50 protein-coding genes and 3 pseudogenes (1 of these 53 running past the window's edge) are annotated in these 55491 nt (G+C 66.3%); 18 read left to right on the plus strand and 35 right to left on the minus strand.

Annotated elements, in window-relative coordinates; translation table 11 throughout:
• Together ACSQ9A_RS34930 and ACSQ9A_RS34935 are read right to left on the minus strand one after the other, a co-directional pair.
• Nucleotides 1-362, minus strand: the 5' portion of a protein-coding gene (locus ACSQ9A_RS34930; RefSeq protein WP_436307335.1) for an SDR family NAD(P)-dependent oxidoreductase. 415 nt of this gene lie to the left of the window's left edge; the window shows 362 of its 777 coding nt (coding positions 1-362); it begins with the start codon at nt 360-362; its stop codon lies beyond the left edge, outside the window.
• A gap of 27 nt (nt 363-389) precedes the next feature.
• Nucleotides 390-2147: an FAD-dependent oxidoreductase gene (locus ACSQ9A_RS34935; protein WP_436307336.1), complete on the minus strand. Its 1758-nt coding sequence runs from the start codon at nt 2145-2147 to the stop codon at nt 390-392.
• Between the two features lie 134 nt (nt 2148-2281).
• On the opposite strand from ACSQ9A_RS34935, the gene ACSQ9A_RS34940 reads away from it, so the two are divergent.
• The gene (locus ACSQ9A_RS34940) at nt 2282-3103 is read left to right on the plus strand and encodes an IclR family transcriptional regulator (protein WP_436307337.1); all 822 of its coding nucleotides are present in this window, start codon (nt 2282-2284) and stop codon (nt 3101-3103) included.
• A gap of 520 nt (nt 3104-3623) precedes the next feature.
• Here the strand turns inward: ACSQ9A_RS34940 and ACSQ9A_RS34945 are convergent.
• Nucleotides 3624-5201, minus strand: coding sequence for an adenylate/guanylate cyclase domain-containing protein (locus ACSQ9A_RS34945; protein ID WP_436307338.1), 1578 nt, complete (start codon nt 5199-5201; stop codon nt 3624-3626).
• Here ACSQ9A_RS34945 and ACSQ9A_RS34950 point away from each other — a divergent pair.
• Nucleotides 5127-6500, plus strand: a complete 1374-nt coding sequence (locus ACSQ9A_RS34950) for a phospholipase D family protein (RefSeq protein WP_436307339.1) — start codon at nt 5127-5129, stop codon at nt 6498-6500. The two genes, ACSQ9A_RS34945 and ACSQ9A_RS34950, sit on opposite strands and share 75 nt — an antisense overlap.
• A 36-nt stretch (nt 6501-6536) precedes the next feature.
• Here the strand turns inward: ACSQ9A_RS34950 and ACSQ9A_RS34955 are convergent, their stop codons facing one another.
• Entirely contained in the window at nt 6537-8021 is a 1485-nt protein-coding gene (locus ACSQ9A_RS34955) for a cyclic nucleotide-binding domain-containing protein (RefSeq protein ID WP_436307340.1), read from the minus strand.
• A gap of 74 nt (nt 8022-8095) precedes the next feature.
• Here ACSQ9A_RS34955 and ACSQ9A_RS34960 point away from each other — a divergent pair, with 74 nt between their 5' ends.
• The 4 genes and pseudogenes from ACSQ9A_RS34960 to ACSQ9A_RS34975 form a co-directional block, all read left to right on the plus strand.
• A complete protein-coding gene (locus ACSQ9A_RS34960) occupies nt 8096-8347 on the plus strand; it encodes a hypothetical protein (RefSeq protein ID WP_436307341.1) in 252 nt (83 codons plus the stop codon).
• Complete coding sequence (locus ACSQ9A_RS34965) at nt 8344-10050, plus strand: patatin-like phospholipase family protein (protein ID WP_436307342.1); 1707 nt, start codon at nt 8344-8346, stop codon at nt 10048-10050. The genes ACSQ9A_RS34960 and ACSQ9A_RS34965 overlap by 4 nt, the downstream gene beginning before the upstream one ends.
• Before the next feature lie 355 nt (nt 10051-10405).
• The gene (locus ACSQ9A_RS34970; RefSeq protein ID WP_436307343.1) at nt 10406-11074 is read left to right on the plus strand and encodes a DMT family transporter; all 669 of its coding nucleotides are present in this window, start codon (nt 10406-10408) and stop codon (nt 11072-11074) included.
• A pseudogene (locus ACSQ9A_RS34975) lies at nt 11062-11319 on the plus strand (cupin domain-containing protein); the annotation flags it as partial. The gene ACSQ9A_RS34970 and the pseudogene ACSQ9A_RS34975, both read left to right, overlap by 13 nt.
• Here ACSQ9A_RS34975 and ACSQ9A_RS34980 read toward each other — a convergent pair.
• The 3 genes and pseudogenes from ACSQ9A_RS34980 to ACSQ9A_RS34990 form a co-directional block, all read right to left on the minus strand.
• A pseudogene (locus ACSQ9A_RS34980) lies at nt 11311-11593 on the minus strand (transposase); the annotation flags it as partial. The pseudogenes ACSQ9A_RS34975 and ACSQ9A_RS34980 sit on opposite strands and share 9 nt — an antisense overlap.
• 3 nt (nt 11594-11596) lie before the next feature.
• Nucleotides 11597-12406: an FRG domain-containing protein gene (locus ACSQ9A_RS34985; protein WP_436307344.1), complete on the minus strand. Its 810-nt coding sequence runs from the start codon at nt 12404-12406 to the stop codon at nt 11597-11599.
• Nucleotides 12407-12461: 55 nt separating this feature from the next.
• Nucleotides 12462-13013 (minus strand): MarR family winged helix-turn-helix transcriptional regulator, encoded by a 552-nt coding sequence (locus ACSQ9A_RS34990; RefSeq protein ID WP_436291972.1) that lies wholly within the window; start codon nt 13011-13013, stop codon nt 12462-12464.
• 336 nt (nt 13014-13349) lie between these two features.
• Between ACSQ9A_RS34990 and nadC the strand changes: the two genes are divergently transcribed.
• Genes nadC through ACSQ9A_RS35010 form a run of 4 tightly spaced genes read left to right on the plus strand, consistent with a single transcriptional unit; the run spans nt 13350 to nt 18457 of the window.
• Nucleotides 13350-14117 carry a carboxylating nicotinate-nucleotide diphosphorylase gene (gene nadC / locus ACSQ9A_RS34995; RefSeq protein ID WP_436291954.1) on the plus strand — a complete coding sequence of 256 codons (768 nt, stop codon included), beginning with the start codon at nt 13350-13352 and terminating at the stop codon, nt 14115-14117.
• Between the two features lie 5 nt (nt 14118-14122).
• Nucleotides 14123-16261: a phosphonate metabolism protein/1,5-bisphosphokinase (PRPP-forming) PhnN gene (phnN, locus tag ACSQ9A_RS35000; RefSeq protein WP_436307345.1), complete on the plus strand. Its 2139-nt coding sequence runs from the start codon at nt 14123-14125 to the stop codon at nt 16259-16261.
• The gene (locus tag ACSQ9A_RS35005; protein ID WP_436307346.1) at nt 16258-17241 is read left to right on the plus strand and encodes a Bug family tripartite tricarboxylate transporter substrate binding protein; all 984 of its coding nucleotides are present in this window, start codon (nt 16258-16260) and stop codon (nt 17239-17241) included. Before phnN ends, ACSQ9A_RS35005 begins: the two co-directional genes overlap by 4 nt.
• Before the next feature lie 28 nt (nt 17242-17269).
• Nucleotides 17270-18457 carry a porin gene (locus ACSQ9A_RS35010; RefSeq protein ID WP_436307347.1) on the plus strand — a complete coding sequence of 396 codons (1188 nt, stop codon included), beginning with the start codon at nt 17270-17272 and terminating at the stop codon, nt 18455-18457.
• Nucleotides 18458-18544: 87 nt separating this feature from the next.
• Here the strand turns inward: ACSQ9A_RS35010 and ACSQ9A_RS35015 are convergent, their stop codons facing one another.
• From ACSQ9A_RS35015 to ACSQ9A_RS35040, 6 genes are all read right to left on the minus strand, one after another.
• Complete coding sequence (locus tag ACSQ9A_RS35015; RefSeq protein ID WP_436307348.1) at nt 18545-18889, minus strand: DUF2917 domain-containing protein; 345 nt, start codon at nt 18887-18889, stop codon at nt 18545-18547.
• Nucleotides 18890-19010: 121 nt separating this feature from the next.
• Nucleotides 19011-19646, minus strand: coding sequence for a LuxR C-terminal-related transcriptional regulator (locus ACSQ9A_RS35020; RefSeq protein WP_436307349.1), 636 nt, complete (start codon nt 19644-19646; stop codon nt 19011-19013).
• Between the two features lie 61 nt (nt 19647-19707).
• The gene (locus ACSQ9A_RS35025) at nt 19708-20985 is read right to left on the minus strand and encodes an NAD(P)/FAD-dependent oxidoreductase (protein WP_436307350.1); all 1278 of its coding nucleotides are present in this window, start codon (nt 20983-20985) and stop codon (nt 19708-19710) included.
• 43 nt (nt 20986-21028) lie between these two features.
• Complete coding sequence (locus ACSQ9A_RS35030; protein WP_436307351.1) at nt 21029-21904, minus strand: GNAT family N-acetyltransferase; 876 nt, start codon at nt 21902-21904, stop codon at nt 21029-21031.
• Entirely contained in the window at nt 21901-22299 is a 399-nt protein-coding gene (locus ACSQ9A_RS35035) for a RidA family protein (RefSeq protein ID WP_436307352.1), read from the minus strand. Before ACSQ9A_RS35035 ends, ACSQ9A_RS35030 begins: the two co-directional genes overlap by 4 nt.
• Nucleotides 22296-23462, minus strand: coding sequence for a DSD1 family PLP-dependent enzyme (locus tag ACSQ9A_RS35040; RefSeq protein ID WP_436307353.1), 1167 nt, complete (start codon nt 23460-23462; stop codon nt 22296-22298). Before ACSQ9A_RS35040 ends, ACSQ9A_RS35035 begins: the two co-directional genes overlap by 4 nt.
• 159 nt (nt 23463-23621) lie before the next feature.
• On the opposite strand from ACSQ9A_RS35040, the gene ACSQ9A_RS35045 reads away from it, so the two are divergent.
• Nucleotides 23622-24539, plus strand: coding sequence for a LysR family transcriptional regulator (locus tag ACSQ9A_RS35045; RefSeq protein WP_436307354.1), 918 nt, complete (start codon nt 23622-23624; stop codon nt 24537-24539).
• A gap of 158 nt (nt 24540-24697) precedes the next feature.
• On the opposite strand, the gene ACSQ9A_RS35050 is transcribed toward ACSQ9A_RS35045, so the two are convergent.
• From ACSQ9A_RS35050 to ACSQ9A_RS35060, 3 genes are all read right to left on the minus strand, one after another.
• On the minus strand, nt 24698-25990 hold the full coding sequence (locus ACSQ9A_RS35050) for a porin (protein WP_436307355.1): 1293 nt from the start codon (nt 25988-25990) through the stop codon (nt 24698-24700).
• Between the two features lie 119 nt (nt 25991-26109).
• Nucleotides 26110-28134 carry a 4-oxalomesaconate tautomerase gene (locus ACSQ9A_RS35055; RefSeq protein ID WP_436307356.1) on the minus strand — a complete coding sequence of 675 codons (2025 nt, stop codon included), beginning with the start codon at nt 28132-28134 and terminating at the stop codon, nt 26110-26112.
• Nucleotide 28135: 1 nt separating this feature from the next.
• A complete protein-coding gene (locus tag ACSQ9A_RS35060) occupies nt 28136-29107 on the minus strand; it encodes a Bug family tripartite tricarboxylate transporter substrate binding protein (protein WP_436307357.1) in 972 nt (323 codons plus the stop codon).
• A 150-nt stretch (nt 29108-29257) separates the two neighbouring features.
• Here ACSQ9A_RS35060 and ACSQ9A_RS35065 point away from each other — a divergent pair, with 150 nt between their 5' ends.
• Nucleotides 29258-30181 (plus strand): LysR family transcriptional regulator, encoded by a 924-nt coding sequence (locus ACSQ9A_RS35065; protein ID WP_436307358.1) that lies wholly within the window; start codon nt 29258-29260, stop codon nt 30179-30181.
• Nucleotides 30182-30247: 66 nt separating this feature from the next.
• On the opposite strand, the gene dctA is transcribed toward ACSQ9A_RS35065, so the two are convergent.
• The 5 genes from dctA to ACSQ9A_RS35090 all read right to left on the minus strand — a co-directional run bounded on the left by dctA (nt 30248) and on the right by ACSQ9A_RS35090 (nt 35854).
• Nucleotides 30248-31582 (minus strand): C4-dicarboxylate transporter DctA, encoded by a 1335-nt coding sequence (gene dctA, locus ACSQ9A_RS35070; protein ID WP_436307359.1) that lies wholly within the window; start codon nt 31580-31582, stop codon nt 30248-30250.
• A gap of 74 nt (nt 31583-31656) precedes the next feature.
• Entirely contained in the window at nt 31657-33003 is a 1347-nt protein-coding gene (locus ACSQ9A_RS35075) for a class-II fumarase/aspartase family protein (protein ID WP_436307360.1), read from the minus strand.
• A 38-nt stretch (nt 33004-33041) separates the two neighbouring features.
• On the minus strand, nt 33042-33869 hold the full coding sequence (locus ACSQ9A_RS35080; RefSeq protein ID WP_436307361.1) for an HpcH/HpaI aldolase/citrate lyase family protein: 828 nt from the start codon (nt 33867-33869) through the stop codon (nt 33042-33044).
• A gap of 10 nt (nt 33870-33879) precedes the next feature.
• On the minus strand, nt 33880-35070 hold the full coding sequence (locus tag ACSQ9A_RS35085) for a CaiB/BaiF CoA transferase family protein (protein ID WP_436307362.1): 1191 nt from the start codon (nt 35068-35070) through the stop codon (nt 33880-33882).
• 37 nt (nt 35071-35107) lie between these two features.
• Nucleotides 35108-35854 carry an FAS1-like dehydratase domain-containing protein gene (locus ACSQ9A_RS35090; protein WP_436307363.1) on the minus strand — a complete coding sequence of 249 codons (747 nt, stop codon included), beginning with the start codon at nt 35852-35854 and terminating at the stop codon, nt 35108-35110.
• A 326-nt stretch (nt 35855-36180) separates the two neighbouring features.
• Between ACSQ9A_RS35090 and ACSQ9A_RS35095 the strand changes: the two genes are divergently transcribed.
• From ACSQ9A_RS35095 to ACSQ9A_RS35105, 3 genes are all read left to right on the plus strand, one after another.
• The gene (locus ACSQ9A_RS35095; RefSeq protein ID WP_436307364.1) at nt 36181-36375 is read left to right on the plus strand and encodes a hypothetical protein; all 195 of its coding nucleotides are present in this window, start codon (nt 36181-36183) and stop codon (nt 36373-36375) included.
• Between the two features lie 263 nt (nt 36376-36638).
• Entirely contained in the window at nt 36639-38303 is a 1665-nt protein-coding gene (locus tag ACSQ9A_RS35100) for a tannase/feruloyl esterase family alpha/beta hydrolase (protein ID WP_436307365.1), read from the plus strand.
• Between the two features lie 19 nt (nt 38304-38322).
• Nucleotides 38323-39291, plus strand: a complete 969-nt coding sequence (locus tag ACSQ9A_RS35105; protein ID WP_436307366.1) for a Bug family tripartite tricarboxylate transporter substrate binding protein — start codon at nt 38323-38325, stop codon at nt 39289-39291.
• A gap of 92 nt (nt 39292-39383) precedes the next feature.
• Here ACSQ9A_RS35105 and ACSQ9A_RS35110 read toward each other — a convergent pair whose 3' ends face one another.
• The 14 genes and pseudogenes from ACSQ9A_RS35110 to ACSQ9A_RS35175 form a co-directional block, all read right to left on the minus strand.
• A complete protein-coding gene (locus tag ACSQ9A_RS35110) occupies nt 39384-40061 on the minus strand; it encodes a response regulator (RefSeq protein WP_436307367.1) in 678 nt (225 codons plus the stop codon).
• Between the two features lie 97 nt (nt 40062-40158).
• Nucleotides 40159-41493 (minus strand): NAD(P)/FAD-dependent oxidoreductase, encoded by a 1335-nt coding sequence (locus tag ACSQ9A_RS35115; RefSeq protein WP_436307368.1) that lies wholly within the window; start codon nt 41491-41493, stop codon nt 40159-40161.
• A 123-nt stretch (nt 41494-41616) separates the two neighbouring features.
• Nucleotides 41617-43086: an NAD-dependent succinate-semialdehyde dehydrogenase gene (locus ACSQ9A_RS35120; RefSeq protein WP_436307369.1), complete on the minus strand. Its 1470-nt coding sequence runs from the start codon at nt 43084-43086 to the stop codon at nt 41617-41619.
• A 19-nt stretch (nt 43087-43105) separates the two neighbouring features.
• Nucleotides 43106-44194: a tartrate dehydrogenase gene (locus ACSQ9A_RS35125; protein WP_436305240.1), complete on the minus strand. Its 1089-nt coding sequence runs from the start codon at nt 44192-44194 to the stop codon at nt 43106-43108.
• 11 nt (nt 44195-44205) lie between these two features.
• A complete protein-coding gene (locus tag ACSQ9A_RS35130) occupies nt 44206-45834 on the minus strand; it encodes an ABC transporter ATP-binding protein (RefSeq protein ID WP_436307370.1) in 1629 nt (542 codons plus the stop codon).
• Nucleotides 45834-46757, minus strand: coding sequence for an ABC transporter permease (locus ACSQ9A_RS35135; protein WP_436307371.1), 924 nt, complete (start codon nt 46755-46757; stop codon nt 45834-45836). Before ACSQ9A_RS35135 ends, ACSQ9A_RS35130 begins: the two co-directional genes overlap by 1 nt.
• 10 nt (nt 46758-46767) lie before the next feature.
• A complete protein-coding gene (locus ACSQ9A_RS35140; RefSeq protein WP_436295090.1) occupies nt 46768-47724 on the minus strand; it encodes an ABC transporter permease in 957 nt (318 codons plus the stop codon).
• A 160-nt stretch (nt 47725-47884) separates the two neighbouring features.
• Nucleotides 47885-49507 (minus strand): ABC transporter substrate-binding protein, encoded by a 1623-nt coding sequence (locus tag ACSQ9A_RS35145; RefSeq protein WP_436307372.1) that lies wholly within the window; start codon nt 49505-49507, stop codon nt 47885-47887.
• A gap of 40 nt (nt 49508-49547) precedes the next feature.
• Nucleotides 49548-50840 (minus strand): NAD(P)/FAD-dependent oxidoreductase, encoded by a 1293-nt coding sequence (locus ACSQ9A_RS35150; RefSeq protein ID WP_436307373.1) that lies wholly within the window; start codon nt 50838-50840, stop codon nt 49548-49550.
• Between the two features lie 22 nt (nt 50841-50862).
• Nucleotides 50863-51528 carry a haloacid dehalogenase type II gene (locus ACSQ9A_RS35155; protein WP_436307374.1) on the minus strand — a complete coding sequence of 222 codons (666 nt, stop codon included), beginning with the start codon at nt 51526-51528 and terminating at the stop codon, nt 50863-50865.
• 237 nt (nt 51529-51765) lie between these two features.
• Complete coding sequence (locus ACSQ9A_RS35160) at nt 51766-52122, minus strand: cupin domain-containing protein (protein WP_436307375.1); 357 nt, start codon at nt 52120-52122, stop codon at nt 51766-51768.
• Between the two features lie 40 nt (nt 52123-52162).
• A pseudogene (locus tag ACSQ9A_RS35165) lies at nt 52163-52674 on the minus strand (aldehyde dehydrogenase family protein).
• Nucleotides 52575-52826 (minus strand): hypothetical protein, encoded by a 252-nt coding sequence (locus ACSQ9A_RS35170; protein WP_436307785.1) that lies wholly within the window; start codon nt 52824-52826, stop codon nt 52575-52577. The pseudogene ACSQ9A_RS35165 and the gene ACSQ9A_RS35170 overlap by 100 nt, the downstream one beginning before the upstream one ends.
• A 56-nt stretch (nt 52827-52882) precedes the next feature.
• Complete coding sequence (locus ACSQ9A_RS35175) at nt 52883-53011, minus strand: hypothetical protein (RefSeq protein ID WP_436307376.1); 129 nt, start codon at nt 53009-53011, stop codon at nt 52883-52885.
• Nucleotides 53012-53047: 36 nt separating this feature from the next.
• On the opposite strand from ACSQ9A_RS35175, the gene ACSQ9A_RS35180 reads away from it, so the two are divergent.
• The 3 genes from ACSQ9A_RS35180 (at nt 53048) to ACSQ9A_RS35190 (ending at nt 55365) form a co-directional block, all read left to right on the plus strand.
• A complete protein-coding gene (locus ACSQ9A_RS35180; protein WP_436307377.1) occupies nt 53048-53926 on the plus strand; it encodes a GNAT family N-acetyltransferase in 879 nt (292 codons plus the stop codon).
• Between the two features lie 5 nt (nt 53927-53931).
• Entirely contained in the window at nt 53932-54867 is a 936-nt protein-coding gene (locus ACSQ9A_RS35185) for a 2-hydroxyacid dehydrogenase (protein ID WP_436307378.1), read from the plus strand.
• 144 nt (nt 54868-55011) lie between these two features.
• Nucleotides 55012-55365, plus strand: a complete 354-nt coding sequence (locus ACSQ9A_RS35190; RefSeq protein ID WP_436307379.1) for a DUF2946 family protein — start codon at nt 55012-55014, stop codon at nt 55363-55365.
• Nucleotides 55366-55491: the final 126 nt, after the last annotated feature.

Consider the following 55491-nt stretch of genomic DNA (forward strand, 5'->3'; position numbering starts at 1 on the left):
GTCAGCGTACGCTCGAGGTTCGACGCGACCTTCGGGCTGTCCAAACCCTCGCGAATGATGATGCCGGCGTTGTTCACCAGGATGTCGATGTTTCCGACTTCGCTTGCCACGGTGAGCGCGAGTGCCTGGCAGGCATCTCTCGAAGTCACGTCCAACTTGTACGCGACTGCCTTCCCGCCCGCGGCATTGATTTCGGCAGCAACTACCTTGGCGTTTTCATCGTTCAGGTCGGTCACGACGACCTGGGCGCCCGCTTTCGCAAGGCCCTTGGCGATGGCTTTGCCATTGCCCTGCCCTGCGCCGGTCACAAGAGCGATGCGCCCGCCCAAGATCTGCGGCGCCATGAGTTCAGAGATTTCCATTTGTCTTTCCGGATAGGTGTCTTGAGATCAGGCGGCGTGGACACGTTGGCGCGGAGCGGCCAGCTGGACAACTTCGGCCGCAGGTCGCGTTGTTTGATTCGCGAGCGTCTGACCCACGACGTAGCCGAAGGTCAGCGCCGGGCCGAGGGTGATGCCCGCTCCGGGGTAATTGCCACCCATGATGCTGGCCGCGTCGTTGCCGACGGCATAGAGGCCCTTGATCGGTTGCCGGTCCTGCGTGAGGACCTGGCATGAGTCATCTGTCAGCAGTCCGGCGAATGTGCCGATCTCGCCGACAACGATCTTGATCGCGTAGTAAGGGCCCTGGCGGATGGGCGCCATGCACGGGTTCGGAGTCACCAAAGAGTCGCCCTGGAAACGGTTGTAGGCCGTGCTGCCCTTGGCGAATTTCGTGTCGATGCCCTTGGCGGCATCGCGGTTGAAGGATTCGACCTCCTCCTGCAGTACGCCGGCAGGCACGCCGATCACCTTGGCCAGTTCTTGCAGGCTGTTGCCGCGCTTGAGGTAACCAGTTTGCAGGTGCCTGCCGATCGGCAGGGGGAACGGTGCAACGCAGCCCATCCCGTATTCGCGCAGGTGCTTGTGGTCGCAGATCAGCCAGCAGGTCACTTCGGAGTTGCCCGCGCACGCCTTCACGAGGTCCTGAACGAAGTCGTGGTACGAGAGCGCTTCGTTGGTGAAGCGGCGCCCCCCCGGCGTGACGGCGATCACACCCGGCTTCGCCCGATCGATGAAGTGAGGCATGACGCCCTCGGAGCCATCTTTGCGCTTCGTCACCGAGGTCGGGCACCAGGCGGCGGCGTTCGGAATGGTGGGGTCGACCCAGCCACCGACGGATTCGCCGAGCCGCAGACCATCGCCGGTGTTGAGTGCCGGAGAGGGAGTGAAGTGTTCGTTGCCAGTCGGGGCATGCGGGAACAACTGCTTGCGACGCTCCACGTCGTAGGGGAAGCCACCGCATGCGAGGACCACCCCACGGCGCACGCGGATCTCGAGCGGCTTGCCGTCCTGCAAGACGCTCGCGCCGACGACGGCATCGCCTTCCACGATGAGCGACTTGACCGGCGAGTTCAGCCACACCGGGACGTTGAGGTCCATCGCGGCCTTGGCGAGTCGGCCAGCCAAGGCGTTGCCGTTAGTCAGCGTCATCCCGCGGCCATACCTCACGACATCGAGCAGGTGGCCGCCGAAGCGCTTGGCGACGTACCAGAAGGACTCGAGCGATTTGAAGGCACGCAGGAAGTGCCACAGCTCCTTGCCGGAGCCGAGCATCATGCCGAACACGGTCAGCTCGGGCACGGGCGGCGCCAGCTGGGCGATGCGGCCGCCGAGCTCTCGCCCGTCGAACGGACGGGTCACCATGGACCGGCCGCCCGCTTGGCCGCCAGGCGCCTCGGCGTGATAGTCGGGAAACACCGGCGGCATGTCGAACTGCACGCAGGTGTTCTCAGTGAAGAAGTCGAAGGCTTTCGGTCCGTTCTCGATGAAGGCGTCGACGCGCGCGGCATCGAAATGCGTGGTCGCCTCGTGCTGCAGATAGGCGCGGGCCGCTCCCGGCGGTTCGTTGATGCCCTGCTCTTTCGCGAGCTTGGTGCCAGGGATCCAGAGCCATCCACCCGAGCGGGCTGTAGTGCCTCCATAGACCGGCGCCTTGTCGACGACCAGCACCTTGAGGCCCTGATAAGCCGCGGTAACCGCCGCCGACATGCCAGACGCGCCAGTGCCGACCACCAGAACGTCGTACTCGGTTTCCTGCTTGCTCATTGACCATCACTCCTAGAGGTAGGGGCCGCATTGCTGACCCGATGGCGTTAGTATGCTGCTAACGCATCTTTCCTATACTAATGGTTTACCCTGAGCTAATGACGTTGTTAGAATCAAAACGTTAGGAGACACCCATGGGCGCACTTGAAGGCGACAGCAGCGAGTCGAATTCGGAAAAGGAACGCAGAGGCATCCAGTCCATCGAGGCAGGCGGCCAATTGCTTCTGGCGCTGGGCGCCCAGGGCCGACCTATGCCCTTGAGGGAACTCGCCAAGGCCGCTGACATGGCGCCCGGGAAGGCCCACCCGTACCTGGTGAGCTTCTCCAAACTGGGGTTGGTCACCCAGGAGGCTTCGACGGGCTACTACTGGCTCGGACCGACCGCAATGCAGCTTGGCCTCGTGACTCTCCGGATGCTCAATCCGGTTCGCGAGGCCACGCCCTTCGCGGAGCAGTTGGCCAGGGAAACCGGACACAGCGTTGCCCTTTCCGTGTGGGGCAACCAAGGGCCGACGATCGTGTATCTCTTTGATGCGATCTATCCGCTACACACCAATATCCGAACGGGGACAGTCATGTCGTTGGCGGGCACAGCGACGGGCCGCTTGTTCGCCGCCTACCTGCCCGCGAAGCTGATCGAGGAATCTCTGCTTGAGGACGAGCGGCGGCTCGGACCGGACATCGCCAAACCTACCGAGCGCGTCGATTTCCAAGGCATGTTGAACGAGGTACGAAAACACGGCGTGTCTCGCTCGGTCAACAACCCCACTCCAGGGGTCTGCTCGTTCGCGGCGCCAGTTTTCGACTATTCCGGGAACATCGTGCTCGGGGTCACGCTCATGGGGCGTTCACGATCATTCGACACCGACTGGGCTGGCAGTCAGGCGATCGCAGCAAAAGCATGTGGCGTCGAGGTTTCCAAGCGCCTGGGTCATCAAACGCTGCGCGCCGGTTGAACTTTCCGTCAGCGTTGCGCCACGCCACGCCGCTCTATAACGTCAAGTCAAAGGGCGTCGCTGCGATCCGCCTCTGAGCCGAATTCGGCCTTCCGTATGGCAGCTGTGCAGCGTGTGCTGTCTGTCGCATCTGGGACTTGAACTCACGGTCTCGGGCGCATAGCTGTCATCCAGGCTCCCGCGACCTATCGGGCCCAATGGCTGTTTTCAAGGTACTGCTGCCGTAGCTAGACGCCGGCAGCGCGCAATCGGCGAGACGGCTGATCGAACGTCTGCTGCTCACGGCGACGAAATCACGGAGCCGACCCGTAGCAGAAGTACGCACCGCGAAGACCCGCGTCGCAACGCTGACCGTCGACGCCGGCCCGATGCCGATCGAGCTGACGCCGATGTGCGGTCCCGCCGCTGCCAGGGTGATGGTCGTGAAGACTTCATTCGCCGTGTCACCTCATCGCGAACACCGCCACCTCCGCGCTGCGCCCCTTGACGCGCACCGCTGGAAGCGCTTCGAGTCCGACAGTCACGATAGCCTGGCACGCGTCGCTCCACTGACCAGCATGTGAGTGCCGAAATCCTTGTTCAGCGCCTGGATGCGCGACGCGAGGTTCACCGCGTCACCGACCAGTGCGTAGGACATGCGTTCAGTGCTGCCGATGTTGCCGGCGATCACGGTGCCGGTGTGGATGCCTATGCCGTGGCGCAACTCGGTCTTGCATGCCGAGCGCCGCACGCTGTTCCAGGCGTCGAGGCGCTGTCCCATCTCGCGTGCCGCGGCCACGGCGGCATCGGCATGGCGTACGTCTTCGATGGGCGCTCCGAACACGGCCTCGATCTCATCGCCAATGAACTGCAGCACCAAGCCGCCGTGCGCGCGAATCGCGGCGTCCATCTCACTGAAATAAGCGTTCAGATCGGCCACCACCTCGGCCGGCGGGCTGGCCTCGACCCAGGGCGTGAAGTCGCGCAGGTCGGCGAAGAGGATCGTCACGTCGCGCTGCACGCCGGCTCCGCTCACCCGGCCGGCGAGGATCTCGTCGCGCACTTCGGGGCTGACGTACCTGCCAAATGTCTCGCGGATCGCCTCGCGTTCGCGCAGGCCCCGGACCATGGCGTTGAAACCTTCGGCAACGGCGCCGATCTCGTCGTTTGAGACCACCTCGCAGCGCGCGTCCAGCCCACCGCGCTGCACTTGCGCCATGGCTGCCTGCACCTCGCTCAGCGGTCGTGCCACGCTTGCCGCGACCAGCAGGGCCAAGGCGACCGAAACCACGACCCCGCCAAGTGCGAGCACGATGATCACAAGATTGAGGTTGTGAATGATCGCCGCCGCTGTCGCCGCGTCGGCGGTCCGTAGCGCGTCGGCGCGCGTCAGCGCTGCCATCGACAGCACCGCCAGCGGCAGCAACCCGAGCAGCAGGAATGCCACGAGCATGCGCGTGCGCACACGCATCCGCGGCGCGCGCACAGCGCTCAGTTCGCCTCCTGGAATCAGGCGCGGCAGTTCGTCGCGCATCAGGCGTTCGCTGCCAAAGAAGACGATCGCGGCAACGAACGTGCCGAGCACGGCGAAGCTCCGAATGCGGGCACCGCGGGTCAAGGTTGAGGAGAACATGGTTTGGCGGATCCGGCACCGGTTTGGCGCCGCGGCAATTCTGCGGCCGCTGCCAGGCGCAGGATAGGTGCGGCAATCGACGCGCGCGGGTTCGAGATCGCCGGCGGCATGGGGTGCGTGCCGGCTGCTTGGACAAGCAGGACCTTCCGCTGCCCTGTGGATGGCGTCAGAATTGCGGCGAACGCTCGCTTCCAGGCGATGCGGTTCGGAACCGAAGCCATGAGACGCTGGTTGACCGCCCTCTTCGTACTGCTGCTCGCCGGCTGCACCACGCTGCCGCCGCGCATCGCGCCGCCTGCCAGCAGCGCCATCGCCGATACCGGCGACACGCCTCTCGGGCGCATTGCTGCGGCGAGTCTGGCTGAGGCACCCGGTGGCAATTCGGGCTTCATGCTGTTGCCGAGCGGCGAAATGGCCTTCGATGCGCGCCTCGCGCTGGCCGAGGCCGCCACACGCTCGATCGACGCGCAGTACTACCACATCCATGACGATACCGCCGGCGCAGCCTTCCTGGGGGCGCTGCGCGATGCCGCGGTGCGCGGCGTGCGTGTGCGGCTGCTGGTGGACGACTACCACGCCGGCGATCTGTACCCCATGCTGCGGGGCCTGGCCGCGTTTCCGAACGCCGAAGTGCGCCTGTTCAACCCGCTGCCCGAGCGCTACGGCACGCCGATCCGTCGCTTGCTGCTGTCGCTGCACGAATTCACGCGCGTCAACCGTCGCATGCACAACAAGCTCTTCGTCGCCGACAACCAGTTCGCCGTTTACGGCGGGCGCAATATCGCCGACGAATATTTCACGCGCCACGGCGAGGCCAACTTCATCGACCTCGACGTCCTCTCCGCCGGCACCGTCGTGCGCGAGCTGTCGGCAAGCTTCGACCGCTACTGGAACAGCGAACAGGTGTGGGCGCTGGAGCAGAGGCTGCACGCTTTGGAACGCGCCTCCAAACCCGCCGAGCGGCGCGCCGACTTCGACGTGCAGCTGAAAAGAATCGCCGGCCCACCGCCGGACGTGCCACCGCTGGACTACCTGGGCCAGAGCACGGTTCGCGTGCAGATCGCGCAGGGCCGGGTGCGACTGCTGGCCGGCAGTGCCCGCGTACACGACGACCCGCCCGACAAGGTGCTCCAACCCGTGGACCCGAACAAGGCCAGCCCGGCGATGCGCGCCAAGCTCGACGTGATCGCCGCCGCGCGCGAGGAAGTGGTCATCGTCAATCCTTACTTCCTGCCTGGCCCGGTGGGCCTGCGCATGATGGGCGAGGCCCAGAAGCGCGGCACGCGTGTGTTGATCGTCACCAACTCGCTCGGCTCCACCGACGAACCTCTGGTGTACCGCGCCTACTCACGCTACCGCGCCGACATGCTGCGGCTGGGCGTGCAGGTGTACGAGTTCGGTCCCGACCTAGTGCGGCGGTCGAACACCTTCGGGGTCTTCGGCAAATCCACGCCGCGCCTGCACGCCAAGGTGGTGGGCGTGGACCGGCGCTGGATGGTGGTGGGCTCGGTCAACCTCGATCTTCGCTCGGCGGTGCTGAACACCGAGTTGGGCGTCACCATCGACTGCGCGGCGCTCACGCGTCAGGCGCTCGGCCTGCTGCGCGCCGATGCCTTCGCCAGCATGTACCGGCTCCAGCTTGGTGAAGACGGCCAGACGGTCGAATGGCATCTGCGCGACGACAGCGGCAAGACGCAGGTGCGGCACGACGAGCCGCACGCGAGCCTATGGCAAGGCATTTCGCTGTGGCTGCAATCGTTGTTCGTGTCCGAGAACGACTTGTAGCCGGCCCCGGCCAGGGTCCCTTGAATCCGAGGTTCATCAACGCGCGATGCGCACGATGCGCGCCGCGCCAATGGCCGTCACTGCCATCGCCTGCTTCGTATCGAAGAAGGCGGGCGCGCGCACGACGGTCGATGTGCCAACCTGCTCGACCTGCACGGTGCCCAGCAGCACGAGCAAGAGCTCGCCGGCGCTCACCTCGGCGCGCTCGCCGGCGGCCAGCGGCCGGTGCTGCCCCGCGTCGACGACCGCCAGCCGCGCCGCGCGCTCCATCGTCTTCCACGTCGGCAGGCCACGCACGCAGTCGTCGAAGCGCCGCGCCGCGAAGTTCTTCCAGAGGATCTCGCTCAGTTTCGGGTGCGCTTCGAGGATGGAGAACAACGCCGCGCGCGAAATCTGGATGAGCAGCGTGGCGGTGGCGGTGCGCAGCGAGGCACTGCGCCGTTCGCCGCTGAGCATGGCGATCTCGCCGAACATGTCGCCGCTGGCCAGCTCGTCGATGATGGCGTCTTCGCCTTCGCCTGCGCCCTCGCGATCGGCCAGCACATAGACGGCGCCGCGCGCAATCACGTAGAGCTCGTCGCCGGGGTCGCCGGCACGAAAGACGGTCCTTCCCGCGGGAAGCGCAACGATTTGCGCGCTGCGTGCCAGCGTGGCCAGGCTGGGTGCGTCGAATGAGCCGAACAGTGCGGTCGCCTCGAGGCGCCGGACGACCTCGGCCGGGCGCAGCAACTGGCCGCCGATGGGCAGGCGGTACAGCATCGCCGTCAATCCCTCCCTGCGCCGCGCGTAGCGCTCGGCGAAGAAGGTCGAGATCATGTGCCAGAGGTTGTGCGGGTCGATCCTGACGAGGGTGACGAGTCCGTCGCCTTTGCCGTAGCCGGGGTTGGCCTCGATGAAGAAGCGCGCCGCGGGCTTGTCGCATTGGCGCCAGTAGTAGCGCTCGACCTCGGAGTCGCGCGTGATCCAGTGCACCTGGCGAGTAAGCGGGTTGTCGGAGGTCACGCGCTCGAGGCCGAACGAGTTCGCCAACTCGTCCATGACGTCGACCACGGCCGGCGGCGGCGGATGCCGGGTGCTCGGCCAGATCACGTCGAAGTGCTTGGCAAACAGGCAATAGCTCGAAGGGTGCACCAGCGAGCCGAGGTAGTAGACGCGCCGCCCGGGGTAGCGCAGCAGGTAAGGCACGCCGAGCTTGAGGCCGAAGCGTGTGTTGGTATTGCCACCCCGGTAAGCGCGCAGCATACCGGCCTCGGCACGAAAGATGGCGCTCGCCTTGCCGGCCAGTTCACGCTCGAAGATGTGCAGCGCGAAGTAGCCGACGATCTCGCCTGCGTGGTCGCGGTGCACGTTGATCCAGGTGTGCTCGGCCGGGGACTCGACCACGTACTTCGCGAACGAGTCGCGGCTGACGCCGTCAAACACCTCGCAATGGACCTTGTAGAGCGCATCGATGAACTCTTGCCGCGCGGCGAGGTCGAGCTTGCTCGGGACGACGATGGCGGATTTGGCGATCTTCGGCATGGGTGTCGGGTGCGCTGCGGACCACCCGTCGAACCGCCGGAAATCCGAAGGCCGGCGGGTTGCACGCGTGGCGGATGGGACGAACGATTTTGCCCCACGGCACGCCCGACCCGATCACCGAGGCGCCCTCGCGCCGCGGCATACTGGCGGCCATGCTCGCCGAACCGCCGCCCCTTTGCAGCCGCCGGACGCTTCCGGCCGAGGCGCTCGCAGTCCTCGCCGAAGGTTGCGGGTTCCTGCTGCTCGGCGTGCTCGCCGCGCCGATTGCCCTGCCGATCGAGAACGTCGCGCGCCGGGACGCCCTGGTGCCCGGCCCGGCGCGATGACGCCTGCGCTCGCCCTGCACCCGCTGTTCGCCGGCATTTCGTCCGAGGCGCTCGCCTCCCTTGAACGATACCTGCAAACGCGTCGCTTCGAAGCGGGCGACATCATCCTGCGCGCCGGCGTGCCGTCGGCCGAGCTGTTCGGGCTGATCGACGGCGCTGTGCGCGTCGAGCTGGCCGGGGGTGGCCGGCGGCTGCTGCTGTTGCCGCCCCAGTGCTTCGGCGAGCTGTCGGCGCTGACCGGCGATCCGGTCTCGGCCAACGTCGTCGCCCAGCGCGATGTGCGAACCTGGGTCCTCTCGGCCCCCGTTCTCTTAGAGGCGATGGCGCAGGAGGTCGCGTTCTTCCGCAACGTCGCGACCTTGCTGGGGCTGCGCCTTCGCGAGCGGACGCGCCGTGCGCCGGCGGCGCGGCCGCGCGTCGTGCTGGTGCCGACGGGGGAGGAAGGCGACCCGATCCTGCTGGCGGCGCTTGCCCGCGGTTTGCAGCACTACGCGCCCGGCTCCGAGCACGACGAGTCGCGCGACGACGCGGCAAGCGGCGCGCAGCGCATTCGCCGCTGGCGGGACGTTGGGCCGAGCGACGCAGTGCTGCTGCTCGGTACCGGCCAGGCCGGCAGCGCGGCGTTGCTGGCGGAGCTCGACGCCGATGACGCGTTGCTGGTCACCGCAGACGATCTGCGCCGCCTCCCGGATACGCACGCCGCCCCCGTCGTCTGGCGCCCGGGTGCGCTCTCCGGGGCGGCGGCACTGCAGCGCTGGTGCCACGCGGTGCCGCGCGACGAGATCGACGCTGCGGCATCGGGCGGCGACTGGTCGCGGGCGCGCCAGCCGGCGCTCGATCACCTCGTGCGGCGGCTTTGCGGCCGGGAGGTGGGCGTGGCCATGAGCGTGGGCGCGGCTGCCGGGCTGGCGCACCTGGGGGTGCTCGAGGTCCTGGAAAGCGACGGGCTGCCGATCGACTTCCTTTGCGGCTCGAGCATGGGGGGTGCCGTGGCACTGGCCTTTGCCCGATTCGGCAGCGCGCGCGCGGCGACCGAGAACGTCCTGCGCGTGGTCGCGGACTTCGCGCGCGCCAGGGGCATGCAATGGCTGCCACGCGCCTCGCTCATCTCCGCATCGCGCATGACGACGCTCACCCGCGAGCTGTATGGCGATGCCACGTTTGCGCAGTTGCGGTTGCCGGTCGCGGTCGTCGCGGCCGACCTGACGATGGGCAAGCGTGCCGTGCTCGACAGCGGCGCCGTGGCGCCGGCGGCACGGGCCACGGCGGCGATCCCGGGGGTGTTCGCCGCGGTCCGGCTCGGCGACTCGGTACTCGTCGACGGTGCGGTCGTGTCGCGCCTGCCGGTCGACCTGCTCGCCGCGCGCGGCTGCGGCTTCAGGCTCGCCGCGCTGGTCCGACCCACCTATCCCGAGGCGCCCCCCGATGCTGCGCGCGCCGCCGATCGCTTCGAACAGCGACTGCGTCGCCCGTTCGGCCTGCGCGCCGCGATGGGCGGTGCCTGGCGCTTGCAGGGCTGGTGGGACGCCGCCGCCCAGGCCGATCGCGCCGACCTGTCGCTGACCGTTCCGATCCCGGTCGGCGAAGGCTTCAACTTTGCGGCGGCCGAGGCCATGGTCGACTGTGGCCGGCGCACGGCGCTGGAGCGTCTGCCGCAGATCCGCCTGGCGATGCAGCAGGTGCTGGCGCCAGGGGTGCCTTGACAATACGCAGCCGGGCGTGGGTCACCGGCACCCAGTAGTTGACCTGCGCCATAGACCGGTCAACCTCAACAAAGCTTCCGGGCAAAGTTGCCTTGATCGCCGGCAGGCGCCTTTTCTCGTGCAGCGTCCCTCGCGCCAATTGGCTACTTGCCCATCCCTTGCCGATATGGTGCAACGTTGGTAAGCGAAACACCAACGGCCGTTTAGTTTGCATCAATAGTCCGTTACGGAATTGCTCCGTCACTGGATTCAGGAGTTCGCCATAGCCTGGCGGAAAGTGGACAGCAGGTCGTGGCTGGCGCTGGGCTATGACCTATACAACCAAGGCGTCAGCAAACGGGTCAACCGAGGCAGGATGACCCATGCCATCAACGAGACCGACAATAAGCGCGGGGCAAACAAGGAGAGCGCCATGACTCTGCACAATCCGGCTTTGCCCCTCGTGGTCAAGGAAGATTTCAAACGGCTTGCCCACGGCGCGGCGGTCGGATTGCTGGCGGCGGGTATCGGCGCCCTCTACACTGTCTATGCTCGCTGGGGCATCGCCCGAGGCCTGGAGTCGCCCGATCTGACCGCACTGCGCTTCGGCGTGGCGGGCTTGGTGACCCTGCCGATTCTGGTAATGGCCTGGCGCAAGGATCGGCAGGTGCTGATCCTCCGCTGGAAGCTGTGGCTGCTCATTTCCTTGCTCGCTGGCACGCCCTTCGGCCTTCTGACCTTTGGCGCGCTGCAATTGGCGCCTGCGAGCCACTCGGCCGTGTTTCCGTTCGCGGCAATGAGCATCATAGGGATGTTACTGGGCGCCATCGGCCTGGCCCCTGCTCGGCCACAGCCCCACCGTCGCGGAAACCGCAGGCCTCGTCGTCGTCATGACCGGCCTGATTTGGGCTGTGACCGGAGCCGCTCGCCGCTGACGTTGCGAAGAACCCGTCTCGACCAACAACTCGGCCATCCAGCACCTTGGAATCAGCCGCAACGCGCGCCCACTTGCCGGACCACCCTCTCACTGCCATGGACTGGCTAAGCCATCTTCTCGACATGATCCCAGTAACCGGGCAGCTGGAAGTTCGCTGCCTCTACGGCATCCCTTGGCGCGTAGCGTACGAGCCCTCGAAAACGGGGGAGATCCCATTCCACGTGGTGCTCGGCGGCACGGCGATTCTTGAAGACCCGGCCGGGGGCGACCCACTGCAGCTCGGTGCCGGTGACATCGTGCTGTTGCCTCACGGCTCGGCACACGTCCTGCATGATGGCAGTGGCCTTGGCCCGCACGCTCGCCTTCAGCTGCTCGGCCTTCTCCAGCAGGCGCGCCCACTTGCGCGTCGGGTCCAATTGCCGACGCTTGCCCGGCTGCATCGCCACGTTCCACTTCGGGCCCCCGCGCTTCTTCGCGTTTGTCGACACCCCGATAGCCAGCATCGCCGAAGGCCACCGTCTCCTCGCCGTGAAGCAGCGCGCCGGCTTGCGTCACGTCGTTGACGTTGGCTGCCGTGGCGACCACCTTGTGCACAAGGCCCGATTGGGCATCAACACCAACATGGGCCAGCTACGGCTTCTGAACGTTAGCGCGCTCGTGGTATTCCGCGATCAGCCGTTCCCAGACGACTTCCAATTCGTAGGCCATGGAACGGGCCAAACCATCGAGATCCGGAAAGAGCGTCGAGTTCGTGACGTTCATGCGATAGAGGGACTGCATCGCCTGTGCGCGCATCTCAAGGGGCAGCACGTATTTGACGATGACCGGCTCGTCTGCCACATAACCGTCGAGAATGCGGTGAAGTGGCTGATCCAATATGCCTGGCAAGACGAACAATCCCGACTGCGCGACCAGTCTCTGATCCATCTCCAGCGGTTCCCCGAACCAGACGATGGGCAACTGGTTCACCATGAAATACTTCTCGAAGTTGCCCGCGACGCGCGGATCGATCACTTCACGCGTCAGCTCTGGATCGAATGTCGGCGATGCCGACCACAGAGCGGGCGTGTTGAGGGCATAGACCGCCGCGTCGGTGACCGCATCTTCGAGCGCGAAGAATGCTGCGACGTAAGGCGACTTGGTGAAATCGAGCAATCGCGTGGGCGCACCATGGTGCTGCATGAGCGCCAGGCAGCGAAGGTCGTCTTGCAACGCGGCGGGAGAGGTGCGATAGATGTGCGCCTTGCGGCGGAACACGCGCAACGAACGCTCCTCGCGCAGCGGCCAAAGCGAAGAATCAGGTGCGTAGACCTGCAGTCGCCGAGTGAGCGAACTCACCAGAGGCCACTGCGCCGAAACTTCCCCGCGAAATGCCCAGCCCGTCTGAGCCTCCGTCAGTTCGACGAACTCGTTCCACTTCGACAACTTTCTGACTTCCATCGTTTGTCCATTCCGTTGTTGCCGCACACGCCCCGCGAACGGCGCATTGGCGTGGCTAAGTGGCCGTGGGCTCGATGCGCGTGAGCCGGTTGCCCAGCTCGCGCGTCGAAGGCACGCGCCGCTTCGTGCCTTCGGCGGCAGCTTCGTCCTCCGCCAACGCGGCGGTGATGGCCAGCAAGACCCGCCGGGTGGTTTCCACATCCTCTGCCGGGATGCCACGCACGCTGATCTCGTTGACCTCCTCTGCCAGGGGGACGAGCTTGCGCTGCAACTGCTTCCCCAGTTTCGTCAGATAGACATGGACCTTGCGGTCGTTGCCCGGCAGGTGCATGCGCTCGACATAGCCGAGCGTTTCGAGCGCCTTGACGGCGGTGAAGGTGGTCGGTTCGGTGATGCCGGCGCGAACGCTGAGTTCTCGCTGCGACAGGCCGTCGCGCAGCCAGAGCACGCGGAGAACAGACCAGTGGCCGTAAGAAACCGCGTGCGACACCAGTCGCATCTGCAATGCGCGCACGTAAGCCCGCGCCGCATCCTTGACCACATGCGCCAGCCGCTCTTGAGTGTCCTCGGGTGAATCGGCAAGCGGTGGGGGCTGTCTGTCTCTCATGGCATGCAGGACGAGGGTTCTGGAAGGCAGTGGGATGGCGGCGGCGCACGTCCCCGGGGGAACGCTGCGCACATGATAGATGCTGCTCCCCATCGCTTCGTTGCTGCACCCGAACTGTCTCCCGCCACGGCAGCATAATAATATTAGAGCTCAAATATTATGTTGACAACCTCGGCGTCTGATCTAGACTAATTAACTTCGATAGCTAAGTTTATTGAAGTTGATTCCAACCCGAAAGGCCGCCGAGGCCGCATCCAGGAGCGCGATATGTACGACCCGTTCTTGACCGATCGCCTGATCGATCAATGGCTAGCAGAGGACGTCGGAGGCTGTGACTTGACGGTTCAGACCATGATCGACAAGGACGAGCGCGGTGCGTTCTGCATGAATGCGCGGGAAGCCGCGATCGTGGCGGGCGTCGACGTAGCGGCGCACGTGTTCAAGCGCTACGACCCTTCGCTGGAGGTGGACGTCCTCGTGTCCGATGGAGAACGCGTAGAACGCGGCGCGATACTGATTGCGGTGAAAGGCTCGGCGCGCAGCGTACTGACGGCCGAGCGCACCGCGCTGAACATCATGCAGCGGCTGTGCGGCATCGCCAACGAGACGGCGAAATACGTGGACGCCATCGCGGGCACCCAGGCCAGGCTGATCGACAGCCGCAAGACCACGCCGGGCCTGCGCATGCTGGAGAAGCACGCCGTGCTCTGCGGCGGCGGCCTGAATCACCGCCTGGGCCTGGACGGCGGCGTGATGATCAAGGACAACCACATCGCGGTCTGCGGCAGCATCGAGGCGGCAGTCGCCCGCGCGCGCCGCTCGCTGCCGGTGCTGACCAAACTGGAAGTCGAATGCGACCGCTTGGACCAGGTCGCGCAGGCGCTGAAGGCGGGCGTGGACGTGATCATGCTGGACAACATGTCGGTGGGCGACATGCGACAGGCCGTGCGCATGGTGGAGGGCCGCACCAAGGTCGAGGCCTCGGGCGGAATTCGCCTGGAGACGATTCGCCCGATCGCAGAAACCGGCGTCGACTACATCTCGACGAGCCGCATCACGCAGGCTGCGATTGCCGTCGACATCGGCCTCGACGAAGCCCGGTAGCCGAAATGGAAAGCGGCACCTTCTTCCTCGTCGTCGGCCCGAGCGGCGCGGGGAAGGACTCGCTGATCGACGGCGCGCGACAGCGGCTGTCGGCACAGGCGCGCCATGTCTTCGCCAAGCGCACGATCACGCGTCCGGCGGCGGCGCCGGGCGAAGACCATGAAAGCGTCTCGGCTGCGGAATTCGATCGACGCGAAAGCGCCGGGGACTTTCTGGTGACGTGGCGCGCGCACGGTCTGTGTTACGGCTTACCCGCGTCGTTGCGGACTGCGTTGGAGGCTGGGCAGCACGTGATCGCCAACGGTTCGCGCAGCGTCATCGCGCAGCTGTCGCAGTGCCTGGCACGCTTGGTCGTGATCGACGTAACGGCCGCGCCGGAAGTGCTGGCGAGGCGCATTGCCGCCCGGGGGCGCGAGCGTGAGGAAGAAACGCACCTGCGGCTGGCCCGGCGCGGCGAGCCGATTCCGGCATCGGTGCGCTCGCTCGGGGTGGACAACGACGCAAGCCTGGCCGAAGGCATCGACCGCTTCGTTGAAGCGCTCGAATCGTTTTGCGGCTGGGCGACGATCCGGTGCCTGGAGATGCGCAGCGGCGCGGATCGGGTGGTTCATTTTTCATCCGTCCTGCCCGCATGGCACGGCGGCGAGCAGGTGGAACTGTCGGCCGTTGGCGGTCGCGGCATCTCGCGCGTGTGGGCCCGTGTCCATGTCGGCGGCGCCGGCACGGCGCTGGCGGCAGGCGAAGCCGGCTTGTCGCGCGAGACCTTCGAAGCGCTCGGTGCACCACAAGGCAGCCAAATCGCAGTGCGCGTGATTCCTGCAGCTCGAAGCCACGACCTGCTGGTGCGCAAGATACGCGGCGAAGCGCTGGGCGAAACGCAATACCGGAGGCTTCTGCGCGACATCGTGGAGGGACGGTACGCCGATCGCGAGCTGACGGCGTTCCTCGTCGCCGCGACGCAGCACCTGTCGGACGCGGAGGTCCTGAGCCTGGCCCGCGTGAGGACAAGCCTGGCGCATCGCTTGACGTGGAACGAGCGCATCGTCGTCGACAAGCATTCGATGGGTGGCGTGCCCGGCAGCCGCATCACTCCGATCGTGGTCTCGTTGGTGGCGGCGCACGGCCTCACAATGCCGAAGACCTCGTCGCGCGCCATCACATCCGCTGCCGGAACGGCCGACGTCATGGAAGCCGTGGCGCGGGTCGATCTCACGGTCGAGGAGGTGCGGCGCTGCGTCGCAGAGGCACGCGCCTGCATCGCCTGGAATGGCCGCCTCAATCATTCAGTGCTGGACGAAGTGATGAACGCCGTGACCCGGCCGCTGGGCCTCGATTCGACCCGCTGGTCGGTGGCGTCGATCCTGTCGAAGAAGAAGGCGGCGGGCGCGACCCACGTCATAGTCGACCTGCCCTACGGTCCGTACGCGAAGCTGCGCACCGAGCACGCAGCGCTCGAGCTGGCGGCATTGTTCGAAGCCACGGGCGCTGGAATCGGCCTGCACGTGCGCGCGCTGGCAACCGACGGCAGCCGGCCCATCGGCCGGGGCATCGGTCCGGCGCTGGAGTTGCGCGACGTGCTGCTCGTGCTCGACAACCACGCGGACGCGCCCAACGACCTGCGCGAAAAGGCCTTGCGCTTTGCCGGCCAGATCCTGGCCTGGGATCCGTCGGTGGGCTCGGCCGAGAAGGGACGCGCGGCGGCGCAGGCGCTGCTGCAATCGGGCGCGGCGCGGCGCGCCTTTGCCCGGATCGTCGAGGTGCAGGGAGCGCATGACGAGCCGGCGCGCCCGAGCGCGCTGACCCATGTCGTGCGAGCGGAGTATGACGGCGTGGTGAGCGGGCTCGACGGGTGGACCATTGCCGGCATCGCGAGGCTGGCCGGCGCGCCGGTCGACAAGGGCAGCGGCATCGACCTGCTGTGCCAGGTTGGCGATGCCGTCCGGGCCGGCGATCCGCTGTATCGCATCCATGCTGCGACCTCCGACAGCCTGGCTGCCTGCGTAGCGCTGGTGCAGGGTGCGCACCCGGACGGTGAGTCCGCGAGGGCCATCGAAAATACCGCCCAGCGGCCGCAGGCTCAGGCCTTGCATGGCGTCCGGTCGGCAGCGGCGTCCATGTGGATCAACGAAGGGAATCGAGCATGAAGCAATGCAATCGGCTGGTCGGGCTGGCCGCGTTCGTCGTGGTCTGCCTTCAGGTGCCTTTCGCGATGGCTGGCGAGAGCGGCGACGCTGCGGGGAAACCGATCGAAGTCACCGTGACCTTTCCGCCGGGCGGCGGCACGGACGTGCTCGCACGGCTGATCGGCAACCACACAGCCGACAGCCTGGGCCGGGCCTCGGTCGTCGAGAACCGTCCCGGTGCGAGCGGCAACCTGGGTGCTCGCTATGTCGCCGGGCGGCCGGCGGACGGGGGTTCCCTGCTGATGGTGAACAGTTCGTTTGCGATCAATCCCGGCGTGTTCAGGACGCTGCCCTTCAATCCGAAGACCGACTTCGTCGCCATCATCAACGTGGCCTACGTCGCCACCGTGATGGTCGTGCCGGCGGATTCGCCCTACAAGACCTTCGCCGACGTCATGGCGGCGGCCAGGCCGAAAGAAAACACGGTGTCCTTCGGCTCGTGCGGGAGCGGCACGCCGCAGCATCTCGCAGGCGAACTCATCAACCTGCGAGCCGGCGTCCACATGCTGCACGTCCCTTACAAGGGCTGCGGACCGGCGCTGAACGACATCGTCGGCGGCCAGATTCCCATCGCTCTCGTCACCGCATCCAGCGCCATGCCGTTGGTCAAGGGCGGCAAGCTGAGAGCACTCGCCATTTCGTCGAAGGAACGATTCAGCCAACTGCCCGATGTTCCGACGGTCGCCGAACAAGGCCTGCCGGGCTACGAACTCAGCCAATGGCACGGCCTGCTCGCGCCCAAGGGCACGCCGGTCGACGTTCAGAAACGTCTCTACGAGGGATTCGCAAAGATCCTGATGCGCAACGACGTACAAAAGGTTCTGCGCGACCTGGGCTACACGCCGGCAAGCGATGGGCCCGAGGCATTCCAGAAGATCGTGAACAGCGACATCGATCGATTCGCCGAGATCTCCAAGCGCATCGGCCTGACCGCCGACTAGCCGGCTCTGCAACTCCGGAGCTACCTGAATGAGAAAAGAATTCGTCTCGCTCGCTGCCATGGCCGTCGCCGGCGCCGCATCGGCGCAATCCTCGGTCACCGTGTTCGGGCTCGTCGATGCGGCGGTCAGCGGTTTCTCGAACCGCTCCGAAGACGCGCGTGGCGCCAGAGGCAGCGTCAAGGTCAGCCGAACCGCCCTCACGAACGGCGCCTACAACAGCAGCCGGCTCGGTTTCCGGGGAACCGAAGATCTTGGCGGTGGATTGGCGGCCGGATTCTGGCTCGAGGCTCCCATCACCAACGACGACGGGCAGACCGGCGTTGCATTGTTCTCGCGGCGTTCGACCCTGAGCTTGTCGGGCGGCTTCGGCGAAATCAGGCTGGGTCGCGACTACACGCCCATCTTCTTCAACGACGCAGCGTTCGACCCGTTCGGCGCGGTGGGTACAGGAACCAACCTCCTCTTCACGGCGAACACCACGAACCCAACGGGCGGTGCAGGCGGATTCGGGAACAGCACGAGCTACAACCGCGCCAGCAACAGCATCGGTTACTTTCTTCCGCCGAAGCTGGGCGGGTTCTACGGGCAGGCCATCTACGCCTTTCACGAGCAGACGAAATACGCGCCGAGCACCCTGACGCCGGCCGCCGCGAACAATTCGCGCACGGGCCGCTATGTCGGCGCGCGATTCGGCTACGCGTCGGGACCCGTCGATGTCGCATTGGCCTACGGCAACGCCAACACAGGCGACCAGTTCTTCGCCGGCACCACCGATTCGGTCAAGACGCTCAGCCTTGGCGCCTCGTACGACTTCGGACCCGCGAAGCTGTTTGGCGAAGTTTCGCGTTCCAGTTTCCAGCGCGATGTCGAAGTGCCTCCACTGGTGCCGTTCAATGACACGAAGCTGCGCGGCTATCTGCTGGGCATCACCGTTCCGATTGGCGTGGGTCTGATCCGGGCCTCCTATGCCAGGGTCAGGTACGACCAGGCCTTCGGCGCGACGCACACATCTCCCGGTGACCCACGCGCCAGCAAGGTCGCGCTGGGCTACGTCCACAACCTGTCCAAGCGAACCGCCCTCTACGCGACGCTGGCCAGAGTAAGCAACAAGAATGGCTCAGCGCTGACGACCGGAGGGCCCGCATTCATCAGCACTTCGCCCTTCACCCCCAGGGCCTCGACGGGCTACGACCTGGGAATTCGCCACGCGTTCTAGGCTTGGGAAACGTACGGTTGGGGCCCCTTCGCGCCCTTCGACTTCCAGACCTGAACTTCGCTTCGCAGCGTGAGCTGACGTTCGAGGTCAGCGAGCCCTGACGCGAACCTTGGCGTCATCGAGTGCGTGGATCAGCAGCCTCGAATCCCGGTCGGCCAAGTACGTCGCCGGCGCTTGCAGCACGATGTCCCTCGGATCACTGTCATGCGTCAGCCACACGCACCCGGCCAGACACTCGATGCGCATGCCCCTGGGATGAAGGATCGATTGGGTCGCGGCCTTGTGAAGAGTCCACGTGAGGCGGGTAGGACTGATCGGCCTTGTAGCGGCGCGGCCGGACACATGGCTGCGTGCAATCCAGGCGATTGCGCGGCCGAACAGCTCCCGCGGAGAACTCCAGTGTCCGAAGACGGCAGGCAGTGTGAGGTTCATGATGGACTCCGCAATCGTTCTTGACGACTAGAGTCTGGTCGCCAGTGAGCCTCGCCACCAGTGTGCCGAGCACGGTACGGGGAAGGTGCGCACTCCCGTAGATCTACCGTACTCGATGCACCTATCGCAGAAGCCCAAGGTGCGCGGCGAGGTGAACGCCCTCGGCGCGGGTGCGGCACTTCAGCGCCCGGAGGGCGTCGCCCGCGTGCATCTCCACCGTTCTCGGGCTCAACCCCAAGGCGCGGGCGATCTCCTTATCGGTGTTGCCTTGGCTGATCAGGAGCAGCACCTCGATCTGTCTCGACGTCAGGCTGGGCGTGGATGGTGCCGCGATGACATCGGCCGGCGTTGCCTTCGGCATTGGGTCCTCCATGCCGAGAAATCCGCGCAACTCGGTCGCCACGCGGGGCCAGTGCGGATTGCCCGCAAGTGGAATGTTGCTGTCGTCGTCGAGCGGAACGAACCGTGCCTGCGGGATCAGCGAGGCGAGGTGGCAGCCCTCCTCGAACGGAACCGCCAAGTCTGCACGCGCGTGAAACTGCAGCGTGGGACAGGTCACGCGTCGGGCATGCTCACTGACATCGCACTCCAAAGACAGGGTGGTGTATGCGGCGGCCACGCTTGCAGACATCCGTCCGGCAATGGCTGCTTCCACCTCATCCAGTTGCTGCGGGCTGGCGCTGGGGAACAGGCGCGAGTTCACGGTGTGGAGGAATGCACCCCTGTACGGCACATCCTCGCCGAACGCCACCTGCATGGCTTCCAGGATTGTGCTCGTTCATGGTTGTCTCCTCGATCGATGAGTGGCGAGATCGGCTTCAGGCGAGCTTGTCCTTGAGCCGGTAATAGGCCCCTACCAGCGGCAGGAACCACAGTGGTCCGACATGCCCCGGGATCGCGGGCCAGTCGAAGTCTTTCCAGGGATTGAGTTCGGCACGCCCGTCCATGACTTCCGCCATGATCGTCCCCATCAGGGTCGACATCTGGGTGCCATGGCCGCTGTAGCCCATCGAGTAGTAGATGCCATTGCGCTCGCCGGCGCGTGGCAGGCGGTCACGCGTCATGTCGACCATGCCGCCCCAGCAATAGTCGATGCGCGCTTGGCGAAGGTCGGGAAAGACCTCGTGCAATGCCGCCTGCAGGATCGCGCCACTCTTCTCGTCGGAGGTCGGGTTGGAGACGGCGAAGCGGGCGCGTCCACCGAAGAGCAGCCGGTTGTCGGGCGTCGTTCGGAAGTAGTTGACGAGATTCTTGGTATCGACCGCCATCCGGCGCCGCGGCAATAGCCGGTCGAGCGTCTCTGTCGGCAGGGGCTCGGTGACGATCAAGAACGCGCCGACCGGCACGATGCGGCGTCGAATCCAACCCAGCGGCCCCGTCTGCGAGGTCCCGCTCGCCAGCAGAACCTGCTTGGCGTAGAGCCGGCCCTTCGGCGTTTCGATCTGGTGCCCTCCGCCGGGCGCGGGTCGCAGGCCCGTCATCGGCGCATGCTCGTGGATCTCCACGCCACGCCGCGCCACCGCTACGCCCAAGCCGCGAACGAAGCGCCCGACATGCATGCCGGCGCTCTTGCGGTAGATCAGCCCGCCGTGATAGCGCTCCGACCCCACCTCGCCGGCCAGGTCGGCGCGACTGACCATCTCCGTGTCGGGGTCGACGTTGGCCGCCAGCAGTTCCTGACTGCGCGCCAGCTTGTCGTAGTGCTCGGGCTTGGCCGCTAGCTTGATCTTGCCAACGCGCGCGAAGCTGCAGTCGATATTCTCTTCCGCCACCAGGCGCTCGACCGTATCGACTCCGGCGTCGAAGGCCCGATAGAGCCGGTCGGCGACTTCCTTGCCGAGTTTGGCCGACATCGTGCCGTAGTCCTGGGCAAAGCCGTTGTTGCACATGCCGCCGTTGCGACCGGAGGCGGCGTGCCCGATGGTCTCAGCTTCAAGGAGCACCACGCGTGCACCCTTCTTGGCAAGCGCCAGCGCAGCCGAACAGCCGGTCAGGCCGCCGCCGATCACCGCCACGTCGCAGCTGCCCTGCACGGGTCCTGCGGTGGCACTACGGAAGGGCTCCGAGGTGTCCAGCCAATACGAGGTCAGCTTCATAGCGGCCTTTCCGGGGTCTTCGAGCGCGGCATCGTGATGTCTCCTAATTGAACGACTGGTTGGCCAGCGCGAACATGCGTGCTGGCCCCGCCGGCGGGATGTGCGGCCCCTTGACCATGGTGGTGGCGTCACCGACCTGGCGCAGGCCGATGCTTTCGAGCCAGTCCCCGAGCTGCGAGGTGGCATCGGTGTCGACGCGGACGAAAACCTGGCCAAGTCGTGCGAGCGCGGCTTCGATCAAGGCGCGCGCATCGGCCGCACTTTCGGCAACCACGGGACCGATGACGTGCCCGCGGCCGAACAGGCGTGAAATGGCAAAGCCGCGCGGCTCGCCGTCACGCACCAGCACGTGGCCGTCACCGGCCCGGATGAGCCGATCCAGCATCTGCCGCCTGGCCCAGCCCGTGGCCTGACGGTCCAGATGCGCGACCGCCTCGACATCCAAGGGAGTAATCGCCCTGACCAGGCTGGCCGGTGGCGCCTGGTGGCGCTCGTCGGGAACGCCTTGATGCTGTTGGATGACGCCGATGCGGACAAAGCCGCGCCTTTCATAAAGCGCCAGACCTTCGGCCGTCGAGTTCAGCGTGATGGTCCGCGGGTGCGCCGCTGCCAGCAGCGCATCCATCAGCCGGGCACCGTGGCCACGGCCTTGGGCCGCGTTGGCGACGATGATCATCCCGGCTGAAGCATGGTCCTCGCCGTAGGCCCACCAGGCTGCAGTCGCGATCACCGTACCGGCGCCGTTGCGGAGCACGAAGCCCTGGCCGAGCTCGAGCGCGAAGGCCCAGTCCTCGAGCCGATAGGGCCAGGACATCTCCTGCGAAAGCCGGAGGGCGCTTTCCAGGTGTTCCGTGGCAAACGGGACCAGCACCACGTCTTCGTGGTCGTGGTGGCCGGGCCGGGTCGCCATGGCGGTCATGGTTCGCGCACCGCGATGGCGTCGATCTCGACCAGGTACCCGTAGTGCAATTCCGATACCGGAACCACGCTGCGCGCGGGGCGCGCATCCGGCAGCATGGACGCATAGACCGCGTTGAAGCGGGCCCAGTTGGCGATGCCGACGATGTAGGCCGTCACCTTGACGATCTGTTGCGGCGAGCTGCCCGCGGCGTGCACGATCTCCAGCATGTTCTGGATCGCCTGCCTGGCCTGCGCCTCGAATCCGTCGTCGTCCAGCGCACGTCCATCCGGGCGGATCGGCAACTGGCCGGAGACGAAGACGTGGGCGCCCGAGACAATGGCCTGCGTGTAGTGACCTGCCGGCTTCGGCGCCCGGTCCGTCAGGATGCCGGTCACGAACTGTTCGCCGCTCATCGCCAGCCCCCGAAACGCGACCACTCGGCTTCGACCCGGTCGGAAGCGCCGCGAACGACGTGATAAGCCCGGTGCTGGGCGCCTGTGGCGCAGGCGTGGTTCGGCAGGATCCGCACACGATCACCGATCGCGAGATCGGGCAGCTTGCCCCCCGAGCCGGGACGCACCGTGATGATCCCGTGCTCCTGGTTGGCGTCGGCAACGAGCAGGTCCGGATAGGGCACGCCGGCGGTGTCGCACACCTGCCCATAACCTTGGTCGATCGCCTGCCTGCGGGTGCCGCGGTCCTGCGATAGTGCCATCCAGCCGGCGTCGATCACGATCCATCCCTTGTCGCGCTGGTGGCCGATCACCGTCGCGAGTACCGACAGCGCGATGTCGTCGACCTGGCAGACACCGATACCGGCCATCACGAGATCGAAGAACACGAACACGCCGGCCCGGACTTCGGTGACGCCGGTGAGGTCGGCCGCGTTGTGCGCGGTCGGTGTGGAGCCGACGCTGACCACCGGACAGGGCAAGCCCGCCTCGCGCAGGACGGTGGCGGCATCGACCACGCTGCGGCGCTCGACCTCGGCACATTGACGCAAGGCCTCGGCCCCACGGGCCGAATAACTTGCGCCGGCGTGCGTGATCACGCCCCGCAGTTCCGCGCCGTCTTCGAGGGCGTGGCCGATGTCCAGCAGCAGCTGCCGGTCGGTCGGCAGCACGCCGGAGCGGTGGCCGTCGCAGTCGATCTCGATCAGCGCCGGAATGCGCGTGCCGGCCTGGCGCGAGGCCCGGGCAACCGCTTGCGCCTGCTCCACGGTGTCCAGCACCACGGTCACGTCGGCGCCCCCGGCGCGCAGCGCCAGCACCTGTGGCAGTTTCGATGGCGCGATGCCGACGGCGTAGACGATGTCCCGCACGCCGGCCGCCGCGAACTGCTCGGCTTCAAGAAGCGTCGAAACGGTTGCCGGACCCGACGGCGACGTCATGACGCGGCGCGCGACGTCCACCGACTTGGACGTCTTGAGGTGGGGACGCAGCGTGACGCCCAGGCCGTCCAGCCTGGCTTTCAGGCGTGCGATGTTCCGCTCCATCCGCTCAGCGTCGAGGACGAGGCAAGGCGTCGCCAGTTCCCCCAGCGTCGTTGCGGTCTGTTCGGCTTGCGCCTGCTTCATGGCTATGGGCTGGCCCAATGTCGTGCTCCGAGTTGTGCTTGTCCGATGCGGCCTGCTGGATGCGGGCCGGCACCGACCAAGTGAGATGACCGGATGTTGCGCCTGATCGATTCAACCTACAATTTATCGAACCTGCATAGCGAGTTAAGGTCCCACTAAATGATCAGCTCTGAGGATCTGCGCTTCTTCAACATGCTGGCCCAGTCCGCGTCGCTCGCTGAAGCTGCCCGGAAGATGGATGTCACGCCGCCGGCCGTCACCCAGCGCCTGCAAGCGCTGGAAGCACGGATTGGCATCCGGCTGATCGACCGTTCCGGCCGCAGGATGGTCCTCACCGATGAAGGCGATCTGGTCGCATCGCACGGGACGATCGTGGCCGATGCGATGGAGGCGCTGTCCGAGGCATTGGCCAATCGCAAGAAGGCCGTCAGCGGGCATCTACGCATAGCCGCCCCGCATGGCTTCGGCCGGCTGCATGTCGCACCCGTGGTCGATGCGTTTGCAAAAGCGCACCCTGGCGTGACGGTCACCCTGGACCTTGCCGACCATCCCGGCGCGCACCTGGTCGAGAGCAGCGACGTCATCGTCCACATCGGACCGCCTGGCGCCCAAAACCAGATCGTCACGACGCTGGCACCGAACCGACGCATCCTCTGCGCCAGCCCGGACTATCTCGCCAGTGCTTCGCCGATTCAGTCGCCTTCAGACTTGCTGCGGCATCGATGCCTGGTGGTGAGAGAGAACGACGAGGACGTCACACTGTGGCGCTTCGTGCACGCTTCCCGCGAGCCGGAGACGGTCCGGATCCGTCCCACCATGTGCAGCAATGACGGCGCGGTGGTGCGCGACTGGGCGGTCACAGGGCAGGGTGTCGCGATGCGGTCGGAGTGGAACGTCGCTGCCGATCTGGCAGCCGGTCGGCTCAAGCGGGTGCTTGCGAGCTGGGATGTTCCTGCCGCCGACGTCGTCGCCATGCTGGGCACCCGCTTCGGGCGAAGTGCGCGGGCAACGGCCTTTCTGGCGATGCTGCGCCAATCTCTTGCGCCGCCACCTTGGAGGCGAAGGACTGTGCGATGACGCCGGGACTAAATGCTGCTGGTCGCTGTTCTTCCTTCAATGCCCGCTTAGGGTTGTATTGCAGACATCTTCAAGGTGCATGCCAACGTCATTCTTCCGCGATTGATCAGCACGATGGGGCTCAAGCCAGAGCCCCATACACGCTGCCACACTTGACGTCAGAATGCGTGGCGCAGCCCGAAGTCGTAGCCCGTAGCGCTGCGCGGCGCCAAACCCGCCACGCCCGAACCCGTAGACAAGAAGGCAGGGCCCCCAAGCCCGACGGCCATGATTGCAGGGTTGTTCTGCCCGTTCTTGATCCGAGCGCGAGCCACCGTGGCGTAGAGCGCGGTGCGCTTCGACAGGTTGTGGACGTAGCCGAGCGCGAGCTTGTTCACCGACGCGTCGCGGTCCAGTGCCGACAACGTCGGCGCGGCGGAACCCGGGTCGTTCTTGAACTTGACGCGAGCGTACGACGCCTTCAGAACGCCAGCACCGACGGGGACCGTCATGCCGATCATGGCGCCGTTGTACTCGTCATTGTCTTTGAAGGTGAGTCTGCCGGCACTCAAGGGAGCGGTGGTGGTCTCAGCCTTGTCCTTGACCTGCGACAACTCGCCCATCAGCTTGAGGACACCAAAATCGTAGGACGCGCCCAAGTTGATCGTGCGCAGTTTCTCGGAAAGCCGGGTGCCGGCCACGACCCCGGCCTCGCTGATCAACAAGGTGTCGGCTGCCGTGCTTTGTCCGTAGGCAACCGCCACATCGAGCGGGCCGCTTGCATAGCCGAACCGCCCGCCGTAGTAGCGGCCACGTTGGGACGGGCTGTCGGACAGGTAGCTGTATTTCACGTTCTCAGGAAGGGCGTACATGACCTGACCGTAGAAACCGCCGAGATCGCGAGGCAGGAAGTAACCCACGCTGTTGGACGCCCGAATCGCGTTGTCATTCGCGGCAATGGCGGAGCCCGGGCCGCGCGCCGTGGCGATGTTGCCGCTGATGCTCTTGATGAGGTTTTCGCCGACGCCGACTGCACCCATCGGATCGAACACGCTCTCGTTCCAGTAGGTCGGAACATAGTCCCGGCCGAGCCTGAGTTCACCGAATCCGCCGGACAGGCTCACCGTTGAGCGACGGCTGAAGGAGGCCAAAGCGGTTGCGCCGCTGTCCTGGGTGATGCCTGACTCAAGCCAGAACCCTGCCGCCAGTCCGCCGCCCAGGTCTTCGGTGCCACGGAAGCCGACACGGCTCGACGAATTGGCGCCACTCGACAGCACGGTTTGAGAACGCGTCGCTTCTGCCACGGCGAGAGCCGACAGCGGCGGGAGCGTCCCCGTGTTGTTGTAGAAGGAACTCTTCACGCTGTAGTGACTGACCGCCGAATCAGCGACGCCGAAAAGCGTCAAGGACGACTGCGCCGAAGCAGCGCCCGAAGCAGCCAGCGCCGCAAAGGTGATCAAGGACTTACGCATAGCAAGTGTCTCCAAGGGACGGACAGGGATTACCGGCGCCTCGCAACGCCGGCGGTGGATGCGGCAACGTGCCGCAAGATGGTTCGGCAACGAGTGCCGGGTCTGGGTGATTCGGCCGATCAATCCGCCGCAAGCAGACGGATGTCTTGCGGCGCGAGGCCGCCCTCGTCCACCACGTCCTGCCAACGACCGAACTCGTGCCGAACGCGTTCTCGCAGTGCAGAGGGCGGACCGGCCTCGACCCTGGCGCCTTGGCGTTCGAATCGGGCAACCACTTGCGGATTGGCGAGAACCTCGTTGAGGGCGCGGTTGATCTGCGCGACCACCGCGGGCGAGGTGCGTGCAGGGGCAAACAGCCCATACCACTGCGAGACATCGACCCCTTCGATGCCTGATTCCGAGAGCGTAGGCACCGCAGGTAACGCTTCGAGACGCGCCGGGGCCGCAACGGCGAGGGCGCGCAGCCGGCCGTCGAGGATGAAGGGATGCGCGGTGAACAGGCTCGGAAACATGACCTGCGAGCGACCATCGAGTGTGTCCACGATCGCAGGCGCTGCACCCTCATGGGTTCTACCTTCCATCCTCGTGCCCGTGTTGAGTTGGAACAGCTCCGCCGCGAAGTGTGGCGGCGTACCGTCACCGGCCGACGCGTATCTGATGCTGCCCGGCCCGCTGCGCAAACGCTGCAGGAGGCCGCGAACGTCGTCGAAGCCGGCGTGCCGGTTGGCCACCATCAGGGTCGGCGACGATCCGATCAACCCGACCGGCTCAAAGTCTTTGACAGGGTGGTAGCCCAGCTTCTGGAGTGCGGGGTTCATGGCGTGGGTGCCCACGTAGCCGAACATGAGGGTGTGGCCGTCCGGTTCTGCCCTGGCCACATACTCGCTCGCGATAGCACCATTTGCGCCGGCCCGGTTGTCCACGAGAACTTCTTGGCCGAGCAGCGGCTTCAGTTCGGCCGCGATGATCCTGGCCATCGTGTCGTTGCCGCCGCCCGCACGGGTCGGCACGATGATGGTGATCGGTTTGCGCGGGAACGTGGCCGACTGACGCGCAACGGCCTCAGGGCGCGTAAAGACATAGTCGGGCAACTGCATCTCGCCCTGCATGATCTTTCTGGCGGTACGCACCAGCGCCGCCGCTTTCACGGTCGCATCGTCCGCCCGACCCGCAAGCTCGACTTCCACGTCGATCTGCCCTGCCGGGTGCAGGAGAACCAGGTTGTGACGGCCTGGCTCGCGAGCAGAGGCACTGGCGACGGTGCCCGGGAGTGCGAAGGCGCTGAGAACGCCGATCGCACCAGTCACCGCATGCGAAGCATGGCAGCGGCGTGGGGTGAAGTAGCGCGAGGTGATGCTGTCCGGCGAGTCTCCTGCGCTGACCAGCACCGGCTTGGGAATGACGCTGCCCGAAACATCCCCGAGTCCCATCAACAGGCCGGCCTGAAGACGCAGCTTCTCGAGCCGCTCCAGCAGTACCGTATTCGAATCGAGCGCCGAGGGCTTTTCGCCGCCGGTGACGCCCAGGTCACGCGCGCGCACGATCATCAGCGGCATCGCCGCATCGATGCACGTCACCTCGATATCGTCGATCGTGTCGATCCGCCGACCGGTCGGAAAGACCTTGCCCGTCACGGCACCCCACGCGTCCAGGAAGTTCAGGAGGATTGGTGCAGCCGTACCGGCCACGCCATCGATGCGCGCATCTCCCTCGTAGGTGACGCGCTTGCCGGGCGTCCTGACCGTGACGTCGATGCGCGATCGCGTGTTGACATTGAAGACGCGTACCCGCGTCACCCCGTCCTGCGCCTTGACCAGCCCCTGCTCGATTGCGAAGGGCGCGACGCCCGACAGCATGTTGCCGCAGTTCGGCCGCGTGTCGACGGAACGGTGTCCGACTCCCACCTGCGCGAACAGGTAGTCCAGATCGCAGCCCGGTTCCTTTGAACGGGAAACGATGGCGACCTTGCTGTTGAGGGTGCTGCCGCCGCCCAAGCCGTCGAGCTGCAGCGGATCGGAGGCACCGATCGCGCCGATCAGCGCCTGGTCGCGCTCCTCGTCGCTTTCAGGCAGCCACTCCCTCAGGAAGAAAGGGCCGCGCGAGGTACCCGCACGCATCAGCACGCAGGGAATGGTCCTGCTCATCTCAGTCGGCCGAAAGCTTTGCCGCCTGGACCACCTTCTTCCACTTGACCTGCTCCTGCTGCACATAGGTGCGCATCTGCTCGGAAGTCATGGTTTCAACCTCGGCGCCGTGGTCCTCCAGCTTCTTGATGACGCCCTTGTCGGCCAAGGCCGCATTGAGCACCTTGTTGAGTTGCTCGATCACGGGCTTCGGAGTCTTGGCTGGCGCGAAGATACCGTACCACTGCGAAACATCCACGTTGTCGACGCCCTGCTCCTTGAGCGTCGGCACGTCCGGCATCTGCGGCGAACGCTTGGTACCGGCTACGCCGATCGCCTTGAGCTTGCCGGCTTTGACGTAGGGCATGGCAGTGAAGAGGCTCGGGAACATCACCTGTGTCTGGCCGCCGATCGTGTCGGTGATCGCAGGCGCCGATCCCTTGTACGGTACGTGAAGCATGCTGGTGCCCGTCGACAGCTTGAACATCTCAGCGGCGAAATGCGGTGCCGTTCCGTTGCCAGCAGACGCGTAGCTCGTCTTGTCCGGGGCGGTCTTGAGCGCGGCGACGAGTTCCTTCGCATTGTTCGCTTTGACCGAAGGGGTCACGACCATCAGCGTCGCGGACGTGCCGACCATGGCCACGGGCTCGAAGTCCTTCACCGGGTCGTAGCGCAGCTTCTGCAGTGCGGGATTCATCGCATGCGTGGCCACATAGCCGAGCATCAGCGTGTAGCCATCCGGCGCGGCGCGCATGACGAACTCGCTGGCAATCGCGCCGTTGGCGCCCGCCTTGTTGTCGACGACGACCGGTTGCTTGAGGGCGGCCGACATCGCCTGGCCGATGACTCGCGCCATCGCGTCGTTGGCGCCCCCGGCGGCGGTCGGCACGACGATGGTGATCGATTTTTCGGGATAGGCGGCGAGCGCGCCGCTGCAGAAGAGCACAGCCGCCGAGGCCAAGGCACACAGGACGGGTGCGTTGTGAAGTTGCATTGATGTCTCCGATGGTTGAAAGATTGGCATCCAGGTCGCTTCCTTGACCGTGGACCTATGGTCTTCGGTTCGATGCTTGCTGTGAATTGCATGTTTAGGATCGATTGATGCACACTGTCGATCAGTCAAACATGCCTGCGGTACCTGACCATGGCGATCAATTTCAACCTCAACGACCTGCAGGCGTTCCGCGCCGTCGCCGAACTGAACAGCTTTCGCAAGGCGGCCGAAGCGCTGCACGTATCGCAGCCCGCGTTCAGCAGGCGCATCGAGAAGCTGGAAGAAGCGCTCGGAGTACGGCTGCTGGAGCGGACCACGCGGCGGGTGAGCCTGACGGCGGTCGGGCGCGACTTCGACCGGAAGGTGCAGCAGCTGCTTGACGATCTGGACCTCACGCTGCTGGGCATCCGCGGGGTGGCGGCAACGCGCATGGGCGAGGTCACCATCGCTTGCGTGCCGTCGACGGTCTACTACTTCGTGTCGCAGGTGATCTCGCGCTATCACGAGCGATACCCGAAGGTCCGGGTCAAGGTCTTCGATGCGAGCGCCAATGAGGTGCTCGCCGCCGTGTCGCGTGGCGAGGCGGATTTTGGGCTCAACTTCATTGGAGGCCAGGAACCCGACATCGAGTTCAAGCCGCTGATGGAGGAGCGCTTCGTTGCCGCTTGCCGGCGCGACCATCCGCTCGCGGGCAAGCGGAAGGTGAGCTGGACGGACCTGGCGCAGTACGACTACATCTCGGTGAGCAAGGCGTCTGGAAACCGCCTGCTGCTGGACCAGGCGCTATCAGGTCTGCCGGGGCGCCCGCAAGCGATCTACGAGGCGCAGCATGTCACGACGATGCTGGGGCTGGTCGAAGCCGGGCTCGGCGTCGCGGCAGTCCCCTCGATCGCCATGCCGGGCGCCGATCACCCGCTGTTGGTCAGCGTCCCGTTGGTCGAACCGGTCGTCAGTCGCAAGGTGGGCCTGATTCGGCGCAAGGGCCGCACCCTCTCGCCGGCCGCCCTGCAGTTTTTCGAGTTCTTCTCTGAGATGAAGACAAAGCGCGCAAGCCAGAAGGCCGCCGCGCGGTGAGTTGAGTCTTCTGAGGCGGCCGAACTCGAAGCTCGAAGCTTGGCGCTTGGCGCTTGGCGCTTGGCATCAGTGTGCCGGGCCAGCGTGGCCGAGCGGCAGCTGCGGGTCTGCGGACCCCTCTTCGAGTTCGTGCTCGGTGTTGGCGTAGTTCGCGGCCAGTTCGCGCCGCAGCACGTCCCGGTCGCAAGCGTTCTCCCAGATCGAGACCACGATGCAAGCCACAGCGTTGCTGATGGTGCTGGTAAGCGCCCGCGCCTCGGACATGAAGCGATCGATCCCGACGATCAGCGCGACGCCGGCCACTGGCAAATCAGGCATGACCGTGAGCGTGGCAACCAAGGCGACGAAGCCACTGCCTGTCACACCCGCCGCGCCTTTGGAGGTCAGCAGCATGATGCCCAGCATCGAGCCGATCTGCAGCCACGTGAGATGGATGTCGCAGGCCTGGGCGATGAACATCGACGCCAGCGTGAGGTAGATGGCCGTGCCGTCGAGATTGAACGAATAGCCGGTCGGAAGCACCAGCCCGACCACGCCCTTTTTGCAACCCAGCCGTTCGAGCTTGAGCAGGAGACGGGGGAGCACTGGTTCGCTGGACGACGTACCGAGCACCACGAGCAGTTCTTCCTTGATGTAGCGCATCACCTGCCACAGCTTGAACCCGTGCAGACGCGACAACACGCCGAGCACCACGACGACAAAGAAGATGCAGGCCACATAGAAGGTCCCGATCAGCAGTCCGAGTGAACCGATCGACTTGATGCCGTAACGCCCTACAGTGAACGCCATCGCGCCGAATGCGCCGATCGGCGCCAGCCGCATGATGATGCCGAAGGCCGCGAAGAGCATGTGCGAAAAGCCTTCGATGCCCTCAAGCACCGGCTTGGCGGCCACCCCGATCTTCGTCAGCCCGAATCCGCAGAGCACCGCGAGCAGCAGCACAGGCAGCACCTCGCCTTCGGCGAAAGCGCCGACGAACGCGTTCGGGATGATGTGCATGACGAAGTCGGTAAAGCCATGGATATGCACCTGGTTCGCAAAGCGCGTCGCCACGGAGGCATCGAGGTTCCTCGGATCGATGTGCATACCGGCGCCCGGCTGAATCAGCAAAACGGTGACCAAGCCCGTGATGAGCGCGAGAATTGTCAGGGCGTAGAAGAGGCCCATTGCCTTGAGCAGGGTCTTGCCGATCTCCTTGGAGTCGCCAAGCGAAGTGATGCCGCTCACGATGGTGCAGAACACCACCGGCGCGATCATCATCTTGACCAGCTTGACGAAGCCGTCGCCAAGCGGCTTGAGGGCGGCGCCGAACTCGGGCCAGTAGTGGCCCACGGTGATGCCGAGGATCAGGCCGATCAGGACCTGTACATAGAGCAGCTTTAGGAGTTTGCGGATGTTCACGACGTTGTCTCCGGTATGAGAGGCGCACAAATGCGTACCGGTCTGCGCCGGTTCGGTCGGTAGCGAAGACGGACTCAGCGGCGCGCGCTGAGCACGCGATCGACCATGACGCCGGCTTGGCCGAGGTTGTTGGCCGGGTCGCACATCGCGTCGAGTTGGGCTCGCGTGACGTGCTTGTTGATCTCTGGATGGGCGACCAGGATTTCGACCAGCGGTCGGTTGTCGGCCAGTGCCTGGCGGCACAGGTCATAGACCAGGTCGTGCGCGTACTCGCGGCCGATGTAGGGGCCCAGTCCCATCATCACGGCCTCCGACATCACGAGTCCATTCGTGATGTCGATGTTGGCGCGCATGCGCGTGGCGTCGACTTCCAGGCCCTTGAGGATGAATTTGGTCTGCTTCAGCGCCCCGGACATCAGGCAGAAAATCTCCGGCAAGGACACCCACTCGATCTCCCAAGGGCCCGTCGAGCGCTCGTGGTCGGCCACCATCGCATCCATCAGCGCAGCGACATGCTGACGCGCCACAGAGATATTGGCATGGATGTACAGGCAGGAGATCGGGTTGCGCTTCTGCGGCATGGTCGACGACGAGCCGCGGCCGGGTGCGAAAGGCTCGAACACCTCGGCCACTTCGGTCTGCATCATCAGCTTGACGTCCATCGCGATCTTGCCGAGCGAGCCACCCACCAGTCCAAGGAAGGCTCCCACCTCCGCGATGGTGTCGCGCACCGTGTGCCAGGAGATCAGTGGCTGGGCAAGGCCGAGTTCCTTCATCAGGCCGGCCTGTGTTTCCATCGCGCCCTTCTCCAGCGACGACAGCGTGCCCGACGCGCCGCCGAACTCGCCCATCAGCACCCGTGGCTTGAGCTGCTGCAGACGCTCGCGGTGACGGTCGATACCGGCCAGGATGCTTGCCATCTTGTAGCCAAAGGTGATCGGTGTGGCCTGCTGCAGATTGGAGCGACCGATCACCGGCGTGTCGCGGTACTTCTTTGCCAGCGCAGCCAGTGCTTCTCCGATCTGGTCCAGATCCTGCTCGACCAATGCGAGGCCTTCGCGCATCTGCAGCACCGCGGCCGTATCGGTGATGTCCTGCGTGGTAGCGCCCCAGTGGCAATACTCGCCCAGCTTGTCGCGGCAGTTGGCGTTGATCTGGTTGACGACCGCAATGATCGGGTAGCCGATCTGCTCGGTCTTGGCCTTGAGCTTCGCCCAGTCGATCTGGGATAGCTCGCAGTTGCGAACGATCTCGTCCGCCGCATCCTTGGGGATGATGCCGAGCTCGCCCTGCACCTTGGCCAGCGCGCGTTCGATGTCGAGGTACTTGGCGGTCCGGTTCTCGTCAGACCACACGTCGCGCATGCGCGCGTCGCTGAACATGTCGCCAAAGATGCGCGAGTCGATGATGGTGGAGGCCATGGTGTTGGATCTTTCTGGGCTGGATGTTGAGGGTAGATTCAGTCGCGGGCCAGGGCCAGCGTGCGTTGCGCCTGCAGGACCACAGGTCGATCGACCATGCGGCCGTCGAGCCGCGCAGTGCCCGGGGACGCTGCATCGGCTGCCAACACTCGCTGCGCCCACGCCAGTGCTTCTGCGGGGGGTCTTAGCGCGGTGTGAATGGGCTCGACCTGGCTCGGATGAATGCACAGTTTGGCGCCAAAGCCAAGAGCACGCGCCGAAGCCAGATCGGCCAGAAGGCGCTTGCGATCGTCCAGCTGTGGCGTGACCCCGGCGACCGGCGCCGGCAGGCCTGCCACGCGCGAGGCAATCGCGATGCGGCTGGCCGCGTAGGCGAGACCCGAAGCGTCGTTATCAATCTCGATGTCCAGGTCCAATGCGAAGTCCAACGTGCCGAACACCAGACGCGACACGCCCGCGGCGGCGACGGTGTCGACTCCGGCCACCCCGCGCGCACTTTCGATCAGCGCGAGAACGCTGGCTCCGGGCAGCACGGCGAGCGTCGCCGCGACCTGCTGTGCAGACTCGGCCTTGGGCAGCAGAACGCTGCAGGCCCCGGCCTTGCGCAACGCCGCCAAGTCGTCATCGAACCACGGCGACGCGGCATCGTTGATGCGCACCACCGTGCGCGTCCGGTCGCCCGCGGATGCGGAACGGAACCAGTCTGCGATCGCCTGGCGGGCAAGCGCCTTGTCGTCGGCTGCGACCGCGTCCTCAAGGTCCAGGATGACGGCATCCGCGCCGCTTGCCAGCGCCTTGCCGAAGCGTTCCGGCCGCGTGCCCGGAACGAAGAGGTAGGTGCGAGGGATATTGGAAGCAACGGACATGATGCCCACCTCAGACAGCCTTGGCCGCGCGCAGCGCCTCGATCTCGGCCGCGCCGTAGCCCAGCTCGGCAAGGATTGCGTCGGTGTGCTGACCGAGTGCCGGCACGGGGTCCATGCGCGGCCCCACGTCCCAGGTGCCGGGCGGCAGCATGGCGGGGAGCGGGCCCTTCGGCGAGCCGACTTCGGTCCAACGCCCGCGCGCCTTCAGTTGCGGGTGGGCCCAGACATCATTCATGGTGTTGACCTGGGCATTGGCGATTTGCGCGAGTTCGAGCCGTTCGACCACCTGTGCCCTGGTCAGGGATGAGAAGGCTTCCACAATGATTCTGCGCAGCGCGTCGCGCTCGGCCACCCTCTTGAAGTTGGCTGTGAAGCGAGGATCGGCAGTCAGCGCCGGTCGCTGCAGCACCGTCTCGCAGAAACTGGCCCACTCGCGTTCATTCTGAAGGCCCAGCATCACCATGTTGCCGTCACCCGTGGGGAACGGGCCATAGGGGTAGATCGTTGCATGACTGGCGCCGGTTCGCGGTGGTGGTGCGGCGCCTTCGAAGGCGTAGTAGAGCGGATAGCTGGTCCATTCGGCGAGCGACTCCAGCATGGAGATGTCGATGCGCTGCCCCTTGCCGGTCTGGCCGCGTTGCAACAGCGCCGCGAGAATGCTGCTGTACGCGTACATGCCCGCGGCGATGTCGGCGATCGATGGACCGGCCTTGCACGGCTCATCGGGCGTGCCGGTGACCGAGACGAACCCCGCTTCGCTCTGAATAAGAAGATCGTAGGCCTTCTTGTCACGGTACGGACCGGGGTTGATCGGGTCGTCGCCATAGCCTGAGATGTCGCACACGATCAACCCCGGCTTTGCGGCGGACAGCATTTCATACCCGAGGCCGAGGCGCGCAGCGGCACCGGGCGCGAGGTTCTGTACGACGACATCTGCCTTCTCCAGCACCAGGCGTTCCAGAATCGTGGCCGCCTCGGGATGCTTGACGTCGAGCGTCAGGCTCTCCTTGGAGCGGTTGGTCCAGACAAAGTGCGACGCCAGTCCGTGCACGCGCTCGTCATAGCCTCGGGCGAAATCGCCCGATCCCGGCCGTTCGATCTTGATGACGCGTGCGCCGAGGTCAGCGAGTTGGCGCGTGGCGAAAGGCGCCGCGATCGCGTGCTCCAGCGTGACGACCGTGAGGCCCTTGAGTGGCTGCATGTGTTGCTCTATCCGAAGGTAGGTGGGTTGATGGAGATCAGCGCAGGACCGCAGTCGCGTCCATCGTGAGCCAGCCTTCGTGATCGGAGGCCCAGAGCCGGATGGTCTTTCCGTCGGCTTCAGGTTGTCCCTGGAGATGGAACGGATGCAGGTCGAATGTCGGGCGCACCGCCTTGAATCGAAAGCTGGCCACATCGGCTTGCGGCATCTGGCGCCGAAGGAGATCCATAAGCAGCGTTGCAATCAGCGGTCCATGCACGATCAGGCCGGGATAGCCCTCGACCTTGGTGACGTACTGCCTGTCATAGTGAATGCGATGGCCGTTGAAGGTGAGTGCCGAGTAGCGAAACAGCAGCACGTCATCCGGCACGATGGAGCGCCTCCATTGGGCTTCCGCAGGCGCGGCTTGTGGCGGTGGGGCGACGTCGTTCGGACCCTGAGCCTCGCGGTAGACGATGTCGTGGAATTCGACGAGCGCTGGTTCGCTGCTGTCGTTGCAGCGCACCTCGTGCCTGACCTTGACGAAGACAAGCGTGCCGGTGCGGCCCTCTTTGACGGTCACGTCGTCGATGGTCGAGGTTCGCGCGACCCGGTCACCGACTCGTATGGGCGAGCGAAACTCGAACTGGCTGCCGGCCCACATGCGGCGAGGCAGTGGCACCGGAGGAAGGAAGCCGCCGCGCTTGGCGTGCCCATCGGCGCCGATTTCCGACTGTCGATGCATCGGCAGGAAATACAACCAATGCCAAAGGTACGGCAAAGTGGTGCCGGTCTCGACGGGCACCGAAGGGTGATCCAGCGTGGCGGTCAGCGCGATGACCGGCGTCGGGTTAACAGCGTCCTGAATGGTCTCGCTGCGTCCGATCCAGGCACGAAGTTCTTCAGCTTGAAGAGTCACTCACTTGTCTCCAGTTGCGGCTCCTGTATCTGAGGAACCTTGCGAACGAGTCTCGCGCCTTGGCAGGACAAAGTGAATTGCAAGATTCAGAACGATTGATGCATCGGGCGCATAAACGATATGCTCGCGCAGGATCGGTCCGCGGCAATATCGGCATTGACAAGAACGGCCAGGCAGTCGATCCGTAGTACTCCACTGCGCTCGAGGCCGGCTTGAAGCTGCAAACGCGGGATCAGCGCCTGGGCGCCAATCTGGCGGTGTTCGACATCAAGAAGACGAACGTACTGACAGCAAGCGACACACCGGGATTCTCCGTTGCGGCAGGCGAAGTCATGGAACAAGCGATTTCGTTCAAGCGTCGGCCTATTCCCCCCGCGGCGAGTTCCTTGAACGGACACATCAATTGAGCCTCGATCGACTCGAGGGTTTGCGGCCGCAAGCCGCCCGCCCAATCGAAGCGGCGCGTCGGGGACGTCTTGGCGCAGGGCGGCGGGCAGGCAGTGTCAGCACCACCAGCCGAGGGTAATTCCTAAGGTTGACACCTGAATAGTTGAAAAGTAATGTATTCCCATCGCGCCGGGTCCAAGCTCTACCGACGCGATGAAGCCACCCTGCGCCGGTTCGCGATCGGCGCTTGCCGCCACCGAGCCATACCCGTCGGAGAATCGAAATGCTCATGAATCGAGAGGGCAGAGTCTTGCCGTCTTTTCCTTCGCGGTTGCTGATTGCAGCCTCTTCTGCCGTCCTTGTCGCCGCGTGCGGAGGGGGCTCGGATGGGAATTTCGTGGCCCTGCCGCCCGTGGGTGGGCAGCCAGCGCCGGCGCAGCCCGCGTCCCCGAGCTGCGCCTCGCTGGCAGGCACGACGCTGGCGGATACCACGTTCACCACCGCGGAGGACGTCCCTGCAGGCAAGTTCGTTACCCCGACGGGTGCGACCCTCAATGACGTGCCGGCCTTCTGCCGCCTGGCCGCGACGATGAAGCCGATAGCGGAGTCCAACATCAAGGTGGAGCTCTGGATGCCGGCCAACTGGAACGGCAAGTTCCTCGGGACGGGCAACGGCGGCGCCGGCGGAGCCATCCGCTACAACGACCTGGCAGTCGGCCTGCGTCGCGGCTATGCCGTGGCCAACACGGACATGGGCACCGGCCCCGACGGTGTGAGCACCATGGTCGGCAAGATGGAGAAAGTCGTCGACTATGGGCATCGGTCGACGCACCTGGTGACCACCTTGTCGAAGGCCTTGTTAAAGCAGTTCTATGCGGCAGCCCCGTCGCGCTCATATTTCATGGGCTGCTCGACGGGAGGCGCCCAAGGGGTGGCCGAGGCGATCAGGTATCCAAAGGACTACGACGGCATCGTCGTCGGCGCGATGGGCCACAATCGTGTACCTGCCCACGTCGCTGGCCTCTGGGCTTATGCAGTCACCCAACAGGACATGACGACCTACTTCACGCCGGAGAAGCGCAAGTTGTGGGCGGACAAGGTGATGGCCAGCTGCGATGCCGTCGATGGCCTCACGGACGGGGTGATCGGACGACCTGACAAGTGCACGGTCGACCCCGCCGTCCTGCAATGCACGTCTGGCGACGGCCCGGACTGCCTGTCTGCAGGCCAGGTCGGTGCGTTGCGCAAGATCTATGCGGGGCCGAGCCACTCGGTGACCGGTGAAAAAATCTATCCCGGCTTCCTGCGAGGCACCGAGCTCAGCTTCTCGACGGCAGTCCCTTCACCCACGTCAATTTCGGAAGGCGGCAACTTCCCGTTTCAATGGATCTGGGGCACGAACTGGAACTGGCGGACCTTTGACTTCGGCACCGACGTGGACGTGATGCGCAACGCGCTCAACTTCGCCGTGGACAACACCAGCGGCGACCTCTCCGCGTTCAAGGGCCGAGGCGGCAAGATGATCCTGTTCCAGGGCCTGGCCGATCCGGTCGCTGCCCCTGAAGAATCGCTGAACTATCTGCAAACGGTAGAGAAGACTCTGCCCGGTCAATCGAACCAGTTCGTCAAGTTGTTTAACGTACCGGGCATGGGTCACTGCCGTGGCGGCGTTGGCCCCAACTACTTCGGCAACTGGTCTGGCGGCCCTGCCGTTCCGTTCCCCCAGAAAGCGACGGATCCGACCGAGGACCTGCTCGCCGCCATGGAGCAGTGGGTCGAGAACGGGCGCGTGCCAAACGAAATTATCGCTACCAAGTACGCGGGCAACCAACCCACCGGCGCAGTGGAACGCACGATGCCGCTGTGCGCGTGGCCGAAAGTGAGCAAGTACAAGGGAACGGGCGACGTCGATTCCGCGGCGAGCTTCAGCTGCGTCGATCCGGATTGAGCCGGCGAGGAGCGCATCCATGAAACTGATTCAAAACCTCTTGCTCTGCCTGCTCGCCCTTCCCTTGTCTGCGGCTGCGGGCACCGCCGCCGACACGTTCCCCGAGCGTCCCATTCGTATCATCGTGCCGTTCCCGCCGGGCGGCGGCACGGACACGGTGGCGCGCAGCGTTGCGGCCAAGCTGTCCGAAAGCTGGAACGTGCCCGTCACGGTGGACAACCGCCCCGGTGGCAACACGTTGATCGGTGCGGAGATGGCCGCGCGAGCAGCGCCGGACGGCTACACGCTGTTCCTGCCGATCGACTCCACGCTCGCGATGAACCAGAGTCTCTATGCGAAGCTGCCGTACGACCCGATCAACGGCTTCGCGCCGGTGTCGCTGGCGATCACCATGCCCATGGTGCTGGCGGTGCATCCCTCGGTGGAGGCGTGCAGCGTGAAGGAACTGACCGGCCTGGCGAAGTCGCGCGATGGCAAGCTGGCGTACGCTCACGGCGCCCTGCCGGCGCAGGTGGCAGGCGAGGCTTTCAAGTCGGTGGCCAAGGTCGACATGGTGGCTGTCCCGTACAAGGGCAGCGGCCCGGCGATGGCGGACGTGGTGGGCGGACAAGTGCCGGTGATCTTCGATGCGCTGGGTCCGGCGATCGCCTTCGTGAAGGCCGGCAAGGTCAGACCTCTCGCAGTCACTAGCGCCAAGCGTTCGCCGTCGCTCCCGGACGTACCCACCTTGGCAGAGTCGGGTCTGCCCGGCGTGGACCTGGTCACCTGGATCGGCTTCGTGGCGCCTGCGGGAACTGACCGCACGATCGTTGCCAAGCTCAACGCCGAGATCACGCGCATCCTCAAGCAGCCGGAAACCAGGGAGAAGCTGGGCGCTATGGGAATGGACGTGGTGGCCGGCAGCCCCGAGCAGTTCAAGCAGACCATCAAGGACGACGCCACCAAGCTGGGCGCAGTCATCAAGGCCGCCGGCATCAAGCTCGATTGAAGCTGACGTACCTATCTGGAAATGAGGTATTTCCCTCGCACTCGGTTTTCGGGCGCAACCGATGCGATGAACTCCGACCTGCGCCGGGCAACTCAGACCGAAATCTTCTCCAGGTAATAGCAGCCTAGCCCGCGAACCGTTGCGACGCGCACCGGCCCCTTCTCTATCTTCTTGCGCAGGCGATGGATGTACACCTCAATCGCATTGAGGCTCACCTCCTCGCCCCATTCGCACAGGCGCTCCACCAACTGGTCCTTGCTGACCGGCCGCCCTGCGCGCTGCAGGAGCATCTCGAGCAGGCTCAGCTCCCGGCCCGACAAGTCCACCATCTTGCCGTCGAGCGTTGTCAATCGGCTGGCCTGATCGTAGACCAGCGGGCCATGCCTGATCGCGTTGCCGGAGATGCCCATGCCGCGTCGCGAGAGCGCGCGTACGCGCGCCTTGAGCTCCTCCAGGCTAAAGGGCTTGGCCATGCAGTCGTCGGCGCCGTTGTCCAGGCTCCTGACGCGCTCCTCCACGCTGTCTGCCCCGGTGAGTACAAGCACCGGTAGGTGCGACCCGCGGGCACGCAGGCGCCTGAGGATCTCGAGGCCGTCCATGGCGGGAAGGCCGAGATCGAGGATCAGCAGGTCGAACTCGCCATGGGTGATGAGGCTCGTATCGGCCTCCGAGCCGTTGGTCACGTGATCAACCACGGCGCCCGACGCACGCAGGGTGCGCAGGATCGAGTCGGCCAGCACCTGATCGCCGTCCGCGACAAGAATTTTCATGGTGATCTCTTACGTTGATCCCCTGACCACCGCTCGCGGAGTCGCACGAGCCGCCAACGATTGACAAGCTGCGTCTTCGGTTCTCTCATGCAACGCCTCAATGCAGCTTGACGTGGGGCTCGGTGCGCCGCGTGATGAGCCGGGCCAGCGTGTCGAGCGAGACCTTGACCACGCCGTGCAGCGCGAGCTCGTGCATCTTGTAGAGCGACACGTACATCAGCCGTGCGAAGGCGCCTTCGATCATCAGGCTGCCGCCGATCAGGCCGCCCATCATGTTGCCCACCGTGCTGTACTCGCCGAGCGAGACCAGCGAGCCGAAGTCGCGGTAGCGGTAATCCTTCAGCGGCGTGCCGGCCAGGCGGCGACGAATCTGCGCGGCGACGTGCGAAGCCTGCTGGTGCGCGGCCTGTGCGCGCGGCGGCACGAAGCCGCCCTTGCCGCCGTTGGCCTCAGGCCAGGCGCAGGCCGCGCAGTCGCCGATCGCGAAGATGTCGTCGTCGCGCGTGGTCTGCAGCGTCGGGCGCACCGCGAGCTGGTTGCTGCGGTTGGTTTCCAGGCCCGCAATGTCCTTCAGGAAGTCGGGCGCCTTCACGCCCGCGGCCCATACCACCAGCTCGGCCGGCAGCGTGCGGCCGTCGGCCAGGCGCACGCCCTCGGGCAGCACCTCGGCCACCTTGGCCGAGGTGTGCACGTCCACGCCGAGCTCGCGCAGCAGATCCTCGGTGGCCTTGGACAAGCGCGGCGGCAGCGCCGGCAGCACGCGATCGGCGGCCTCGATCACGCTGACCTGGATGTCCTTCTCGGCATCCACGCGATCGAGCCCGTAGGCCACGACCTCGCGCGTGGTGCGATGCAGCTCGGCCGCCAGCTCCACGCCGGTGGCGCCGGCGCCGATGATGGCCACGTGCAGCTGCTCGGGGCGCAGCGGCGTGGTCTGCGCGTGCGCTCGGATGCAGGCATTGACCATGCGCATGTGAAAGCGCTGCGCGTCGGCCTTCGACTCGAGCCTGAGCGCATGCTCGCGCACGCCGGGCGTGCCGAAGTCGTTGCTGAGGCTGCCGATGGCGACGACCAGCGTGTCGTAGCCGAACGCGCGCGCCGGCGTGACCAGCCGGCCCTCGTCGTCCATGTAGGGCGCGACATGCACCTCGCGCCGCTCGCGGTCGATGCCGGTGAGCTCGCCGAGCCGGAAGCGGAAGCGGTGCCAGTGCGCCTGCGCGAGATAGTCGACCTCGTGCGCACTCATGTCCATGCTGCCCGACGCGATCTCGTGCAGCTTGGGCTTCCAGATGTGGGTGCGGTGCATGTCGATCAGCGTGATGTCCGCCATGCCGCGCTTGCCCAGCGTATCGCCGAGGCGAGTGGCCAGCTCCAGACCGCCGGCACCGCCGCCCACGATGACGACTCGGTGCTTGGACAAAGGGCTGTTCATGGTTGACTGCTCGTACAGGCGCGGGGGCACTTCAATGCGGCCGGGCCACGATGACCGATCGGTTCGCCGGGCACGGCCACCTTGTGGAGGCGCGCCAGCATTCCAGGCCGAGGCCCAGCGCTGCTACAGCTGCCCCTGGCACACGTACTTGATGTGCAGGTAGTCGTCGAGCCCGTGCACTGAGCCTTCGCGTCCGTAACCTGAGGCCTTGACGCCGCCGAAAGGGGCGGCCTCCGCGGCGAGCGCGCCTTCGTTGATACCGACGATGCCTGTCTCCAGCGCCTCGGCCACGCGCCAGATCCGGCGGACATCGGTCGAGTAGAAGTAGGCCGCCAAGCCGAAGGGCGTGTCGTTGGCCGCCGCGATCACCTCGGCTTCGCTGTCGAAGCGCGTGATCGGCACCACCGGCCCAAAGGTCTCCTCGCAGCTGCAGGCCATGGTGGCATCGGCGTTCACCAGCACCGTGGGCGCGTAATAGTTCGGGCCCAGATCTACAAGACGCCTTCCGCCGGTGAGCACTTTGGCGCCCTTGGCGACCGCGTCCTGCACATGGCGCTCGATCTTCTCGACCGCGCGCGCATTGATCATCGGACCGATCTGCGAGCCCGGCTCGCTCGCCGGGCCCACCTGGAGCGCACCGACGCGCCCGGCCAGCTTGTCGGCGAAGGCGTCATGCAGGCGCTCGTGCACGAACACGCGGTTCGGGGAGACGCAGGTCTGCCCGCCGTTGCGGAACTTGGCAGCCATCAGGCCTTCCACCGCGGCGTCGAGGTCGGCATCGTCGAAGACGATGAAGGGCGCATTGCCGCCGAGCTCGAGCGAGAGCTTCTTCAGCGTGTCGGCCGAGCGGCGCGCCAGGTGCTGGCCCACCGGCGTGGAGCCGGTGAAGCTGATCTTGCGCACGCGCGCATCGTCCAGCCACACGTCCACCACCTCGGGCGTGCGTTCGCGCGAGGCAGTGACGATGTTGATGACCCCCGCCGGCACCCCGGCCTCCTGGGCCAGCTTGACCAGGGCCAGCGATGTCAGCGGCGTGTCCTCGGCCGGCTTGCACACCACGGTGCATCCGGCCGCGAGCGCCGGCGCGATCTTGCGCGCGATCATGGCGGCCGGGAAGTTCCACGGCGTGATGGTGGCGACCACGCCCACCGGCTCCTTCAGCGCGAACATGCGCCGTCCCGGCACCGGCGCGGGGATCACCTCGCCATTGGCGCGCGTGGCTTCCTCGGCAAACCACTCGATGTAGCTGGCGGCATAGGCCACCTCGCCCCGGCCCTCGGCCAGCGGCTTGCCCTGCTCGCGCGAGATCAGCCGGCCCAGGTCCTCCTGGTGCGCCATCACCAGGTCGTTCCAGCGCTTGAGGATGCGGGCGCGCTGCTTGGCGGGCACGGCGCGCCAGGCCGGGAAGGCGGCATGCGCGGCATCGACGGCCGCGCGTGCGTCGGCGGCCGTGCCGTCGGGCACGCTGGCGAAGACGGCGCCGGTGGCAGGGTCGGTGACGTCGAGGCGGCGTTCGTCGCTCGCCGCGCGCCATTCGGCGCCGATGAGGTGGGTGCCGGGCATCAGGTCCTGGCGTTCGAGGGTCAGTGTCATGGTGTTTGTCATGGGGGTTTCAGGCTGCGCTCACACGCTCGGCAATCGCGATGCCGAGTTCGGTGGTGGATGCAGTGCCGCCGAGGTCGCGCGTGCGCGGGCCCTCGCGCAGCACCGCCTCGATGGCGCCGAGGATCGCATCGTGGGCGGCGCGGCCCGCGCCCTGCCCTTGGGTGAGGAAGTCCAGCATCAGCGCCCCCGACCAGATCATCGCGATCGGGTTGGCGATGTTCTGGCCGTAGATGTCGGGCGCCGAGCCGTGCACCGGCTCGAACAGCGACGGGAACCTGCGGTCCGGGTTGAGGTTGGCCGAAGGCGCGAGGCCGATGGTGCCGGTGGTCGCGGGGCCGAGGTCGGAGAGGATGTCGCCGAACAGGTTGCTCGCCACCACCACGTCGAAGCGCGTGGGCTGCAGCACGAAGCGCGCGGACAGGATGTCGATGTGCTGCTTGTCGACCGTCACCTCGGGGTAGTCGCGGCCGATCGCGTCGGCGCGGCCGTCCCACCAGGGCATGCTGATCGCGATGCCGTTGCTCTTGGTGGCCACCGTCAGGTGCTTTCTCTTGCGCGCCTGGGCGAGCTCGTAGGCGTACCTCAGCACGCGGTCGGTGCCGTGGCGCGAGAAGACCGATTCCTGGATCACGATCTCGCGCTCGGTGCCCTCGTACATCACGCCGCCGAGCGAGGTGTATTCGCCCTCGGTGTTCTCGCGCACCACGAGGTAGTCGATGTCGCCGGGCTTGCGGCCGGCCAGCGGGCAGGGCACGCCTTCGAACAGGCGCACCGGGCGCAGGTTGATGTACTGGTCGAATTCGCGGCGGAACTTCAGAAGCGACCCCCACAGCGAGACGTGGTCCGGCACGGTGGCGGGCCAGCCGACGGCGCCGAAGTACAGCGCGTCGACGCCCTTCAGTTGCTCCTTCCAGTCGTCCGGCATCATCTGGCCGTGCGCGGCGTAGTAGTCGCAGCTGGCCCAGTCGATGGTGCGGCAGTCGAGCTCGAAGCCGAAGCGCTCCGCCGCGGCCTGCACCACGCGCAGGCCTTCGGGCATCACTTCCTTGCCGATGCCGTCGCCGGCGATCAGTGCGATGCGGAATGTGGGTGTCATGTCTGTCTCTTTCATGTTGCGAGGGCCGTCTTGCGGTCCATGTCGTCCAGCCAGCCCTGGCGCAGCTCGGGCACCGAACGGGCCAGCAGTTCGTAGTAGGGGTGGTGCGGCCCGCGCTCGTAGTCGCAGCGCGCCACCTGCGCGAGCTTGCGGCCGTGCTGCATCACGACGATCTCGTCGCACACCGCGCGCACCGTGTGCAGGTCGTGGCTGATGAACAGGTAGGACACGCCGAGCTCGCGCCTGAGCTCCGCCATCAGGTCGAGCACCGCCGCGGCGACCACCGTGTCGAGCGCGGAGGTCACCTCGTCGCACAGGATCAGGTCCGGCTCGGCCGCGAGCGCGCGTGCGAGGTTGACGCGCTGCTTCTGCCCGCCCGAGAGGCCGCCCGGCAGGCGGCCGGCCACCGAGTGCGGCAGCTGCACGAGCTCCAGCAGTTCGCGGATGCGGCGTTTCAGCGGCTCGCCGCGCATGCCCTTGTAGAACTCGAGCGGGCGCGCCAGGATGCGCTCGATGGTCTGCGACGGGTTGAGCGCCGTGTCGGCCATCTGGAACACGATCTGGATGCGGCGCAGCTCGTCGCGGTCGCGCTGCTGCAGCGTCGGCTTGAGCTCGCGGCCGCGGAACAGCACGCTGCCATGGCTGGGCTTCAAGAGGCCGGCGACGGCCCGCGCCAGCGTGGTTTTGCCCGAGCCCGACTCGCCGATCACGCCGATCGCCTGGCCGCGGTGGAGCTTGAGGTCGATGTCCTGCAGGATCGGCATGGCCGGACGCCCCTGCGCATCCACCGGGCCGTAGCCGGCCGAGAGCTGCTGCACATGGAGCAGCAGCTCGGGGTCGTCGTTCGCCGCCTTGCCCGATTCGCGCGTTGCCGGCCGCGCCGCGGCCAGCAGGCACTTCGTGTACTCGTCGGCCGGCGCCGTGAGGATGGCTCCGGTCGCATTCAGCTCGCGCATGTGGCCGTTGCGCAGCACCAGGATGTGGTCCGCCATCTGCGCCACCACAGCGAGATCGTGGCTCACGTACACCGCGGTGGCGCGGCGCTCGCGCACCACGCGGCGGAAGGCGCGCAGCACCTCGATCTGCGTGGTCACGTCGAGCGCGGTGGTCGGCTCGTCGAGGATCACGAGCTCGGGGTCGCCGATCAGCGCCATCGCGGCCATCAGCCGCTGCAGCTGGCCGCCGGAGACCTGGTGCGGGTAGCGCGCGCCGATGGTTTCCGGATCGGGCAGCGCCAGCTCGCGGAAGAGCTGCACCGCCTTCGCCTCGGCCTCGGCCCGCTTGCACAGGCCGTGGATGACGGTCGGCTCGACCACCTGGTCCATGATCGTGCGCGAGGGATTGAAGGAGGCGGCCGCGCTCTGCGCGATGTAGGAGACCGTGCGCCCGCGCAGCGCGCGCTGCTGCGCCGCATCGAGCGCCAGCACGTCGGTGTCGCCGATCTGCACCCGGCCGGCCGAGATGCGGCAGCCGTGGCGCGCATAGCCCATCAGCGCCAGCGCGGTGGTGGTCTTGCCGGAGCCCGACTCGCCGATCAGCGCCAGCACCTCGCCGGGCTGCACGGAGAAGCTCAGGCTGTCGACCAGCGTGTTCGCGCCGGCGCAGATGCTCAAGCCCTGGACGGTGAGTGGTGCGCCCATCAGCGTGCTCCTCTTTCGCGGGCGGTGCGCCCCGGCAGGTTGTCGATGACGAGGTTGACCGCGATGGTCAGGCTCGCGATGGCCAGCGCCGGCACGATCACCGAGGCGCCGCCCATGGCCAGCGCGCCGATGTTCTCGCGCACCAGCGAGCCCCAGTCGGCCGCCGGCGGCTGGATGCCCAGGCCGAGGAAGCTCAGGCTCGCCAGCAGCAGCACGACGTAGACGAAGCGCAGGCCCAGGTCGGCCAGCATCGGGCCGACGATGTTGGGCAGGATCTCGCGCAGCATGATGTAGAGCGTGCCCTCGCCGCGCGTGCGCGCCACGGTCACGTAGTCGAGCGCATTGATGTTGACGGCCAGCGAGCGCGCCATGCGGTAGGCGCCCGGCACGTAGATGATGCCCGCCGTGACCACCAGCATCGGCACCGAGGAGCCGAAGCCCGCCACCATGATGAGCGCGAACATCTTGCTCGGGATCGCGGTCAGCGTGTCCAGGCCGCGGCTGAGCACCGCGTCGATCCAGCGGCCGCTGGCGGCGGCCAGCAGCGCCAGCGTGGTGCCGGTGCCGCTGGCCAGCAGCGTGGCAAACAGCGCGACGCCGATCGTGTAGCGCGCCCCCTCGATGATGAGTGCCAGCATGTCGCGGCCCAGGTAGTCGGTGCCCAGCCAGTGCTTCGCGCTGATCGGCGCGAAGACGTTCGAGGTGCCCATGGCCGCCGTGCTGTGCGAGAGCAGCCAGGGGCCGAGCAGCGCTGCGAGCAGCCAGAACAGCAGTACCGCGAGGCCGAGCAGGCCGGAGGGGCCGAAGCCGCCGAGCCGGCGCAGCGGGTTGCTTCGACGCTCGGGTGGCGGGGCCGCGACGGAAGCCATGGCGTTCACGGCCGAGGTGGAGGTGGAGGTGGAGGTGGAGGTGGAGGTTTCCATGGAACTGGCCTCAACGGTGCCGCAGCCGCGGGTTGGCGAGGATGCCGCAGATGTCGGCCGTCGTCACCAGGATCAGGTAGGCGCAGCAGAAGATCATGGCGCAGGTCTGCACCAGCGGCATGTCGCGCTGCGAGACGCCGTCGACCATCAGCTTGGCGATGCCCGGGTAGTTGAAGATGGTCTCGACGATGATCACGCCGCCGAGCAGGTAAGACAGGCTCAGCGCCACGGCGTTGGCGATCGGCCCTACCGCATTGGGCAGCGCATGCGCCAGCACCATGCGCATCGGCGAGGCGCCCTTGAGCCGCACCATCTCGATGTAGGGCGCCTCGAGCTGGTCGATCACCGCGGCGCGGGTCATGCGCATCATCTGCGCGACGATCACGCAGCACAGCACCAGCACCGGCATGGCGAAGGCGCGCAGCAACTGGCCCAGCGACTCGATGTCGTTGACGAAGGAGAGCGCCGGCAGCCAGCGCAGCTGGACCGCGAAGACCAGCACCGCGAGGGTTGCGACCAGGAACTCCGGCACCGACACCACGCCCACCGCCGTCGTCGAGGCGGCGCGGTCGAACCAGGAGCCGCGCCACACCGCCGAGGCGATGCCGAGCGCGAGCGCGATCGGCACCGAGAACAGGGCCGTCACCGCCGCGAGCAGCAGCGAATTGGGCAGCCGGCTGGCGACCAGCTCGGCCACCGGCATCTGCGTCGTGGCCGAGCGGCCGGGGTCGCCCGTCACCATACCGAGAAGCCACTTCGCGTAGCGTTGGGGCGCCGGCACGTCCAGGCCCATCTGCGCGCGCAGCGCGGCGACCGCCTCGGGCGTGGCGTCCTGGCCGAGCTGCTCCTGCGCGGCATCGCCGGGCAGCACCGCGGTGATCGAGAAGACGATCACCGACACCGCCAGCAGCGACAGCAGCGCCAGCGCGATGCGCTGGGCGAGAAGCTTCAGGATTACATGGTTCATCTCGGTGCTCCTTGGCGCTTTGCGCCGTTCGCGACAGATGGAACCGACGCCGCCCGTTCGGGAAACGCCGCGGAACCGGCGTTGATGGGCCGCTGGTGTTGCCTCCGGTGAGAGAATTGACAGCGCGCGGAGTGCGCCAAGCCTGGGGAAGAGTTCATGCTCAGGCCTCGAGCCAGACGTTTTCGGCGAAGTTGTAGCCCATCAGGCCGCCAACCGGGATCGGCGACAGGCCCTTGAGCTTGGACGTATGGCCGTCAATGCTCGCAAGGAACATCGGGATGCCGATGCCGGCGTCCTGGTGGATCATGGTCTGCATGTCGGCGTACATCTGCTTGCGCTTGGCCAGATCGGTTTCGGCGCGCGAGGCGAGCAGCAGCTGGTCGAACTTCTCGCTCTTCCAGCGCGACTCGTTCCAGGCCGCACCCGACTGGAAGAACTGCGTCAGCAGCACATCGGCGCTCGGGCGCGGGTTGACGTTGCCGAATCCGACATGGCTGTTGAGCCAGTGGTTCGACCAGTAACCGTCGGCCGGCATGCGCTTAAGCTCGAGTTCCAGCCCGGCGCGTTGTGCGGTTTGCTGCAGCATCAGCGCGATCTCCACCGAATAAAGCGCTGCCGGCGATGCCACTACCGGCACCTTGCCCGTGACGCCAGCCTTCTTGAAATGGAACTTGGCCTTGTCAAGATCGAAAGGACGCTGCGGCAGGCCGGCAAAATGGAACCGGTTGGTCGGGTCGATCGGCTGGTCGTTGGCAACCACCGCGTAGTCGAGCGCAATGGTCTTCTTCATTTGCTCGCGGTCGAACAGGTGCTTCATCCCAAGCACGAAGTCCGCATTGGTGCCGGGACCCACGTCCTTGCGCATCACGAGATCGGAGTACTGGCCGGACTGGGTGACGAAGATGCCGAAGCCGGGCGTGCCCTTCACGCGCTCGACCGAGCGCGGATTGACTGAGCCCACAAGGTCCATGCCGCCCGACAGCAGCGCGTTGACGCGCGCGCTCTCGTCGCCGATGCCAACGAACTCGATCTCGTCCAGATAAGGCTTTCCGGGCTTCCAGTAGGCGTCGTTGCGCACCACCAGCGAACGCACGCCGGGCTTGAACTCCTTGAGCTTGTAGGGGCCGGTGCCGATGCCGGCGTTGAAGTCGGTGGTGCCTTCCTTGACGATCTGGAAGTGGAATGTGCCCAGGATCACCGGCAGGTCGGCGTTCGGCGCGCTCAGCACGAAGGTCACTTCGTTCGGGCCGGTGGCCTTGGCGCTGTCGATCTGGTCGGCGAGCACCTTGGCCTTCGACGCCGTGGCCGGGTCCTTGTGGCGCATGACCGAGAACACCACGTCGGCCGGCGAGAGCGGCTTGCCATCGTGGAAGGTCACGCCCTTGCGCAGCGTGAAGACCCAGGTCTTGGCATCCTTGGTGGCGAACGATTCGGCCAGCGCGGGCTGCGGCGTCAGGCTGCCGTCCAGCGAGGTGAGGCCGTTGTAGATCATGTTGCAGCGCGAGTAGTCGGTCTGGTTCGACTGCTTGGCCGGGTCGAGCGTGTCAGTGGCAGCAGCAGTCGCGCCGGCCACGCGGATGCGGCCGCCCTTCCTGGGCGTCTGCGCATGCGCGGACATCGCCGCGCCCGCAATGCCGCCGGCCAGCGTGGCCTGCATGCCGCCGGCCATCAGCATCGCGAGGATGTCGCGCCGCGAGGCGCCGCGCTTCAGCGACTCCATCACGCGAAGGCTTTCGCCGGGACCGACGAGCTTCTCGAAGCTCTTGTTGCTGCTGCTGTTCATGGGGTTGTCTCCTCTTGGTGGGTCGATAAAAAAATGGCGCTCAGGCCAGCCTGTCCTTGAGCGTGTAGTAGAGGCCCACCGCCGGCAGGAACCACGGCGGGCCGAAGTGACCGGGGATCGCGGGCCAGTTGCGGCCCTGCCAGGGGTTGGCGAGCGCGTCTCCGCCCATCACGGCCGCCATGCGCTGGCCCATGTGGACCGACATCTGCGTGCCGTGGCCGCTGTAGCCCATCGCGTAGTAGAGGCCATTGCGTTCGCCGGCGTGCGGCAGGCGGTCTTGGGTCATGTCGACCAGGCCGCCCCAGCAGTAGTCGAGCCTCACGGCGCCGAGCTGCGGGAAGGTCTCGGCCAGTCCCGCGCGCAGGATCTCGCCGCTTGCGGCATCGGTCTGCGGGCTCGAGACCGCGAAGCGCGCGCGCCCGCCGAACACCAGCCGGTGGTCGGCGGTGAGCCGGAAGTAGTGGTGGATGTTGGCCACCGTCACGTAGGTGCGCCGGGCCGAGAGCAGGGCCTGCGCGCGGTCGGCGCCGAGCGGCTCGGTGACGACGATGAAGCTGCCGATCGGCACGATGCGGCGGCGCAGCCAGCCGAAGCTGCCATAGCCGCCGTGGCGCGTGGCGCCCGTGGCCAGCAGCACCTGCTGCGCGCTGACGGTGCCGCGCTCGGTGTGCAGCCGGTGCGCATGGCCTTGGCCCAGGCGCTCGAGGCGGCGCACGCTGGTGCCGGTGTGGATCTGCGCGCCGCTGCGCTCGGCCGCCGCGGCCAGGCCCTGGGCGAAGCGGCCCATGTGCATCTGGCCGCTGCGTTTGTAGAGCAGGCCGCCGTGGAAGCGCTCGCTCTGCACCTCGGCGTGCACGCGCGCCGCGCCGAGGATCTCGACCTCGCTGTCCACGCCGTCGGCGATGAGGCGCTCGGCACTGCGCTCCAGCGCGGCCATCTGGTTCGGACGTGTGGCGAGCTTGAGCTTGCCGTGGCGCAGGAAGTCGCAGGCAATGCCCTCCTCGCGCACCAGCTGCGCCACCGTGTCGACGGCGTCGTCATAGGCCCGGTACCAGGCTCGGGCACGTTCGGAGCCGAACTTTGCGGCCACCTCGGCATAGTCCACTGCGAGCCCGTTGTTGACATGGCCGCCGTTGCGGCCCGAGGCTTCGGCCGCCACGCGCTCGCCGGCCTCCAGCACCGCCACGGTGGCGCCGCGCTTGGCCAGCGCCAGCGCCGCCGACAGGCCCGTGAAGCCGCCGCCCACGATCGCGACATCCACCTGCGCCGGCAGCTCGCACGAGCGCGGCACGAAGGCGGGCGCCGAATCGGTCCAGTAGGAGTCGAGCTTCATCGCGTACGGTGCTTGCAACGGATCAGAGACCGACCACGCCGGGGAGGCCGCCAATGTCCTTGATCTCGACGTAGCGGTAGGCCGGATTGCCCGGGCCGTGGCCGCGGTTGACGAAGACCTTGTTGACGATGCCCAGGTCGTCCGCCGACATCAGGTCGTAGCGCAGGCTGGAGGACACGTGCAGCACGTCCTCGGGGTTGCAGCCCAGCGAGTCGAGCATGTATTCGAAGGCCTGCAGCCGCGGCTTGTAGGCCTGGGCCTGCTGCGCGGTGTAGACGCGGTGGAAGGGCGCGCCGAGCAGCGCCACGTTCTTCTGGATCTGGCTGTCCGAGGCGTTCGAGAGGATCACCAGCGGAATCTCCTTGGCGATCTTGGCCAGGCCTGCGGGCACATCCTCATGAGGAGTCCAGGTCGGCACCGCGTCGTAGTACTTCTGCGCTTCGTGGTCGAAGTACTGGATCTTCCACTTCTTGCAAAGCCGGCGCACTGCGTTCTTCAGCACCACTTCGTAGGGCTGCCAGTCGCCGAGCACCTCGTCGAAGCGGTAGGCGCTGAAGTCGGCGATGAACTGCTCCATCTGTTCGGCCGGAATGCGGTCAGCAAAGATGTCGCGCGTAAGTTCGCCCATGCGAAAGCGCGTGAGGGTGCCGTAGCAGTCGAAGGTGATGAATTTGGGACGGAAGCTCATGGTCTCTATTCCTTGAATGACAGATGAAAATGCGACAAGCTCATGACGAAGCGATTGCAGCACGCAGCAGTGCCGCGGGTGTACGGAAATGCGGCGCCCGGCACACGAAAGCTGCGGTTTGGAGGGGGTGCGGCGGCATGCCATGCGGTCCGCCCCTCGCGTGTGCAGCCACGCACCTCGGTGCGCTGCGCAGAAGTCGATAAGCACGCTTTTGAAGCGGCAGCGGCTGCGTCATGCTCAGGCCATGATCCACACCTTGCGCACGGTCTCGAGGGTGCGCCAGGTGCCGGTGTAGCCGGGCTTCATGATGAAGCAGTCCCCGGCCTTGTAGGTCACTGGGGGCTGTCCGTCCTCGGTGATCTCGACCACGCCGGACAGGATCAGGCAGAACTCCCAGGTCTCGCCCTTGATGGAGCGGTTCACGCCGGGTGTCGACTCCCACACGCCAGCGCGCACCTTGTCGTCCTTGGCGCTGTCGACGTCCCAGTTGCGGCACACGATGTCGCCTTCGATGACGCGTTCGGCCGGCGGCCGGTACTCGCGCGGTTCGCCGAGTTGGTCGAAGTTGAAGTTGATGAGCAGATTCTTTGACATGAAAAGTGGACTCTCAGGAGGGTGGAACACGACCCAGATGCTATGTTTGGGCGTTCCCGCGTGGGTGCCGAAGCCGATGCCGAAAACGGTGACAAATGCGCGATTGGCTGCGCGGCAAAGCGCAATCTGCTTGCGCGGGCAATGCGTGAGACTGCCGCCATCCGTTGGAGAAGTCGTTGCCTGCCACCAATGCCGGGCCGACCTTGGTGACGGCCTGCGTGATCGGGAAGTTCCAGTGCGCGATGGTCGCAACGACGCCGTAGGGCTCGCCGATCACCAAACCCAAGTGGTCGCTGCGGGTCGCCTCCACATCGCCGCCCAGCTTGTCTGCGCTTCTGCAATGAATCTCAGGCAGTCGGCAGCGTAGGGAATGTCCACCGCCAAGACATCCTTGAAGGGCCGTGCTGAGCCCAAGGCTTCGATCCGGGCAAGCTCGTCGCTATGGGTCTCGATCAGGTCAGCCCAGCGCCGCAGTATCCGGGGGCGTGCACGGGCGCTCCCGTAACCCGGTCCGAAGTCTGGAATGCGGCCTGCGCATTGCTCACCGCGCAATCGATGATGGCTGCAGCAGCGATCGGTACCTCGGCATAGACCCTCCCATCGGATGGACGACGAACCTCCAGCACGTCACCCTCGCCATTGACCAGCACACCCCCGATGAAGTGTCCGTTCGGAAAGGAGGTCTTGTTGGGGCCGGAAATCAAGCATGTTCAAGTCCGGGTCGAAGCTTTGCATGGCGATCGATGCTAAGGAGATTGGCTCAGCATTTGTATGCGTAAGCAGGCCCGCCGCCGCAGCGAATTGCAAAACAGGCGCGCTTTGCAGGCGAAGCTTGCGAGTTGCGAAAGAGCGCGAATTCGGTCTGGCGAAAGGCGAGGATGTCGTCCAAGATGAGCTGCCCTTTTGCTCGCACGAAGACCTGCCGATGCCCGCCCAGACACTGAACGCACCCGCTCTCGACGGCGTGGTGCTGAGACCGATGACCGCTGCCGACCTGTCGCTCGCGCACGCGTTGACTACCGAGCTGCGCTGGCCGCACCGCCCCGCGGATTGGGCGCAGGTCTTCGCCCATGCCGCGGGCATCGTTGCCGAGCGCGACGGGGAACTGGTCGGCACCGCCCTACGCTGGCGGTGGGGCGATCGCCACGCCAGCATCGGCCTCGTGATCGTGTCGCCGGCCTGCCAGGGGCGCCGCCTCGGCCACCGGCTGATGAGCGCGCTGCTCGAAGAGCTCGAGGATTGCACGGTGCTGCTGCATGCCACCGCCGAAGGCCGAGGTCTTTACGAGCGCCTGGGCTTCGTGCGCACTGGCGAGCTGCGGCAGCACCAGGGCGTGGCCCACCCGGCGCCGCTGGTCGCGCTGCCCACGGGCTGGCGCCTGCGGCCCGCCGGCCAGAGCGAGGCGGCATCGCTGCAGGCGCTCGATGCCGCGGCACGCGGCATGCCGCGCGATGCGCTGATCGCGGACCTGCTCGCCGCGTCCGATGCCTGCGTGGTGCTCGACCACGACAACGCGCCGCGCGGCTTTGCGATGCTGCGGCGCTTCGGGCGCGGGCACGCGATCGGTCCGGTGGTGGCGCCCGATGCCGAAGGCGCGAAGGCGCTGATCGCGCACCTCGCCGGGATGAACGCTGGAAACTTCACGCGCATCGACATCGACTTCGCCAGTGGTCTGGCCGAATGGCTGGAGAGCATCGGCCTGCTGCGCGTGGATGCGCCGACGACGATGGTGCGCGGCGCGCCGCTCGCCAAGGCGCCGGATGGTCCCGCGCTGTTCGCGATCGTCACGCAGGCCGTGGGCTGAGTTCGATGGGCACGACCACCTTTCTCTACAAGTCCGATCCGGTGCGCGGCCGCCAGTGGGCCGAGGTGTTCGGACGCCGCGCGCCCGGGATCGACTTCCGCATCTGGCCCGACATCGGCGACCCGGCGCAAGTGCGTTTCCTAGCGGCCTGGGAGCCGCCGCCGAATCTGGCCGAGCGCTTCCCTAACCTGGAGGTGCTGTTCTCTTCCGGCGCCGGTGTCGACCAGTTCGACTTCGCGGCGCTGCCGCCGGACTTGCCGGTGGTGCGCATGGTCGAGCCCGGCATCGTGCAGGGCATGGTCGAGTATGTGACGCATGCGGTGCTCGGCCTGCATCGCGACATGCCGCGCTACCGGCGCCAGCAGCAGGAGGGCCAGTGGCGCCCGCTGCCGGTGCGGCCCGCGGGCGAGCGGCGCGTCGGCGTGCTCGGGCTCGGCTCGCTCGGCCAGGCGGTGCTGGCGCAGCTTGTCGGCCTGGGATTCGATTGCGCGGGCTGGAGCCGCTCGCGGCACGCAGTCGACGGCGTGCAATGCCATGCGGGCGCCGATGAGCTGCCGGCCTTCCTCGCGCGCACCGAGATCCTCGTGTGCCTGCTCCCGCTGACCGATTCGACGCGCGGCTTTCTCGATGCGCGGCTGTTCTCGATGCTGCCCGAAGGCGCGGACCTGGTGCATGTCGGGCGCGGGCCGCAACTCGTCGAAGCGGATCTGCTGGCCGCGCTGGCGAGCGGCCGCATCGGCGATGCCGTGCTCGACGTGACCGACCCCGAGCCGCTGCCGCCGGCGCATGCCTTCTGGCGCCATCCGAACATCCAGCTCACGCCGCACATCGCGAGCGTGACCCAGCCCTTGAGCGCGGCCGAGGTGGTGCTGGACAACCTGCGCCGCTTCGAGGACGGCGAACCGATGCTCGGCCTGGTCGATCGCGCGCGGGGATACTGAGGAGATGCAGGGACCTCAACGCGACAACGAGCAGCGCTGGGAGCAAGAGCGTGCGTGCTATCCGGCGTAGCAATCTCGACACCTTGGCGCGTGCGGCGACGCCGGCGTTTGCGGACGTATGATTCCGGCCCTCCAGCCCCATCCATGCTCCTGCGCCACGTATTGATCCGATTCCTGCTCCTGGCCGTGTTTTTCAACACGGCCATGGGCATGCCTGCGCACGAAGCAGTGCATCTGCAGAACGCCGCGGCAGCGGCGGCGGCACTGCCGGCCCCGCAGGCGAGCGACGATGCCGCGGAGCATGACCAGGAAGCGGATGGCGCGTGCGCGTGGTGCCTGGCCTACGCACATCTGGGCACGGCGCTGAGCTCGCCATCGGCCGCGCGTGCGCTGCCGGTGAACGCCGGTGTTCCACCACCGCGAGCACTGCTGGCCTTCGTCCCCAGCCCCGGCCATTGGCCTTTCGCCTCGCGCGACCCGCCTCGCCCCGTCGCCTGAAGCCCGCCGTTACGGCGGCAACTTCGCCCGCTCCGCAGTCCCGTCGCCCGGCGTGAGTTCACGTCTGGGCGGCGTGCGCCCCGGCCGCTGCCGGGCAAGACCCTGCGCGGTCCTTTCTGTCCTGCC

It is taken from the genome of Variovorax sp. LjRoot290, from assembly GCF_964253985.1.
Lineage (GTDB): Bacteria > Pseudomonadota > Gammaproteobacteria > Burkholderiales > Burkholderiaceae_C > Variovorax.

What these genes read in the sequence shown, in the direction of transcription:
- ACSQ9A_RS34935 (WP_436307336.1), bottom strand. Translation starts at nt 2,147, where the DNA reads ATGAGCAAGCAGGAAACCGAGTACGACGTTCTGGTGGTCGGCACTGGC.
- ACSQ9A_RS34940 (WP_436307337.1), top strand. Translation starts at nt 2,282, where the DNA reads ATGGGCGCACTTGAAGGCGACAGCAGCGAGTCGAATTCGGAAAAGGAA.
- ACSQ9A_RS34950 (WP_436307339.1), top strand. Translation starts at nt 5,127, where the DNA reads ATGGCCTTCGATGCGCGCCTCGCGCTGGCCGAGGCCGCCACACGCTCG.
- ACSQ9A_RS34945 (WP_436307338.1), bottom strand. Translation starts at nt 5,201, where the DNA reads ATGGATGTGGTAGTACTGCGCGTCGATCGAGCGTGTGGCGGCCTCGGC.
- ACSQ9A_RS34955 (WP_436307340.1), bottom strand. Translation starts at nt 8,021, where the DNA reads ATGCCGAAGATCGCCAAATCCGCCATCGTCGTCCCGAGCAAGCTCGAC.
- ACSQ9A_RS34960 (WP_436307341.1), top strand. Translation starts at nt 8,096, where the DNA reads ATGGGACGAACGATTTTGCCCCACGGCACGCCCGACCCGATCACCGAG.
- ACSQ9A_RS34965 (WP_436307342.1), top strand. Translation starts at nt 8,344, where the DNA reads ATGACGCCTGCGCTCGCCCTGCACCCGCTGTTCGCCGGCATTTCGTCC.
- ACSQ9A_RS34970 (WP_436307343.1), top strand. Translation starts at nt 10,406, where the DNA reads ATGACCCATGCCATCAACGAGACCGACAATAAGCGCGGGGCAAACAAG.
- ACSQ9A_RS34985 (WP_436307344.1), bottom strand. Translation starts at nt 12,406, where the DNA reads ATGGAAGTCAGAAAGTTGTCGAAGTGGAACGAGTTCGTCGAACTGACG.
- ACSQ9A_RS34990 (WP_436291972.1), bottom strand. Translation starts at nt 13,013, where the DNA reads ATGAGAGACAGACAGCCCCCACCGCTTGCCGATTCACCCGAGGACACT.
- phnN (WP_436307345.1), top strand. Translation starts at nt 14,123, where the DNA reads ATGGAAAGCGGCACCTTCTTCCTCGTCGTCGGCCCGAGCGGCGCGGGG.
- ACSQ9A_RS35005 (WP_436307346.1), top strand. Translation starts at nt 16,258, where the DNA reads ATGAAGCAATGCAATCGGCTGGTCGGGCTGGCCGCGTTCGTCGTGGTC.
- ACSQ9A_RS35010 (WP_436307347.1), top strand. Translation starts at nt 17,270, where the DNA reads ATGAGAAAAGAATTCGTCTCGCTCGCTGCCATGGCCGTCGCCGGCGCC.
- ACSQ9A_RS35015 (WP_436307348.1), bottom strand. Translation starts at nt 18,889, where the DNA reads ATGAACCTCACACTGCCTGCCGTCTTCGGACACTGGAGTTCTCCGCGG.
- ACSQ9A_RS35020 (WP_436307349.1), bottom strand. Translation starts at nt 19,646, where the DNA reads ATGCAGGTGGCGTTCGGCGAGGATGTGCCGTACAGGGGTGCATTCCTC.
- ACSQ9A_RS35025 (WP_436307350.1), bottom strand. Translation starts at nt 20,985, where the DNA reads ATGAAGCTGACCTCGTATTGGCTGGACACCTCGGAGCCCTTCCGTAGT.
- ACSQ9A_RS35030 (WP_436307351.1), bottom strand. Translation starts at nt 21,904, where the DNA reads ATGACCGCCATGGCGACCCGGCCCGGCCACCACGACCACGAAGACGTG.
- ACSQ9A_RS35035 (WP_436307352.1), bottom strand. Translation starts at nt 22,299, where the DNA reads ATGAGCGGCGAACAGTTCGTGACCGGCATCCTGACGGACCGGGCGCCG.
- ACSQ9A_RS35040 (WP_436307353.1), bottom strand. Translation starts at nt 23,462, where the DNA reads ATGAAGCAGGCGCAAGCCGAACAGACCGCAACGACGCTGGGGGAACTG.
- ACSQ9A_RS35045 (WP_436307354.1), top strand. Translation starts at nt 23,622, where the DNA reads ATGATCAGCTCTGAGGATCTGCGCTTCTTCAACATGCTGGCCCAGTCC.
- ACSQ9A_RS35050 (WP_436307355.1), bottom strand. Translation starts at nt 25,990, where the DNA reads ATGCGTAAGTCCTTGATCACCTTTGCGGCGCTGGCTGCTTCGGGCGCT.
- ACSQ9A_RS35055 (WP_436307356.1), bottom strand. Translation starts at nt 28,134, where the DNA reads ATGAGCAGGACCATTCCCTGCGTGCTGATGCGTGCGGGTACCTCGCGC.
- ACSQ9A_RS35060 (WP_436307357.1), bottom strand. Translation starts at nt 29,107, where the DNA reads ATGCAACTTCACAACGCACCCGTCCTGTGTGCCTTGGCCTCGGCGGCT.
- ACSQ9A_RS35065 (WP_436307358.1), top strand. Translation starts at nt 29,258, where the DNA reads ATGGCGATCAATTTCAACCTCAACGACCTGCAGGCGTTCCGCGCCGTC.
- ACSQ9A_RS35075 (WP_436307360.1), bottom strand. Translation starts at nt 33,003, where the DNA reads ATGGCCTCCACCATCATCGACTCGCGCATCTTTGGCGACATGTTCAGC.
- ACSQ9A_RS35080 (WP_436307361.1), bottom strand. Translation starts at nt 33,869, where the DNA reads ATGTCCGTTGCTTCCAATATCCCTCGCACCTACCTCTTCGTTCCGGGC.
- ACSQ9A_RS35085 (WP_436307362.1), bottom strand. Translation starts at nt 35,070, where the DNA reads ATGCAGCCACTCAAGGGCCTCACGGTCGTCACGCTGGAGCACGCGATC.
- ACSQ9A_RS35100 (WP_436307365.1), top strand. Translation starts at nt 36,639, where the DNA reads ATGCTCATGAATCGAGAGGGCAGAGTCTTGCCGTCTTTTCCTTCGCGG.
- ACSQ9A_RS35105 (WP_436307366.1), top strand. Translation starts at nt 38,323, where the DNA reads ATGAAACTGATTCAAAACCTCTTGCTCTGCCTGCTCGCCCTTCCCTTG.
- ACSQ9A_RS35110 (WP_436307367.1), bottom strand. Translation starts at nt 40,061, where the DNA reads ATGAAAATTCTTGTCGCGGACGGCGATCAGGTGCTGGCCGACTCGATC.
- ACSQ9A_RS35115 (WP_436307368.1), bottom strand. Translation starts at nt 41,493, where the DNA reads ATGAACAGCCCTTTGTCCAAGCACCGAGTCGTCATCGTGGGCGGCGGT.
- ACSQ9A_RS35120 (WP_436307369.1), bottom strand. Translation starts at nt 43,086, where the DNA reads ATGACACTGACCCTCGAACGCCAGGACCTGATGCCCGGCACCCACCTC.
- ACSQ9A_RS35125 (WP_436305240.1), bottom strand. Translation starts at nt 44,194, where the DNA reads ATGACACCCACATTCCGCATCGCACTGATCGCCGGCGACGGCATCGGC.
- ACSQ9A_RS35130 (WP_436307370.1), bottom strand. Translation starts at nt 45,834, where the DNA reads ATGGGCGCACCACTCACCGTCCAGGGCTTGAGCATCTGCGCCGGCGCG.
- ACSQ9A_RS35135 (WP_436307371.1), bottom strand. Translation starts at nt 46,757, where the DNA reads ATGGAAACCTCCACCTCCACCTCCACCTCCACCTCCACCTCGGCCGTG.
- ACSQ9A_RS35140 (WP_436295090.1), bottom strand. Translation starts at nt 47,724, where the DNA reads ATGAACCATGTAATCCTGAAGCTTCTCGCCCAGCGCATCGCGCTGGCG.
- ACSQ9A_RS35145 (WP_436307372.1), bottom strand. Translation starts at nt 49,507, where the DNA reads ATGAACAGCAGCAGCAACAAGAGCTTCGAGAAGCTCGTCGGTCCCGGC.
- ACSQ9A_RS35150 (WP_436307373.1), bottom strand. Translation starts at nt 50,840, where the DNA reads ATGAAGCTCGACTCCTACTGGACCGATTCGGCGCCCGCCTTCGTGCCG.
- ACSQ9A_RS35155 (WP_436307374.1), bottom strand. Translation starts at nt 51,528, where the DNA reads ATGAGCTTCCGTCCCAAATTCATCACCTTCGACTGCTACGGCACCCTC.
- ACSQ9A_RS35160 (WP_436307375.1), bottom strand. Translation starts at nt 52,122, where the DNA reads ATGTCAAAGAATCTGCTCATCAACTTCAACTTCGACCAACTCGGCGAA.
- ACSQ9A_RS35180 (WP_436307377.1), top strand. Translation starts at nt 53,048, where the DNA reads ATGCCCGCCCAGACACTGAACGCACCCGCTCTCGACGGCGTGGTGCTG.
- ACSQ9A_RS35185 (WP_436307378.1), top strand. Translation starts at nt 53,932, where the DNA reads ATGGGCACGACCACCTTTCTCTACAAGTCCGATCCGGTGCGCGGCCGC.
- ACSQ9A_RS35190 (WP_436307379.1), top strand. Translation starts at nt 55,012, where the DNA reads ATGCTCCTGCGCCACGTATTGATCCGATTCCTGCTCCTGGCCGTGTTT.